The organism is Tolumonas lignilytica (assembly GCF_000527035.1).
GTDB lineage: Bacteria > Pseudomonadota > Gammaproteobacteria > Enterobacterales > Aeromonadaceae > Tolumonas > Tolumonas lignilytica.
On the sequence record NZ_AZUK01000002.1, the window covers coordinates 230,687 to 288,357 of the forward strand.

Consider the following 57,671-nt stretch of genomic DNA (forward strand, 5'->3'; position numbering starts at 1 on the left):
CTATCGAAAATTCGGTGCGGACATTAAAAATAAGTTGAACAGGAAATGACAAGTGAAACGCGATGGACGATAGATATCACAGCCGTCCATTGCGTTCACTCATTTCCAATAACGATTAAAGGAGTCTTTCATGAAAGTAAATGCCTACGGTGCCTATGCGGGCGATAAACCGCTTGAACTGTTGCAGATCATCCGTCGAGTACCCGGAGCTCACGATGTCCAGATCGATATCGCTTACTGCGGCGTTTGTCATTCAGACTTGCATCAGGTTCGGGCAGAGTGGGCTGGAACACAATTTCCGTGTGTCCCCGGTCATGAAATTGTTGGCCGGGTGTCGGCGGTTGGTCCACATGTTAAAGGGTTCAAAACTGGTGATCTCGTTGGCATTGGCTGCATCGTTGATAGTTGTAAACACTGTGAAGAGTGTGATTCCGGCCATGAAAACTATTGTGACGGCATGATCGGCACTTACAATTTCCCGACAGCGGATGCACCGGGGTGGACACAAGGTGGCTACTCGCAAAAGATTGTCGTACACGAACGTTACGTCTTGCGCATTCGTCATCCCGAAGAACAGCTTGCAGCCGTAGCACCGTTGTTATGCGCAGGCATCACCACATATTCGCCGTTACGCCACTGGAAAGCTGGGCCGGGTAAAAAAGTGGGTATTGTCGGCATTGGTGGGTTGGGTCACATGGGCATCAAGCTTGCTCATGCGATGGGCGCACATGTTGTGGCTTTCACGACGTCTGAATCCAAACGTGAGGCTGCGAAGATACTGGGTGCCGATGAGGTGATCCTGTCTCGTAATGCCGAAGAAATGGCTGCGCATGCCAAGAGCTTTGACTTGATCGTCGATACGGTTGCAGCAGCACATAACCTTGATGCGTATCTTGCGTTGCTGAAACGCGATGGCACCCTGACACTGGTTGGTGCACCTGCAACACCACATCCGTCACCAGAAGTATTCAACCTCATATTCAAGCGCCGCGCACTGGCTGGCTCAATGATTGGCGGCATTCCGGAAACGCAGGAAATGCTCGATTTCTGCGCGGAACACAACATTGTTTCTGACATTGAGCTGATCCGGGCTGACGAAATCAACAATGCCTATGAACGGTTACTGAAAGGCGACGTCAAATATCGTTTTGTGATCGACAACGCTACCCTTGCCGTCTGAAATACGGCTCACTTGGAGATATAACTATGAGTACATCTGGCACACACCGCAACTTGCTAAAAACGTCCTTTATCGGCATCGTCACCTTAATTGCCGGGTCGTTCACCATGGGGCAAGCCGTTGCAGAGTCACAGTCACAACTACAACTCACCGATAAATGGGACAAAACCTTTGCCCAAAGTAACAAGGTTGATCACAAAAAAGTCACATTCAAGAACCGTTATGGCATCACTTTAGCTGCTGATCTGTACCAGCCGAAAAATGCCAGTGGCAAGCTGGCGGCACTTGCCGTCGGTGGTCCGTTTGGCGCGGTGAAGGAGCAGTCATCCGGCCTGTATGCGCAGACCATGGCTGAACGTGGATTCGTTACGCTGGCTTTTGATCCATCCTACACTGGCGAAAGCGGTGGTGAGCCGCGCAATGTTGCCTCGCCGGATATCAACACCGAAGACTTCAGTGCGGCTGTGGATTTTCTCGGTCTGCAACCGAATGTTGACCGTGAGCGGATCGGTATCATCGGCATTTGTGGCTGGGGTGGAATGGCCTTGAACGCCACTGCCGTGGACAAACGCATCAAGGCTGTGGTGACCAGCACTATGTATGATATGACGCGTGTCATGTCCAAAGGTTACAACGACAGCGTTACGCTGGAACAGCGCACACAAGCGTTGGAACAACTGAGCCAGCAGCGTTGGAAGGATGCGGAAAAGGGCACTCCGGCCTACCAACCTCCCTATAACGAATTGAAGGGTGGTGAAGCGCAGTTCCTGGTGGACTATCACGATTACTATCGGACGCCGCGTGGGTATCATCCGCGAGCAGTCAACTCAGGCAACTCCTGGACAATGACTACACCGCTGTCGTTCATGAACATGCCGATCCTGACTTATATTAAGGAAATATCACCGCGTCCGATCCTGTTCGTCCATGGTGAAAAAGCACACTCACGCTATTTCAGTGAAACCGCGTATGCTGCTGCGGCACAACCGAAGGAGCTTATGATTATTCCGGGAGCTAACCACACAGATCTGTATGATCGCATGGACGTGATCCCATTTGACAAGCTGACGTCGTTTTTCCGCACCAACCTGAAGTAGTATGAAGTAACGTACAGACCATGCCACATGTCACGACAGGCGGTAACGACCGATTCCTTTGTTACCTGTGGCATTTTAATTCCGACTCAATATAGTCAGAAGGTATATAGATGTTTTATATGTCTCTCTGACTATCCCTGCATTTTATATATTCCGGTCATGGCCTTTCTGCAATAAATAATTTGGTGAATGGAAATTAAACCATACGGTGGTTCGTCAAGCTTTGTTTATGGGCACAGATCACAAATATTATAATTCTCATTTCAGGAATGAATAATTCGCTGATTAAGAATTAATAAAATCAAGAATTAAGCGTAAAAAATAGTAACTGCAATAAAAACCATACACAATAAAGGAAAAAGCATGAATAACTTTACTTTTTATAATCCAACAATGATTGATTTTGGCAAAGATAAAGAAAACATGATTGGTCAGCATCTTGCTAATCATCAGATTAAAAAAGTGCTGATTACCTATGGTAGTGATCGAATAATCCACAGTGGCTTATTTGATAAAGTAATTGCCTCTCTCAAAGAATTTGATATTGCATTTGTGCCATTCGGTGGAATAATCAGTAACCCGATATTATCAACAGTACATCATGGTATCGATACTGCCAAAGGAAATAAGGTCGATGCTATATTGAGTGTTGGCGGTGGATCTGTTTTAGATAGCTCAAAGGCGATCGCTGCCGGTGCAATGTATCAAGGTGATGTGTGGGATTTCTTTAGTGGCAAAGAACAGATCAAAGCCGCCCTGCCTGTGTTTAGCATCATGACGCTTGCCGCAACCGGAAGTGAAATGAATAATGGTGCAGTGATTACAAACGAAAAAACCAAGCAAAAATGGGCTATTTCTTCTAAATACACATTTCCGAAAGTCTCTATAGTAAACCCGGAGCTGATGAACAGTGTCAGCAAAGATTATTTAGTCTATTCTGCTTCAGATATTATTGCACATGTGATCGAAATTTATTTCACGGCGAAACTCCAACCCGGCATACAATCAAGCATTGTCGAATCAATCATTAATACAGTTATTTCAACAACAGAACTATTACTTGCTGACCCTGATAATTATGCGGCAAGAGCTGAATTTGCATGGGCTTCAACCCTCGCATTAAATGGACTCACCAAAGCTGGTGCGATGGGATATCAATATCCGAACCACATGATTGAACATTCGTTATCTGCATTATTTAATGTGCCACATGGCGCGGGTTTATCCATTGTTATGCCTGCATGGATGAAATGGTATTACAAAAACAATACCAAACAGTTTGAAAGATTTGCAAGAGAAGTCTTTGGTAAGTCAACGGCGCTTGAAGGTATTGAAGCATTTGAAGGTTGGCTGAATAAAATCGGAACACCAACACGCCTCTCTCAGTTAAATATTCCGACGGATGATCTATCAGAGCTTATCGATAACATTCTCGATAATGCAAGATATTTTGGCGCTGCAGATACATATACCAAAGATGTTGTCATTTCAATTCTTGAAAATGCATCAGAGTAATGATTATTTCTTTTTAATAAAGGGGATGAAAATTATTACTGAAATAAAGGATATAAAATGAATAATTTTAGTTATAAAAACACAACAAAAATACATTTCGGTAAAGGTGAAATTTCAAAAATTAAAGAAGAGATCCCAGCCAATGCCAGAGTGTTGATCACTTATGGCGGTGGTAGTATTAAAAAAAATGGCATTTTTGATCAGGTCATTGATGCTTTAACCGGGATCACTTTTTTCGAATTTGGCGGGATCGAACCAAACCCGCATTTTGAAACGTTGGTAAAAGCAGTTGAATTCGCCAGAAAAGAAAAAATTACATACATTCTTGCTGTCGGTGGTGGTTCGGTTATTGATGGGTCAAAATTTATTGCTGCGGGTACATTATATCGCAATGAGTTATGGGAGATCATTGAAACAAATGGCGCCCATATCAAAGAGGCGATTCCGTTAGGCTGTGTGTTAACGCTTGCTGCTACAGGTTCAGAAATGAACAAAGGCGCATCTATAACAAGGGCAGAAACCAAAGATAAATTATTTTTTGGTTCAACACATGTTTTTCCTAAATTTTCAGTCTTAGATCCAACCACCACTTATTCATTACCGGCTCGTCAGGTGGGTAATGGTGTTGTTGATACGTTTGTGCACGTCGTTGAGCAATATATGACTTATCCCGTAAATGCGAAAGTACAAGACCGATTCGCGGAAGGATTATTAATGACATTATTGGAGGAAGGCAAAAAAGCATTAATAACCCCTGAAGACTATGATGTGCGAGCAAACCTGATGTGGGCTGCAACCATGGCGTTAAATGGTACGTTAGCAACAGGGGTGCCGACAGATTGGGCTTCTCACATGATTGGGCTTGAATTAACAGGGCTTTATGGTCTCGACCACGCACAAACACTGGCCGTTTTATTACCTGCTGTCTGGCTTTATAAGAAAGAACAGAAGAAAGAAAAATTATTGCAATATGCAGATCGGGTTTTGAATATAAAACAAGGCGATGATGAGGAAAAAATACTTGCTGTGATTGCGCATACAAGCCAATTTTTTACGGATATGGGGGTTCCTACCCGACTACAAGATTATGGTCTGGACGAAACAATCATTCAGCCGATTATAGAAAAACTGGAACAACATAAATTCGTTAAATTAGGTGAATATAAAGACATCACGCCAGATGATGTAAGAAGTATCCTTAAACTTGCATTGTAAAAACATATGGCCAGCCCTGATTTATTTGGGCTGGCCATGTTGATTATTTTATTCCCACCATTTTGAAAATGTCTGATTTTTATTATCAGATTCAACCTTTTCACCTATCATCGGTGTTAGCAAACGATAATTTTTATTTAAACTGGCTTTGCTTATTCTATTTAATGGGTCATTCCATGTATGATTAGCGAGCTTGAATTTACTATTATGTGAAGGTAAAAGCGCGTTTGCTTTTAAATCTACAGCCGCTTGAGCTGTTTCTTCCGGTGACATATGGATCAGGCGCCAATCAGGATCATATTGTCCACACTCTAAAATCGCAGTGTCAAATCCACCAAATTTATTGCCTATCTCTTTGAAATGAGGGCCATACCCGCTATCTCCACCCAAATAAATACGCTGATTCGGAGTGATTAAGGCGAATGACCCCCACAATGTTTTATTTCTGGTAAATAGGCGCCCTGAAAAATGACGGGCAGGTAAGATATGGATCTGAACATTGTTTTTTTTATCCTGAATCACATCATTCCAATCGCCCTCTTGAACGATATCTTTTTTAAATCCCCATTGTGTGAAATATTGACCAACACCCAATGGCGTAATTACTTTGCAAATTTTATCTTTTAATGCCACGATTGATGAATAGTCCAGATGATCCCAGTGGTCATGACTGATGAGTAAATAATCAATCTGTGGAATATCATCGGCTGTATAAATATTACTACCTTTAAATGCGATATTCGTAAAAGGAACAGGAGATGCATTTTCACTAAATACAGGGTCAATTAAAAATTTGATTCCATCAACTTGCAGATAATAACTTGAATGACCCATCCAGACTATTGCGTTTTCTTTCGGATCAAGCTTGTGTAAATCTGTTTTGATTGTAGGAATTGCATTTGTTGGTTTTGAATCTTGAGGGCTGTTGATTAAGAAATCGATCACCTCAGAAACCTGACTCTTTTCAATTGTTCTTGTTAATACAGGGGTTGGCAATTGATTGTAAAATGTACCGTGTTCATAAATGGAAACGTGATTTTTAGGGAAAACAGTAATCGATTTTGCTTCATTAAATTGTGGTTGTTGCATATAAAAATAGATAAATATTGCGAGCAACACAACAACACTCATCAAAATGGATGACATTTTATAAATTAATTTACTGTTAAATAAAAACTCAAAAGGAACAATTCGTTCTTTTGCCATTAAATAATTCCTTTATGTTAGGTACACGACTTGTAGCGTCTCTCAAGCCATGCATTCTATGCTTGATGAAGTTGAATTTAAAAGCAGAGCTAATATTATAAGGAATTTATTGATGGGTATAATTCCGTTTTTTGGAATTGATAATCAAAAAATTTGGAGTAAAGAGCCGGTACGCCAAAGGAATATAGGCAGAGCAGGTTTTAAAATCCATCCCATAAATATCTGTCATTTATGGGATGGTACACACGATGTTATTTATTCACAATGATAAGAGTCAATTGAGTTGATATCACCGCTGCCTTTATATTTTGCTATCGCAGGGTAAGAACAGACAGGTTGAGTTTTCCCCGGAAATGCTTTTCCTTTTGCAGCGATAAAGTCAGGTGCTTGTTGATTTTCAACCCAATTCTGAATCGCGGTGAGCGGATCCAGATCATCTAAGCCAACACCACCACCGCAATGTGCCATTCCTGGCACCATGAACAAACGATTCCAGGATTTCATTGCTGATTGATCGCCATGAGAAGTATTGGCTTCTGTTGCCTGATACCAATCGCGAATGTCATGAGCAGAAAACACTGGGTCAGAGACACCTTGGATAATCATCAATTTCCCACCACGAGTGGCAAATGTCGTCATCATCGTGGACGCCGCATCATTCAGAGCACCTGTTTCTAAAACGCTTTGAACATCATTATCGAAGTCGAATTTATTTAAATCAGCATCAGGTCGAGAAGGTGTCATGAAATAATATTTCATGGATTCAGCACCTAAAGTTGCATTAAGTGAATCTGGTTTATTGGGATCTTGAGAAAAGCCCAATTTCCAGATCCGCCAGCCGGGAGTATTGATTCCGGCATCATAAGGCCAGCTGCTGTATATTTTATTTCCTTTACTATCTTTAGCTCCGTCAAAAATGGCTTTCACTGCGGTAACCTTTTGTGCTGATAAGCAGTTTTTGCTGTTTTTGACGTTACATTGCAATACCTTTGGATCAAATGAACATTGCATATAGTTGTTAATAATGCCGTCTTTTAATCCATCCAAGGCATCACATTTTTCCAGTACGGAATCGCTGATAAGTTTTAAATCTGCATCACTCAATGCATTGGCAAGTATTTTCCTACCCTGCGCATTTTTCGGCGCAATACGAGATAGCTGTTGTGTATCCCAAATTTCGCCTAAACCTGCTTTACTCAGACGAAATCCGGGGTTTCCTGCAACCACGCCATCAAACTCGGTCGGATAACGTTGAGAAGCGATCATTGCCTCACGTCCACCATTTGAGCAACCCATAAAATACGAATATTTAAGCGGATCTTTATAATAAGATCGGGTGACAGATTTAGCTGCTTGAGTCACTTTGCCAATCGCGGCATAGGCGTAGTCGAGACGGGCTTTTTGATCAAGACCAAACGTAGCATCAACGCTGTCATGACCACCATTCATGGATGTCACCGCATAACCACGAGCTAATGCGGGGGCCGCGGTAGAACCTAAGAATGGCGCTGTTCCGATGGCATTAGCGAGGAAACCATCGGTGCCACCACCACCCTGAAAGATAAATCTGTTTTGCCAGCTTTCAGGAAGCCGTACCTCAAAGCGGATCGAATAGTTTTTACCATCAGAACCAACTCTCTTGTCGATTTCACCCCGGACAAGACAATGAGCAGGTAATTCATGATTGGCTTCACTTGCTCCCGTAAACATTCTGAATGGATCTTGCTGAGAAAGACCGGCGTTAACATAACGGGTTTCTGTAATTGAGCCATTGTCGATCGTGAGGTTTTTTAACTGAGAACAAGCTTCAATTTTATCCGCAAACGCATAAGGCGAGCTGGCAAGTGAAACCAGGGTAATGAGACATAATTGACCTCGTTGCTTTATTACTTTCCTTGGTTGTTGTTTCATTTTTTGTCCTTTTGTTATTATTACCAACAGTATCATCCAGATAAGTGCCATTCTCATGAAAAAAGTAGCAAGCAATTAACACAATTCTATTTATTACTTGCCTGATTCTACAAATTGAGAGGAATTTACTCATGATTTGTGATGGTCTACATATAATCTAACAATAATCGCTATTGTACTAAGCTCTGGTGGCCTGATGCGTATCAAATTCATGGAAAAACGAAAGGTATCAATAAGTAAAAACTATTTTTTAATTATTCTAATATTAATCGGTGGCTATTGGATGAAAAATTCATTTGCATCAGATGTTCAAGGAAAAGTTAATTCTGTGACAAGAGATGAGCATGGCGTAAGAATAAAAATTGAAATCGGTGACGAGATCATATTGGCTAATATTGATGATAACCCCACCTCACGTGATTTTATCAAATTATTACCATTAACACTGAAGCTTGATGATTTTAATCATGCTGAAAAAATCAGTGGTGCGTTACCAAACTCGTTATCGGTCTCGGGGGCACCAACATCATATGCGGGTGAAATTTCAGATATCGCTTACTACGCGCCTTGGGGAAATGTTGCAATATTTTATCAACCGGGCCCCAATGCCAGAGGGCTTGTCAAAATGGGGCGCATCATTTCTGGCACTGATTTACTTACGAAACATAGTTCGCTTAATGTAAAAATATCATGTGAGCAATCATGTCAATGGTAATGGAGTAAATACCTTCATGACAGTGCTGACCACTGGATCATCTGTTGTGGTTTGATATTGAGTGCTTCATTCTTCTGTAGTGCCTGTTGAATAAAATCAGCACATGCCCTCACTCTGGGTGCAATTAATGAGCGATGTGGATATTGCACCATCATCTGAAAATCACCGGGATCATGTTGTTCAAACAAAACGAGTTTGAGATCGCCTTTCTGAAGATGTGACCATGCTAGATATACTGCTGTTTCAGCAATTCCGAGTCCTTCGAGCGCAGCATTAACTAATGTGCCTGGGTCAGATAATGTCAAAATAGAACCCGTGGGTTCGTGTAAATAAACACTTCCTTCAGGAAAGGTAAACCGCCAAGGAAGAACTCGATTTCCCAAGAATCGGCGGGAAATCAATCGATGTTTGTTTAATTCTGTCGGATGTTGAGGAATACCATATTGAGCAAGATAAGCAGGGGATGCGACTAAACAGCGTTTCAGTTCGCCTAAATACCGCGAAATCATAGAGGAATCGTGAATATTTCCCGCTCGGATCACCAAATCATACCCTTCCTGCACAAAATCAATGATGTGATCATCAAAATCAATTTCAACTCTTAATTCCGGATGGGTCTCTAACAACGCTGGAATGATGGGCATCAACAATTTTCGGCCAATTACATTGGAAACCGACATGCGAACAAGCCCTGTTGGGCGGGTGTCTTGTGTGTTCACGCTTTCGATTGCATTGTCGAGTGATGACAGCGCTGGGGCTACATTCGCTAAAAAATTTTCACCCTCTGCCGTGAGACTCAGACTTCGGGTTGTACGATTAAATAGCCTAACACCCAAGTTTTGTTCTAATGCTGCAACATTTTTGCTGATTGCGGCAGGGGTAATATTCAGTATTTTTGCCGCAGCAGTGAAGCTGCCTGTATTTGCTGATTTTACAAAAGCAATAATCCCTGTGATATGACTGCTGGTATCCATCGGTTAGGTCTTATTTTCAACTTTAAGTTATATAACTTTAAACGATTAGACCTCTAATTCCCAATAATCTATTCGATTACACTAATTCTTCAAAAGCAATCTGTTTGACTACTGCATCTCAAAATATACGGAGTGAATGTCATGACTAATCCAGCGTATTTCATTTTTGATGTCAAAGTCCATGACTATGATGCCATTAAACCCTATGTGGAAAAAGTGGCCGAAACCTACAAAGCCTTTGGTGGAAAACCCATCGTTCAGGGTTCAAGTGCCGAATGCTTAGAAGGTTCATCCCCTGAGGGGCGGATGTTTATTTTGCAATTTGAAAGTATCGAGAAAGCACAAGCTTGGTATGCATCGCCGGAGTATCAGGCAATTATTGGTTATCGCCTAGCAGCCTCCGACGCGAATGCCTATTTAGTGGAAGGTATTGCGGGTTAGTTTTTATTATTTTGAATTTTAAAGAGAATTGATTATGAAAACGTTAGTCATTGTGTCACATCCATATCCGGAACAATCTCACGCAATTAAAGCACTGGAACAGGCTGTGAAAACAGTACCTGATGTGGAGATTCGCAATTTAGAGTCCTTATATGGACAGGACTTAAATAGCTTTGATATTCAGGCTGAACAAGCCGCACACAATACTGCCGACCGCGTCATTTATATGTTCCCAGTGCATTGGTTTAATTTAACTCCGATGTTGAAAGCCTACATGAACAGTGTCTGGACTTATGGCTGGGCATTCGGGCCAGAAGGCACGGCATTAAAAGATAAACAATTTCAGGTTGTTGCCACAGCGGGCGCAACAGAGTTTACCTATTCACCGGAAGGCGTTATTGAATGCACGATGGATGAAGTATTAAGCCCGCTAAAAGCCAGTGCGAAATATGTCGGAATGAATTATCTGAAGCCAATCGCATTTTTTGAGGCTATGGGTGCTGATGAATCTAAAACAGAATTATTCCAAGAAACGCTAATTGCGGCTTTATCAAAATAACGACATCACTGGCTGATAGTTTTTCAGCCAGTTTATCTCTTGGCTACAGGAGTCATAAACCATGTCTCGGTCCCTCTCTGCGAAATTGTTAAATCTTATCAACAAAAAGCATGACTATTTGATCGGCGTGTTTTTGGTTTTTTTTGCTAATGGTGCTGCTGCCACACCTGAAGGATATATCACGATGAAACACATTATTTTTCAGCTTAACGGTGAGATGGTTGAAATTACTTTAGATGAAAATGAAGCAACCCGTGATTTGCTGACTCTTCTTCCACATCAGCTTGAGTGGGATGACTATGGCCAAGTCGAAAAAATCAGCTATTTGCCCAGAAAAATTAGCACGCAGGGAATGCCAGATGGTTATACCCCAGAGAAAGGTGATTTTGCCTATTACGCGCCTTGGGGAAATATCGTCATTTTCTGTAAACCATTTTCTTATTCTCCGGGACTAAAAAAGCTCGGGCATGTCAGCCATGGTTTTGAAGCAGCCTGCCAGAAAGGCAAATATACCGTTTCGATGAGTAGTCGTTAATTCTGACTGCTAAAAATTTGAGGTGAAATTAGCATGCAATATAAGAATCTAGGTCGTACTGGTCTTAAAGTCAGTGAATTGACCTTGGGCACGATGAATTTCGGTAATGTTACCGATGAAACAACTTCTTACCAAATCATGGACGCAGCCACCGATAATGGTATCAATTTCATTGATACCGCTGATGTGTATGGTTTGCCGCAATCACCAGATATTCAGCAAGGCAATGGATTATCAGAAGAGATCATTGGCCGTTGGTTGGCTCAAAGTGGCAAACGCGATCAGATCGTTTTAGCCACAAAGGTTTATCAACCAATGGGGCTAGGCCCCAATGATCGCCGTCTCTCTGCTTATCATATTCGTAAAGCCTGTGAGGATAGTCTGCGCCGCCTGAAGACGGATCGTATTGATGTTTATTTCATGCATCACATCGACAGACTGACGCCTTGGGAAGAGATCTGGCAGGCGATGGAACTGCTGGTGCAACAGGGGAAAATCTTGTACGTCGGTAGTAGCAACTTTGCTGGCTGGGATATAGCAACAGCACAGGAAATGGCTAAGTCACGTCATTTTATGGGGCTGGTTGCGGAACAAAGTATTTATAACCTGAATACCAGAACTATCGAATTAGAAGTGATCCCATCTTGCCGTTATCACGGTTTGGGTTTGATCCCTTGGAGTCCGTTAGGCGGTGGCTTATTAGGTGGTGTATTGAAGAAAGCATCTGAAGGGCGTCGTGCATCCCCCGGGATGATGAAGCAAATTCAACAACATGCATCTCAGCTTCAAGCCTATGAATCATTATGTGAGCAATTAAACGAAGATCCTGCGGATGTTGCTTTGGCGTGGTTACTCCATCAGTCGGTGGTGACATCATCTTTAATTGGCCCGAGAACGGTCGAGCAAATGCAGAAAATGTTTCGGTCTGTTGAGATCAAATTAGCACCGGAAACACTCAAACAATTAGATGAAATTTGGCCTGGTCCCGGTGGTGAAGCACCACAGGCTTATGCATGGTAATAATCGACTATGCTTTTAAATAAAAAGGAACATTCATGAAACCAAAATTCATCGCCTATCTGTTAGGAGCCATACTGATGACTGGAAATATGACAACCGTGAATGCAGCGGAAAATCAGGCAACAAAATACACGCCTGATTTATCAAATGGCGCAGATAACTTTTATAAAAGTGATTTGGTTAAACTGCAAAAGGTAACATTTTTAAACCAGTACAAGATGAAGGTGACGGGGAATTTATTTACACCTAAGGATCTAAAAGCGGGTGAAAAAAGAGCTGCGATCATTGTGGGTCACCCAATGGGTGCAGTGAAAGAACAAAGCTCCAATTTATATGCGCAAAAAATGGCTGAACAAGGATTTATCACGCTGGCAATTGATCTCTCTTTCTGGGGTGAAAGTGCAGGTGAACCGCGTAATGCCGTTTCTCCCGATATTTATGCGGAGGACTTCAGTGCCGCTGTAGATTTCTTAGGGACACGTGATTTTGTTAAACAAAACAATATTGGTGTGCTTGGTATTTGTGCCAGTGGCAGTTTTGTCATCAGTGCGGCAAAGCTTGATCCACGCATGAAAGCGGTAGCTACAGTCAGTATGGTCGACATGGGTGCTGCCACACGATTTGCGCAATCTGTTGAACAGAAGAAAGCGGTATTAGCAAAGGCTGCTGAACAACGTTATGTTGAATTCACTGGCGGAAAAACAGAATACACGGGTGGCACGCCTCATGAAATTACCGAACAAACAGACCCGATGTCACGTGAGTTCTATGATTTTTACCGCACATCCCGAGGGGAATTCACGCCTGCTGGTTCATCCCCTGAGTTAACGACGCATCCAACTTTAACCAGTAATGTTAAATTCATGAATTTCTATCCGTTTGCGGATATCGATATGATCTCTCCTCGGCCAATGTTGTTTATTGCCGGAGATAAAGCGATGTCTAAGGTGTTTACTGAGGATGCTTACCAACACGCAGCAGAGCCGAAAGAACTCTACTGGGTTCATGGTGCTGGGCATGTTGATTTATATGACAGAGTGAATTTGATCCCATTTAAAAAATTGACTGAATTTTTTAAGAAAAATCTGGAGTAATCACTCTAGTTTTGAACAAAAAGGATTTCATGTGAGATCCTTTTTTGTTTGTGAATTTTGGTGTTAGCTTGCGATGCCACCACGATTTCCATCTGATTCGTTATAGTGGTTATTCCCGAAATAGGAATAAAGTTTTCCAGAAAAAAGACTAGTGTGAAACAAATACGCCATTATCATAGGTAATGTAAATTCATCGTAATTTTCTTATGAAGCTAATTCTAGCTGTATTTTTCATGTGTGAATGTATTACCCCTTGGCTTATATCTATTTTTGAAAATATAAGTAGGGGCTGGGGTGTACCCGTCTATGGCTATTCAGAAATAAAATATGATTTTTATATTATCAGTTTTTATGGATGGGTAATTTTCGTATTTGAACTATATCGTGATGATATAAATACATAGTGAGATTTGAATGCAAGTAGAAGCTATTGAACAAGCAAATTTTCATGAAGAAAAAACAAATTGGTCTGCTGTTTATGCAATGTCATTGTGTGTCTTTGCGTTAATTACTTCCGAATTTTTACCTGTCAGTCTACTCACCCCAATTGCTTCTGATTTGGCAATGACAGAGGGGCAGGCTGGGCAAACAATTGCGGTCTCAGGTTTATTTGCCGTTATTACTAGTTTGTTGATTGCAACAGTAACGCAAAATAAAAATCGTCGAACTGTCATGTTGGCATTAACAACCATCATGATCATTTCTGGAACCGTGGTTACTTTTGCCCCCAATTACCAGATCTTAATGGTGGGACGAGCTTTATTAGGCATTGTGATTGGTGGGTTCTGGTCATTATCAACCGCAACGTTGATGCGGTTATTATCGATTGGGCAACTGCCCAGAGGGGTGGTGTTATTAAATGCGGGTAATGCGCTTGCAGGTACAATCGCGGCGCCACTAGGTAGTTTTCTGGGCGCGCATATCGGGTGGCGAGGGGCATTTTTTACGATTGTACCGATCGCTTGTGTCACATTGGTTTGGCAATTTATCTCATTACCTCAGATGCCTGCTATGGCTACACAAAGGCGATCAGGCAATCCATTGAAATTACTTGGTCGTTTTGAATTTTCTGTTGGCATGCTGGCCATTTTTTTCCTGTTTATGGGGCAATTTGCGCAGTTTACTTATCTACGTCCGTTTCTTGAAACAGTGACCCAAGTAAGCGCAACGCAACTGTCTGTTACGCTTTTTGTCATTGGGGTTGGTGGTTTTGTCGGTACGTTATGTATTGGCCCTATTTTGCGTAGAACACTTTTCCCAGTTCTGATTTTCTGGCCAATCATACTGGCAATTTTGTGTTGTATGTTTATCGGTTGGGGAGCTCAATTTTTACTCTGTATTTTGCTTGTTGCTGCCTGGGGATTTTTCGGCACATCCTCAAGTGTTGGTTGGAACCTTTGGTTAACCAAGGTCGTACCAAAAGAGACGGAACAAGGCGGGGGGTTAATGGTTGCTATTATCCAGCTGGCTATTACCGCTGGTGCAGGAATTAGCGGAATATTATTCGATTCAAGTGGATATCAGTCCAGTTTCACGTTTGCCGCAGGATTACTATTTATTGCTGGTGTTTGTAGTGCTTTGGCTTGGTGGATAAGACGTCATCGATGATCTTATTTTATATCGCTGAATGAATTCACAGACTTGGCTGCTCAACAGAGCAGGGACAATTAATTACACAAGAACTTAAAGTAAACATCAGTTATATCGACATTTTTATGTGGCTACAATGGAGGAGTAAAAATGGGTTCAAATCATTTACTGGCCGTTATCCTGTTAGGAGTAAGTACAATGGCAAGCGCGCAGACAATATTAGATCACTCCAAGGTGATTGAGCCAAAACCAATGTCGCTGGCCGAATTTCCTGTCAGTAAATCGTATACCGATGGCATGAAGGTCATCCAGGCTGACTTTTCAGATCCAGACGTTACCGCATTTACTCAGGTTGAATATGCACAGAAATCAGGTATGCCGCTTCATGTGAATATATTGATGCCAGCCCAAGAAATTGGCGCAACATCAGCACCTAAATATCCGTTGATCGTTTATGTACAAGGATCAGCATGGATGAAACAGGATATGTATAGCATGTCGCAATTAGCCAAAATGGCTAAAAAAGGCTATGTCATCGCGATTGTCGAATACAGACACTCAGCTGTTGCGGGTTTCCCCGCGCAAATTGAAGACACCAAAACAGCGATTCGTTTTATGAAAAAGAATGGTGAGAAATATAATGCCGATACGTCGAAAATCGTATTATGGGGTGATTCTTCCGGTGGCCATACAGCATTAATGACGGCAGTGACCGTGAATCAAAATAAATTTGATGATGAAGGGCAGGATAAAGATCCGATTTCACTGAAAGCGGTCATTGATTTCTATGGTCCGACTGACATCAGTAAAATGAACAAAGAACCGTCTACTTGGGATCATATTACAGATAAAAGCCCGGAAGGTATGTTCTTGGGAGGGGTTAATGTTTTAGATAATCCTGACAAAGTAAAACCCACTGTGCCGATGAATTATGTAGCGAAAGACCAAAAAATTCCGCCAATTCTGATCGCACATGGTAATAAAGATCGGTTAGTATCGTTCGGTCAGAGTGTCATGATGTTCGATACACTCAAGAAAAATAACAAAGATGCGGTGATGTATCAGATCAATGGTGCTGACCACGGAGGTGCACCGTTCTGGAGTAAAGACATGCTGACTATCGTCGATCAGTTCATTCAGCAGCATCTGTAGATTTGACGTTTAGCAATGAATTGTGTGGTTAATGGTTATAAGCCACCGAACTTAGGTCGGTGGCTTTATTATTAGTAATGCGTGGAAAAACTCGGCGATGAAAATTTTCATATAAAATGGAATTACTATTTGTTCCTGTTTGAGGAATTGACAATTCCGACTCACTTGCTGATCTAATAAAAAAATAAATTTATTATAAAGATAATAGACTATTAATCAGCAGGAAAACAAATGAATATTATCAGAGACTCCTTCTATGAAGGAGAGCGCGCATTATATGCAAGTAAAGATTTATTGATCGACAACGTTAGGTTCTATCCAGGTGAATCGCCACTCAAAGAATCAGCCTCGATCAATGTAATTAATTGTGAGTTCATGGCTAAATATCCATTTTGGCACTGTCAGAATGTAACTATAGAAAACAGTCATTTCAGTATGTATAGCCGAGCTGCTATTTGGTACACAGATCATCTTAAAATGAGTAAATGTGTTGTAGATGCTCCTAAAATGTTCCGTTCTGTATCCCATTTGCATTTGGAAGATACAACGATGAATAATGCATCAGAATGCCTGTGGAACTGTCATTATATTGAATTAAATAATGTGAGCATGACGGGAGCTGATTATGTTTTCATGAATGGACATCATATTAAAGCAACCAAATATCATTTACAGGGAAATTATTCTTTTCAGGATGCGTATGATGTCGAAGTATATCATTCAAACTTTGACTCAAAAGATGCGTTTTGGAATACCAAAAATGTCACTGTGTATAACTCTGTTTTAGATGGTGAATATCTAGGCTGGTATTCTGAAAATTTGAGACTAGTTAATTGTACTATTTCCGGAACACAACCACTTTGCTATGCCAAAAATCTGGTGCTGGAAAACTGTACCATGGTAAATACCGACCTCGCTTTTGAATACAGTACGGTAAAAGCGGATATTCAAGGTCATATTCATAGCATTAAAAACCCGATTGCGGGTTATATTCGCGCGGACAGTATCGGTGAAATCATTATGGATGAACATGTTCGAAACCCGGGTGGTTGTGAAATCATCATTGCCGGGAAACATGTTCATGCATGATGATGAAAAATTTGACTTGCCCGTCATCCGGAAGTCGAGCGCCAGTTATAAATGGGATTCTTTTCCTGTGGATGATCTGATACCCATGTGGGTGGCGGATATGGACTTTCGTACCGCCCCTGCAATTACCGATGCTTTGATGAAACGGGTTCAGCATGGTGTATTTGGCTATACCAAAGTTCCTGATACTTATTTTCAAGCAGTGAGGCACTGGTTTAAGCAGCAGCACCAGTTTGATGTTCCCCGAGAACATATATTGTTCACAACCGGTGTCGTCCCGGCCTTATCTGCCGTGATCAAGGCGCTATCAGTTCCCGGTGACAAGGTGATCGTGCAGACGCCCGTTTATAATTGTTTCTTTTCATCGATTGCCAACAATGGTTGTGAGCTGGTTGATAATTCACTCCTGTACTGCGATGGCAGGTATCAATTTGATTTTGATGATTTAGAACAGAAAGCGGCTGACCCCAAAACGAAACTACTAATTCTCTGTAATCCGCATAATCCGGTTGGACGGAGTTGGTCCGTCGAAGAGTTACAACGGTTAGGGGAGATCTGTTTTCGACATCGAGTTATGGTAATTTCTGATGAGATCCATTGTGATTTAGTCTACGAACCAAAGGCTCATATTGTTTTTGCCAGCCTGGGCGATGCATTTCTCGAGAACTCCGTGACTTTATCTTCACCGAGTAAGGCTTTTAATTTAGCAGGGCTTCATGTTGCTAATATTTTCTGTAGCAATGTTGCATTGCGAAATAAAATTGATAAAGCACTCAATATCAATGAAGTGTGTGAAATTACCCCTTTTGCCGTTGATGGTCTGATTGCAGCTTATACAGAAAGTACAGATTGGCTGTGTTCTTTAAAAAATTATCTCTGTGATAATTATTATTATCTTTGTGAATATATTCATAAATATTTTCCAGAAATTAAAATATTGCCGTTAGAAGCAACATATTTAGTCTGGATAGATTGCTCAGCGTTTAAAATATCTACCAATCAGTTATCTGAAGAGCTAAAAACAGAAAAACACCTTTGGATCACGGCTGGCGATGTATATGGTGAAACAGGGCAGAACTTCCTGAGATGGAATATTGCATGTCCAAGATCTCAGCTATATGAGGCATTGGAACGTTTCCGGTTTTATTTGACCGAAAAATATTCAATAGGCGAGTGCTAAGAAATACCGGATAATCTACAAATAGATTATTCCTGATCACGGACGTTTCATTCAGTAATGCTAACGTCCTGATCTACCTGTGTAATTCGCTGCTCTTGCTGTTGCAGTTCATACATAGCCTTGTAACGACCATGGCTCAGTGCCATTAATTTCTGATGAGGGCCACTTTCGATTAAGTGTCCATGATCAAGCACTAAAATCGTATCTGCATTTCGTATGGTTGAAAGCCGATGAGCCACGACAACCATCGTCACTTTTCCGTGTAGTTGATTCAATGCCTGTTGCACGACTTGTTCTGTTTCGCTATCAACATTAGCAGTTGCCTCATCCAGCAATAATATTTTGGGATTACCGGCCAGAGCTCGAGCGATAATCAACTGTTGACGTTGACCGGTCGACAAACGAAAACCGCCTTCCCCAAGTTGAGTCTGATAACCTTCTGGCATCTGTATGATCACATCATGTAAATGGGCTTGTTTGGCTGCGTTATAAACCTGTTCTTCGGTAAGATCCCTATCCATATCGATATTGTCATAAATCGTGGTCGCTAAAATGAAAGGTTCCTGAGGAATGAACCCGATCACCTGACGTAACGTATCGTGATGAAATGTGGTGAGCGGATGTCCGTCGATACAGATCCGCCCGGTTTGGGGTTGATAAAAATTCAGCAGTAAACTTAGCAGCGTGCTTTTCCCACTTCCTGTATGCCCCACGATGGCACAAAATTGACCCGCTTTTATCTCAACCTCAATATTATTCAAAACTGGTTTGTTCGATTGGTAGCTGAAATTCAGATGCTCAATGGTCAGTTGTCCATGTTCTATGTTGAGTTGGGCACCGTTTTCTTTTGCCGTTGATGGTTCTAATAGCAGGTCATGGACTCTATTACCGGCAACAATGGCTTGTTGGTACAGACTAAATCGCTGCGTAATTTCGACTAACGGTTCCACAAAACGACCTAAATAATTGAGATAGGCATAGAGCACGCCGATCTCCGCGACGCCCTGAACGATTTTCATCCCAAAAAACCAGATGGTCGCAGTCAGAATCAAAATGCTCAATAAGTTGATTGCAGGTCGTAAAAGTAATGAACCAATGGTGACAGTTTGTAGCCGTGTCTGGTAATACAGTTCATTGGTGTGGCTAAATTGCGCATATTTGTTCTGCTGCTGATTGGTGGCCTGGATCACCGCCATTCCGCTAATCGATTCATTCAGTGTTGCATTGATATCAGAGCGATATTGACGACTTTCCGTCACTGCTTTCACACTTAAGCGGTGGTAGAGGTAGATCAATGCCATCACTGTTGGGATCAGCACTAAAGCAATCTGCATCAGATGCAGGTCTAAAATCGCCATTGCTATCAGTATCCCGACCAATAAAATCATATTTGCCAAAATGCTGGATAAAAATTGCACATAGATATCTTTGATTGATTCCGTATCGTTGGTGATCCGGCTGACTAACTGACCTGTCCGGGCATAATCAAAGAAAGACATGGGGAATGTCAGAACATGCTTAAAAACGCGTTTCCGAATATCCAAAACGGCATTCAGCGCTATATCCAAAAATCTAATTTTTTGCTGATATTTGAGATAAGTTCCGAGAATAGTTGAGACAATAAATAAGCCGATCACTGAAACAACCGGTATGCGGGGATAATGATCTGGCACAATAAAATCATCAATGAAGATCTTACTTAAGATTGGCCCGATAACATCAAACGCTGTCGCAAGGACAACCAGAAGAACCGTTTTTCCCAATAACTTTTTATCAGCAAAAACATAGCTCATCAGCAGCTTCAGGGCACCGATATCTTTGTCATCCTGATATTTATGTTTCGTTTGTGCCATCAGGATGTTGTCTCCATTGCCTGTTCCATTTGTTGATATGCGGCCATACGCGCATACCAACCATCACCAGCAGCTAGTTGTGAATGATTACCTCGTTCAATCACGCGACCATGTGACAGTACGATGATTTCATCTGCATGTTCAATCGCAGATAGACGATGACTCACAATAATAAGGGTTTGCGTTTGGCGTTGTTTCAGATGTTGAATAATGATTTTCTCGGTCTGAATATCTACCGCTGAGAGTGCATCATCAAGGATCAGGATCGAAGCCTGACTGATCAGCGCCCGTGCAATGGCGATCCGCTGTTTCTGACCGCCGGATAATGTAACGCCTCGTTCACCGACTAACGTCTGATAACCATCTGGAAAAGCTAAAATATCGTCATGAATGGCCGCAAGTCTGGCGGCCTGAAAAATCATCTCATCACTGGCTGATGGATGTCCCATCCGGATGTTTTCAGCAATTGTGGTGCTAAAAAGAAATGCATCTTGCGGTACATATGCATATTGCGATCTGAGATGTGTCAGTGGTATCTCTTGAATGGGGGTATCCCCGATCAGGATGTTACCCTGTTGATGATCCCAATAACGCATCAATAGCTGCAACAGGGTTGATTTGCCTGCACCAGTGCTGCCCGCAATGCCGAAAACTTGATCCTCTTTGATATCAAATGAAACGTCGGAAATATCCAGGCGAACGGCATCAGTATAAGAAAAGGAAACATGGTTAAAACGGACACGATATCCAACGGGATGTGTTTTACCATGATCTAGAATGGAATCGGGCAGGTTCAATATTGTTTCTAAACGATGCACCGCAGCATTACCTCTCTGGATGATATTCATCAGCCAGCCGAAAGCATACATCGGCCATATCAACTCAGTGAGGTACATGGTAAAGCTGGTGAGTTGTCCGACGGTTAACTGTTTTTCATGAATTTGCCAGCCGCCAGCCAGCAGAACAATCAATAACGCAGCACCAAGACTCAGTTGAATGATTGGATCAAACATCGCCTCTGAACGTTGTACTTGGTAATTACTCAACGCAGCCTGTTCAGCAATGCTGTTGAACTGCTGTGTTTCGATGCTTTCACGCCCCATCGATTTGATCATCCGGATACCGGTCATTGCCTGTTGTGTTTGCTCATTCAATGTTGAGAATTTATCCAGGCTGTCTTTGAATTGGTGATGGATTTTATTGGAGAGACGGTAGAACCCTAGTCCCATGAAAGGGAAGGGCAGAATGGCTAAAGTAGCCAATTTCCAATCGATAAAGACAAAGATCATGACCAACACAAAGATAAAGGTGAGTAAGCCATCAAAGCCTGAAAGGATCCCTTCACCAGCAGCGACTTCAACGGCATCAATGTCATTGGTTGCTCTGGCCATCAAATCGCCAGTTGAATGTTGATTGAAAAAGGCTTGCCCCTGATGAGTGAGGCGAGCATAAAATTGTTGTCGGAGAATGTTGCCGAGTTTGTATGACGTGCCGAAGAGCATTCGTCGCCATCCATATCGAAGCAGGTATACCGCAACACCGGCAAGTGCCAGCCCTATCAGGTAAAACTGTGTATGAACCAACTGGCGCGAACTCAACAATTGATCGATGGCTTGCCCGATAAACCAGGGTACAACCATGTTGAACAGTGCAACGCTAGACAGCATGACTAGCGCAAGGGTGTAGGTATGCCAGTAACGACGGAAAAACCATTTCAGATGGAGAAATAATTGCATCTGTACTAATTCCGAGTGGAAAACTCTTCTGGTTGAGTAGATTCAAAGGCCGCAACACTTACGGTGTTAATTTCAGATTCAATTCAGGAAGACGAGTTGGCATAAAACTCTGATCCTGAAAATGTTCGACCAATGCATCAAACACCACTCGAACTCTCGTTGGAACCGGGCCGCTTTGCGGACGGTAAATATACACATCCCACGTATCAATCAGGTCGTACTCCATCAGCACTGGGATCAGTAAGCCTTGCTGAATGTATGGCGCAGCAACAGAGACTGATATCTGGCCAAATCCAATTCCTTTTAATACAGCTTCAAATTCTGCATCAGCATCATCCGTTAGAAATACCGGCATTTCAGGTGTAAAACATAGGTTGTCTTTGAAGAACCATTTCCAGATGTGATTATGGTTGTTATCAAATAATGCAGTCACCGGAAGTTTAGACAAATCATCAATGGTCTGTGGTTTGCCGAAACGTTCGATAAGTTCGGGTGTCGCAACAATGACATGATTTACTTTACTGACTGAGCGGGCGATGAACCGGTTGTCTGTAATTGGGTGTCCGACTCGTATGCCAATATCAATTTTTTCTTCGACAACATCAGAGATCTGATTCGACAGACGAACATCAAAACGAATTTCAGGGTGAGCACGGTTAATCTTTTTCAAAACTGGTAATAAAAAAGGTCTGGCATAAGAGGGTGGTGCCGTGATTTTGACAGATAAGGTGTCATGCGTGTTATTCATGAAAACATCATCCATCATCGCGATGGCTGCTTTGGCTTTGTGATAAAACTGTTCGCCAAAGGTGGTGATTTTAATATTGCGGGTGCTGCGTACAAATAAAATTTCGCCCAGTTCGGTTTCTAGTTCTTTAATGCCACGCGTGATCACCTGAGGTGAAACATTCATCTGAATGGCTGCGTCTTTGAAAGTACTTCTTTCTGCTGCTACACAAAAAATTTTCAGATAATCCAGACGATTAAACATAAGCTGTGCTCTTTAAAAAAGAAAAAACACCCTGACTATCAGGGTGTTTGTGTACCTTAAACAATCAGGCGGAATGAGGCGCGGAGAATATATTAATCACCATGACTCCGGCGAATATCAAGCCGATCCCTAATAAGGTTGGAATGTTCAGACGTTCGCCAAACATCATCCAGCCGACGATGGTGATCAGCGAGATCCCCATGCCAGACCAGATGGCATACACCACACCCACTGGAATTGATTTCAGGGTTAATGACAAACAATAAAATGAAATGCCATAGCCCAGAATAACCAGAATAGATGGCCCAATTTTCGTAAAGCTTTCACTCAGTTTTAATGAGGTGGTTGCAGTCACTTCAGAGAGGATAGCAATCAGCAAAATTAGCCATTGTTGCATGGTGTGTTTCCTGGTTGATTACAGTGCAAGTTCGAGGATGGCTGCGACATCAGTCGGTGTGATATCCGCATGTTCCCCTAATTTTACATGACCATGTTCTTCTAATTTCGCGACGACAGCCGCGATTGCTGAGCGACCTAAGCCATAATCACTCAAGTGGGTTTTCACGCCCATCTGTTCGAAGAACTGACGTGTATTTTCAATCGCAGCGGTAGCACGAGCATCATCGTCACCTTCTGTGATATTCCAGACGCGTTCTGCGTATTGCAATAATTTCGCTTTCTTCGCTTCTTTCTTGTATGTCCATACCGCAGGAATAACGATAGCCAATGTTTGGCCATGGTCTAAACCATATAAGCCTGTGATTTCCTGGCCGATCAAATGGGTTGCCCAGTCAGCCGGAACACCAGTAGACAACAGACCATTCAGAGCCATGGTAGCGGTCCACATCAAGTTAGCTCGCACATCATAATCCGTTGGATTTTCCAGTGCTTTCGGGCCATCTTCCAGAATATTCAGCACCAGACTTTCTGCCATGCGGTCCTGAACTTTAGCATTCACAGGGTAAGTAATATATTGCTCAACAACATGTACAAAACTATCTACAACGCCATTTGCTGTCTGGCGAGGAGGCAAGCTATAGGTCGTCGTTGGATCAAGCACGGAGAATTTTGGATAAACATGCTCGGAAAAGAAGAATAATTTGTCTTGAGTCGCAGCCTTCGTTACAACTGCACCGTTATTCATTTCCGAACCGGTGGCTGCCAGTGTCAATACGCAACCCAAAGGCAACGCCTGTGTAACCTTCGCACCGTAAGACTGGATGATTTCCCATGGATCAGTTGGATATAACGCAGCAGCAGCGATGAATTTAGAACCATCGATCACTGAACCACCACCAACGGCCAGAATGAAAGTGATGTTTTCCCGTTTGACAACGTCTACCGCTTTCATCAGGGTTTCAAAATGAGGGTTTGGTTCGATCCCGCCAAACTCAAAAAAAGTGATGCCTTCTAAAGCTGTTTGAACTTGATCCATCACGCCGTTTTTCTTGATACTACCGCCGCCATACGTGATTAATACGCGGGCATCTGCTGGAATTTCATCACGAATTTTGGCAATTTGACCTTCACCGAAATGAATTTGAGTTGTGTTGCGATAGCTAAAATTATTCATTGTTCTACCTGTGTCAGAATAAATTGAAGGGTATCAATAGGTGCTATTATTGCGACATAGACAGAGAGGGAAAATGACTCATTTCCAATTTCACTATTCCTATAACAGGAATAATCAATGAATTAGAAAAGAAGAACATATGCGTCAAATCACTTTTTCGCATCAACGCTGATATGCGCTTTCATGCAAAATGCCATTGATTGCCTTTCTTTGTTTGGTGCATTTCCGGATCACGTTGATTTTATATGTTTTTTGTTGAGGTTAGGGCTTCAATAATTGTGGCATCAACGAGTGTCCCATGCTTCATCATGACACCACTATCCATCAGCCGGAGGTTGATAATTTCAAACAGTTGACGAGCCAAATTCATCAGACATATAAGAATCGCCGGATATTTCACCGACGACGTTATTCGCGTTTGAATCAACAAAATCTACTAACAAACTTTATTGGTATCTGCCTGATCTTCCCATTTAGGGAATGGCATACCATGATTGCCTTTATAGGCTGGTGATTTTGGTTGTTCCCAACCTTTCAGCAAACTCTCATCAACTTTGTAGATTTCAATGCCAAGTGGGCGACAGACTTTCAATGGGTCTTCGGCCTCTGGCCCCCAAAGGGCAACCGAAAGATCACCGCCAGGGCAGGTGGAAATGGCGCACAGCAGATCGATTTCTGCAAAAAATTCCAGATAGTCGCCTTTTTTCGCAGGGCAGGCTTTCATGAAATACATGTCATCACTATTTAAGCCGGTACATTGGAAGACGTTTAAAACGTCATGCACATCAAATTCAGTCAGGCCATACGGCATTACGGCACGAGTCAGGTTGGAGTGACAGTGGAAATCAAAGTCTTCGCCTGTCAGCAATTTGTTCACATATGGGTCACAACGCGTCCCCAGTAAATCGTGCACTCGGCCACCATGTTCGTCGACGCCATAATCGGCCAGACTATCGGCTGTGATGGTCGCAATCGGGCGTAAAAATGGCAGGTTTGACCAGAGACGATCAAAGGTAGAAACGTGCGCGCCTTGTAATTGACGGGTGCGGGATGCCCACATCCGCTCACGCGGATTATGTAGGTTCCACATATTTAGGTCGCCCACCTGAGCACCTTCTTTTGCAACAATTCGGAATACGTGACCCGCGGGAACAACCCAGGCTTGCCCTGTACGGATCGGCACATGAATCGCTTCGACGAGTTCGCGTTTGTCTGAGGCATCAGCAATTTTTTGATAAAAGTCGCGGTCGACATCTAATGCGGAGCCTTTATTGGCTTGATAAGCCGCCGGATAGAATTCGGTCATGATTACTCCTTGGTTGAGAACAGTGTCAGTAAGGCCTGTTCTGAATCGTCTAAATATTGAGAAAGTAGCTGTACGGCTTCGTCACGTTGACCGGCTTGTAAAAAGCGATAGATCGCGCGGTCACGTTCAACCCACGGTTGTTGGAAAAATTTTTCGTCGGGTGCAGATGCAAATAACAAACGGAGCTGAGCGATGACACTGGCAAAGAAGCTGTCAAAGCGACGGCTACCGAGAATAGAAACGACTGCCTGATGAAAGCGCAGACTGTAGGTTGCTGCAGCCGCCCAGTCGTCGTCACGAGAAGCAGATTCAACCGTTTCGATAGCGGAAAGCATTTTGCTGAGTGCTTCTTGTTTGATATATCGGCCACCATTGATGGCTTGCAGTTCCAATGTACGCCGGATGATATAAATATCTTTGATGTCACTGCGCGCCATCATGCGAACTGTGACGCCTTTATTGCGCTGATAAGTCACAAGGCCTTCGCATAGTAACTGGCGCAAAGCTTCGCGTACCGTGTTGCGAGATGTGTCAAAACGTTCAGACAAATCCATTTCCACTAGGGTTTGTCCGACATGTAACTGCCCAGCAATCAGTTCATCTCTAATCAGACTGGCGACCCGTTCAAATGCGGGTAGGTGGTCATATTGGGTATCAGGCTGCTGAGACATCTTGTAACTCCAGTTGATTCAAGGCGTGTTGTTGGCTGGCCAGAAAACGGCAGAGGCGTTCATTATCAGAATTGCGTAATTCAGCCGGTGTGCCTGCGGCGGTGATTTCACCCTGTTCCATAAAAATAACGCGATCAGAAACTTTAAAGGCAAACTGCATTTCGTGAGTCACGATCACCATCGTCATGCCTTCGTTGGCTAGGTTTTCGATGACTTTCAATACTTCTCCAACTAATTCAGGATCGAGCGCTGAAGTTGGTTCATCAAACAACATGATGGCCGGTTTCATTGCCAGAGCACGGGCAATCGCGACGCGTTGTTGTTGTCCGCCCGACAGTTGATGCGGATATTGATGGGCATGAGCAAGCAGGCCGACCTTATCAAGTAACGCTAATGCGAATTGGCGAATATCTTTCTCTGAACCACGATTGTGATAGGCCGGTGCCAGCATGATATTTTCTAAAGCTGTTTTATGTGGGAAGAGGTAAAAACCTTGGAAAACCATACCGATGCGTTCGATATGCTCGTAGTAGTGTTCATCGGGGCGACCATTTGTTGTTGGATGTAGGAAGGATTTTTCCTGCATACGGATCTGACCATCACTGAGCATTTCCATGCCATTCATGGTGCGGATCAGTGTTGTTTTGCCTGAGCCTGAAGGCCCAATCACTGAAATCACTTCACCAGCTTTGACTTGTAGATTGATGCCTTTCAAAACTTCTTTACTGCCGTAAGATTTGCGAACATTTCTCGCATCTAAAATCGCTTTGGTTTGTGGTGACGGCGCACTTCTTTGTGCTTTGACCGGTGGTGTAATTGAAATAGAGCGAGCGAGTCGAACCTCATGTTCAGCTGTTGGTTTTGCCACGCGTTTGCTTACATCAAAATACTGTTCTAACCAGTGAATCAAGCGATCAAACACGGTGACGATTAAGACGTAGTAACAAGCGACGGCTAACAAGGTCTCCATTACTTTAAAGTTTTGCGTGTAAAGGCGCTGACCTACCATCAAGATTTCCGCCAATGAAATCACGGAGACCAACGATGTTAATTTAACGATGGTGACAAATTCATTTGCTAGTGAAGGCAGTGCAATTTTGAAAGCCTGTGGAATGATGATCAGACGCTGAATGCCGACAAAACGCATGCCGAGTGCTCGGCCTGCTTCGGTTTGTCCTTTATGAACGGATAACAAACCTCCGCGATGAATTTCGGCAATATAAGCCGATTCACTTAAGATCATCGCCAGTAAGCCCGCTGTGAAGGGCGATGACAGAAAATCTGAACTCGCAGGAATAAACTGCGGCACGTTATATATAAAAATGATTAAAACCAGCAGCGGTAAACTGCGGAACAGCCAGATATAGGTGCCCGATAACCAACTGAGTGCACGGTAATGGGATTGTTTCGCTAGCGCCAATACCATACCGAAAATGATACCGCCAACCCAAGTGGCGACGCTCAGTTCGACGACCAGCAGAGATGCATCCCAGAAATCCTGATTTTTAAACAGGCTGAGCAGATAGGGCCAGTCAAATTCCATAGTTCCGTTCCTTTTGCTTGGCGGCCCCTCATGAATCGAGGGGCTTTTCACGAGAGATGACTTATAGCGTGCCGTTTAATGCGGCGGTAATTTCTGCTTCGCTAGGTGTTGCGACGCTGTATTTCGCTAATAAGGATTTATATTCCGGTGTTGTTTCTGCTTTGCTGATCGCTGACTTCAGTGACTGAGCTAATTCGGTATTGCCTTTTTTCACGGCCAGACCGACAACCACTGGGTAAATGATGTTGCTGGTTAATGTGAGCTTACCGGATTTGTCTGCTGCAGCTTTTGCCACACCAGCATCTTCAAACTGAGCGTCTACTGCATGAGATAAAACGGCCTGACTGGCTTCAGGGGAAGTTGGAAATTCACGAACATCAATCGCGGCTAACCCCTGTTTTGCACAGTAGGTTTCAGAGACTATTTTTAATTTACTGATCCAGGCTGCGCTTTGAATGGAGCTCACTTTCTTACCGCATAACTCTTCTGGTTTTTGAGGTTTGAAACTGCCACCTTTCAGTGCGAGTAAAACACCGCCGGTTGTCATATAAGGGATATATTCGATCTGTTTCGCTCGCTCAGGTGTGACGTAAAGGGTGGATGCAATCACGTCAAACTGCTTCAGGTTGACGCCCATGATCAAGTTGGCAAAACGTGTATCCATGAAGGTTGGTGTTGCTGACATCTCTTTTGTAATCAAACGCATAAACTCAGCATCAAAACCTGCCGCGTCTTTACCGTCTAAGTAGTTATAGGGTGGGTAAGTTAAATCTGTGCCGATTTTTAGCGTTTCAGTGGCAGACGCTGATTGACTCATTAGTGCAACAAAACCGATCGCAGCAAGGCTGGTGATTGAGTGTTTCATTAAACGCATTCCTTTCATAATATGACTCCCTTCGATGAATGAGATTGTTCAACAATCAAATATCAATAGATGTGCCATTTTTAAAATAATGAGCAAAATGAAGGGTGTGAGCGCAGTGGATACTGTTCTCACGAGATCAAAGCGCTAGAAAAAAGAGTTATTTTGTTAAAAATTGGTGCAATTGCACCAGTGGTGGGATTTTAAAGTGATGCACCGGCACGAGCGGCCTGATCATAAACACCTGCCAGCATGCGTAAGAGTTGGGCGGTATTTCCAATATCTTCATTGCTGATACCTGTCTCTAATAAGATCTCGATCAGGCAACGTTCACGTATCTCACGATATCGCTGACATAAAGCGACGCCAGACTCGGTGGCAGAGAAATAGACTTCTTTGCCGATTTTCTCACTGGAGAGATAATCCATTTTTACTAACTTCTTCAATGCATAAGACGCAATATGGGTATCTTCAATATTCAAAACAAAGCAAATATCAGCCAGTTTCTTTGCAGTGGCTCTGTGTGTAACATGGTGAATTAATTGAACTTCAAGTGATGTCATCTCTTTTTCACCGGCTGCAGACATACAGCGAATCATCCAGCGGTTGAAGGCGTTATGTAACACCGTCAGACCAAATTCAAACTCCGACAGCTCTCCGGCTCGCTCTGAAACCAGATGTGAAGACGAGACAATTTTAATGTTCTGCTCTGCCATAACGACTCCTTCCGTTGATGTCTCAGTGTAACACTGCATCGGTTGACTCTTTGTACTTTATATCTGTCGGCGTATGCTTTGATGTGATTATATCTATAAATTATCGATAAAATGTAATTGTGGCCTCGAAATTGCCTTTTCTGTTTGAAAAGGCTGTATTGCAACAGCGGAGGATCAGAATTGAAAAAAGAATCCGTCCAAATCTATTGGGTGAATGAACAAGCCATCACGATCCAGGCTCCAGCGCCCGTATCGTTAGAACAACAGCAGCGCATGTGGGCATTGGGTGCTTCTTTTCAGGCCAGAGATGGCATCACCGAAATTGTACCGGGCATGAATAATCTGACGCTGGCATTTGATGAGTCGCGGGTGGATGGCGAGTGCTTGATGCATGAATTGCAGCAAGGCTGGTGCACTATCAATGTTTCTGCTCAGTCTGGTCGACTGGTGGAGATTCCAGTGCGTTACGGAGGCGAGTGGGGGCCTGATCTGGCGGATATCGCTGCTCATACCGGATTGAATGTGGATGAGATTATTCGTATTCACAGTGAAGCTGAATACACCGTGTTTTTTATTGGATTTCAGCCGGGTTTTGCTTATTTAGGTGGTATGCCAGTAGAACTCACAACACCACGCCGTTCGTCACCAAGACAAGCTGTACCGGCTGGTTCAGTTGCTATTGGTGGCGCTCAGACGGGAATTTATCCAAAAACATCTCCGGGTGGATGGCAGATCCTAGGTCATACCGATGTCGTGTTGTTTGATCCGTCGAGAGATGAACCATCACTGTGGATGCCGGGTGACCGAGTGAAGTTTGTGGTGACGGAGGTGGCTCATGCCTGACAGCAAACTGATTGAAATTATACAGGCTGGTCCACTTGTGACAGTACAGGATTTAGGGCGCTATGGTTCGCGTCATCAGGGTGTCAGCCGTGCCGGAGCGTTAGATGGTTTGTCATTACGGATTGCCAATCGACTGGTCGGGAATGCTGATGATGCCGCTGGGCTTGAGATGTTATTCGGCAATACGCGAATTCGTTTTTTAAAAGAAATCTGGTTTGCATTGGCGGGGTGTGAATGTTTCGCCACCTTGAATGGCAAGCCGGTTCATCTGGGCTGGACGAAGCGAGCTCGGGCTGGTGACGAACTCTTCATCAATATGCCCCGCAACGGTTTGTGTGCTTATCTGGCATTCGATGGTGGCATTGTTGTACCAGTTTTGATGAGCTCTCGGGCAACGGATGTGCAAGGCGGTTTTGGCGGCTGGCAGGGGCGTAAATTACAAAACGGTGATCTATTACCAATTGGTAAGAAAAATCCGAAACAGCTGAAAACGCGTGGTGTATTACTGCCGGTCCTGAATCAGGTGGTACGTGTGTTAGCTGGCCCGGAGGCAGAACAATTTGAACCATCGGTCCAGGATGCTTTTTTCTCTCAGGGCTGGAAGATCACGGCAGACAGTAACCGAATGGGATTTCGTCTGGAAGGCGACACGCTGCACCGTCGTGAATCGGGTGATCTCCTATCGCATGGTGTTTTCCCTGGCACGATTCAGGTACCACCGAACGGTCAACCAATCATTCTGGCTGCAGAAGCTCAAGCAACGGGCGGTTATCCACGAATTGCCAGCGTGATTCAATCCGATCTGTGGAAATTAGGGCAATTACGGCCTGGCGCCTTTGTTCATTTCGAGAAAGTGAGTCTAACTGAGGCTGTGCAAGCGAAACAACAGCAACAACTTTATCTGACCCGCATCTCTCTGGCGTTGTCGGCAAAAACATAGACTAGGGATACAGAAATGGCACAAGTTGACTTAAATTGCGATATGGGAGAAAGCTTCGGCGCTTACCAAATGGGCACCGATCTGCAGATTATGCCGCTGGTGAGTTCGGCCAATATCGCCTGCGGATTTCATGCGGGTGATCCGAGCGTGATGCATAAAACACTGGCGGCTGCAGTTGCACAAGGTGTTGCCATTGGTGCGCATCCGGGCTTACCTGATTTAGTCGGGTTTGGTCGCCGGAATATGCAGATCACCCCTTTGGACGCCTATGACATGGTGGTGTATCAGGTCGGCGCTTTAGCTGGGTTTGCAAAGGCCGCAGGTGTGAGTCTGCATCATGTCAAACCGCATGGCGCACTTTATAACATGGCAGCAAAAGATCGTGCATTAGCTGATGCGATTGCTCGCGCTGTGCGAGATATCGATGCCTCTCTGGTGTTGTATGGCTTGGCTGGCAGCGAACTCATTCGTGCTGGTGAAGCTGCTGGCCTGAAAGTGGCGAGTGAAGTGTTTGCCGATCGTTCTTATCAGGCTGATGGTTCATTGACACCTCGTTCACATCCAAATGCCCTGCTGGAATCGGATGAAGACGCGGTGAAGCAGGTACTGACGATGGTCACGGAAAACCGCGTGAAGGCAGTCACAGGGGAGTGGGTTGAACTTGAAGCAAACACCATCTGTATTCATGGCGATGGTGCACATGCCTTGAGCTTTGCACACAAAGTGAAAGCAGCGCTGCTACAGGCTGGTGTGGAAATTAAAGCAATGTATGCCTTTCCCACTTGAAGTCGCAACGGAGCTGGCAGCGTTCATTCCCCCAATTACATAGTTTATTTATGCTCATGGGGTCTCTTCACTTGCCACCCCCTGCGGCTCCAAGTTGTTTGGGGATGGTTCAATTGAGAGCAATCATGAGTGGGTCATCATCGCTTTCATCATCTTCTCGACTCTAGTGTTTGCGCAAGTAGCACAGTCGATATTTAGTCACGACGAAGTGGCTGGCACATGCAATGTACGCCGCCGCCACCTTTGGTGATCATATTGATATCCGGGTCAAAAACGGTGAGCCCGTGTGCAAGGCACTGCTCTTTTAAGGTTTTACTTTCTGCGGGTAACAGCACGCGCTCGTTACCCAAAGAAACGATATTGCAACCCAGTTCCATCGCATCTTTATAGGGCACATCGATGAAGTCGATATTTTTTTGCTTCAGCCAAGCGAGCACATCATCGGGTAATACAGCAGAACAGACTGCGGCTAGCTTATCGGCCACCATGACGCATTGCACATCCATATGCAGGAAGTGTGGGTCAAAGCGGCCAATTTTAAATTCCCAGCCCTCTTTTTCAAACCAGCCCTTAACTTGTTCGGCTCCCGCGAGACTGGTGCGTTCTCCAGAGCAACCGCACAGCACTGCACCGGGCTCAATCAACATAAAATCGCCGCCTTCAAAAGTGCCGGCGCTGACCACATCAAAAATAGGGATCTCTTTTTCGCGATAAAAATTCAGCACCGAAATCCATTCTGCCCGACGCCATGGGCTATACATTTGACTGATAATCGGCCCCCAAGGGGTCATTACCGATGAGTCGCGTGCATAAATCGAATAGGGTTGATCAGCCTGTGCCGGAAGAATATGCACATTCACATCGGCCTGACGATAAACATCAAGCATCTCTTGATATTGCGCTTTGGCAACCGCAGTATCAAATTGCACACCATCGCGCATATGCCGACGAGAGGTAGCATTACCATCGCGCCATGAGAAATGATCAATCGAGCCGACTAACACATCACGTAATACGCCAGTTTCTGAGTTGATTCCCCACTCTTTAAGAGTCGGTGTTCCACCGTTTATCTGTCTTGATTGTAAAAATCCGTTCATAAAAACATCCTTTTTAATAAGTCGATGCAGCGGTTAAATTGAGTAGTGCATGCAGTAATACATTCGCGCCAGCGGTCAGTTGCTCAGGAGAGGCATATTCGGCTTCGTTGTGAGAGACCCCGTTGCGGCAGGGGATGAAAATCATGCCAACGGGGGCAATGCGAGAAAGGTAAACTGAATCATGTCCTGCACCCGACACCATCGATAGCGAGCGATAGTTGAGCTTATGAGTTGCGTTTTCAATCGCCTCAATGCACCGAGCATTAAAATGCACCGCAGGCGATCGCCAGACAGGCAATACATCAATTGATACATCGCCAGTTAGCTGCTGGCAGAGAGTATAAAAATCAGCAGTCATCGCTTCTAATTGCAATTGATCTGGGTGGCGTAAATCGACAGAAAAAATCATCTGGGAAGGCACCGTGTTTCTTGCGCCAGGCAAGGCTTTGATATCCCCAATCGTTAAGCGAGCATGTTCTCCATAGCGTTCTGTTAGCGCATAAAGCTTATTGAGTAGCGTAGCGCCAACTAATACCGGATCTCGTCGCATCGCCATCGGTGTTGGTCCAGCATGCGTGGTTTCGCCGGTGATGGTGACATCAAACCAGTTCATACCTTGCACACCCGTTACGATGCCGATTTGTAAATCTTTCGATTCCAATATGGGCCCTTGCTCGATGTGCAGTTCTAATGCGGCAAAAATAGGGAAGGGCTGGCAGGGGGTGTCGCCCAACTGCTGTGAAGAAACCAACGCGTCATAAACAGTAACACCCGATTTATCGCGAGATTGATAGATATCGGCTTGTTCCAGTGCACCACAAAAAACGCCAGAACCCATCATGGCGGGCGCAAAACGAGCACCCTCTTCGTTGGTCCAAACGGCAATTTCCAGAGGGTGTTGTGTGGTGATATTGGCATCGTGCAGTGTTGCGATGACTTCCAGCGCCGCCAACACACCATAAACACCATCAAAATGGCCGCCAGTGGGCTGGGTGTCGAGATGTGAACTCATCAAAATAGGGGAAAGTGAATTATCGGAACCAGACCAACGAACGAACAGATTTCCCATCGTATCTCGACGCGCTGCGCCACCAAGCTGGTGACACCAATCGAGAAAGAGTTGTCGCCCACGTTGGTCTTCTTCGGTCAAGGCTTGGCGGTTACTGCCACCTTTCGAGGTCATTCCAATATCGGCCATTGCAGCGATAAATTGCACTAAACGAGTTTGGTTAATACTTAATTGCGATAACGTCATGATGCGCTCATCGTGGGGATCATGACGTGATGCTAACTAACCGACGGCGTTGTCGCTATCACCCTCTTGAGGTATGCAACCATAGATGACGTGCTTTATTTCTTGATAAGCAGCTAACCCCCAAGGCCCTAACTCTCTGCCTAAACTACTTTGCTTATATCCGCCCCATGATGTTTGCGGAAAGATCACTTGCGGCGAATTGACCCACACCATGCCGACTTGTAACTGACGAGCAATCGAGTGAGTTGTCGTTTTATCTTTTCCAACAATCGATGCAACTAGTCCATATTCCGTGTCGTTGGCTAGGCGAATCGCTTCATTCTCATTATCAAATGGCATTACGCACATCACCGGGCCAAATATCTCTTCACGCCAGATTGGGCTGTTAGTAGTTAAACCGGTCACAATAGTTGCCGGAAAATGATAGCCTTCCGCCGATGGTTTCTTGTCACTATTGATGACCGATAACCCAGCCTGCTTGGCTTGTTGAATGTAGTTACTAACTCGCAGCCACTGTGTTTCATTGATAATTGGGGGCATTTCGTAAGCAGTTATCTGCTGTTTTAGTCGCTCTAAAAGTGCGTGGTAACATTGTTTGTCTACTAAAACACGAGATGTTGCAGAACACATCTGACCGGCATTAAAAAAAGCACCACCGAGGGCTAACTCAGCAGCTTGGTCAATATCGGCATCAGCTAAAACAATCAGAGAAGATTTTCCACCCAGCTCAAGGCTAACGTATTTTATTCCTCTGCTTGCTTGTCGCATGATGTGCTGGCCAACTTTATTGCTGCCAGTAAATGAGATTTTATTAACATCCGGGTGCGAGATCAGTGCATCACCAATATCAGCCCCTTTGCCTGTGACCAAATTCACCACACCGTTTGGCAAACTTGCACTCGCAATGAGACGCATCAGTGCGATCTCTGCAATCGGTGTTATCTCGGATGGTTTTAATATCACTGTGCATCCCGCTGCTAATGCGGGTGCCAACTTCCATGATGTTGTCACCATCGGGAAGTTCCAAGGCATGATCAGTGCTGCAACGCCAATCGGTTCTTTGCTTAATGTGGCGCTAAACTCTTGCGATGGCAGAGCAACATCAGTTTCATTCTCGAGTGTTAAAACGTAATCAGCGTAATAACGGAACGTGCTGATCACATCAGATACATCTAACTCAGCTTCAAATAATGGTTTACCGGAATTCAATTGCTGTAATTGAATTAATGCCTCTTTGTTTTTTTCTACCAGAGCTGCAATACGTAATAAATAGCGACTTCTTTCGTGAAACGTACTATTACCCCAAGTAGAAAAAGCTGCTTTAGCTGCTGAAACGGCATCATTGACTTGTGTTAATGATGCCGTGGTTAGTGTTGTTATCACTGACTTATTCGCAGGGTTAAGCACCTGAAGTGATTCCCCCGCACCATATAACCACTGGCCGTCGATATAGACACTCTTTGTATTCTGAAATGACGTAATCGATATCATTATTGATTCACCTCTCGCGGGGATAGGTGTTCATGAATACATAACCACCTATGATCAGCTTGCTTTTGAAACACGATCGATTCCCGTTCTGTTACTGTTTGAATGCCATCGCTCGTCTTAATTTGTGTTTCGACACAATGCGTAAAAATGGCCGTATCATCAAATACACTAATTTTTTGTTCTGACGATCGACAATCCATGACATGAAAACCGAATTGCGTTTCCCATTGTGCCCAACATTGCTCATAAGCTTCTCTTGACGAAAGCGCGATTGGGTTGTTGTAAAATAAAAACGTGGCATCTGGATGAAAACAGGCGAAATAGGCGGCGGTATCATGTCTGGAAAATGCATTAATTAATGATTCTGCTGCTTGTTGAATCGCTTCAATAGGCGATAAATTGCTCATAGTTCAACCCCTGTTTCGGTTTGCCATGTGCCCTTATTTTCCATGTTTGAGGTTGAATCTAATAAAGCGCCTGACGGGCCATACACTTCCGCTGGTTCAGGAAATGCTAGCAGTAATATCGGATAGGTGATCGCTGGTAGTAATAACGCGACAATCAAAGAGACATCGATGCCATTCGCTAAATCACCCAGCGGACCAACAAATTGCCCCGGAATATTGACCGTCATGAGAGCGATCGCAGCAGAAGGGATCCAAGCAAACATGCCGCGCAAATTCCACCCGTGATAAAACCAGTAAGTACCGCCGCGCTGCCCGCGGTTAAATACTTGCAGATCGTCTTTTAAATAGAATCCTCTGCGGGTGATGTATCCAATGGTCATTATCACCATCCATGGTGTGGTGGTCACAATGATCAACGTGACTAAAGTGGTAACTGATGCCACCAAACTAAACGCAAAGCGCCCTACAAAAATAATCATGATGGATAATAAACCGATCAAAATTGTCGCTTTGATGCGGCTTAGCCCTGGGAACACACTTGAAAAATCTAGCCCTGTACCATAAAGCGAAGTAGTTCCTGTCGACATGCCACCGATCAATGCAAGCAATATCAATGGTAAGAAAAACCACGATGGAGATACGGTAAGTAGCCCGCCGGTGTAATTCATGCTTGTAATAAACTCAGGTGTTTTTTCAGCAATGATAGCAGTGGTCACTAAACCAAAGATAAATGGAAGTAACGTAAAACCTTGAGCTAATAATGTCGCTAAGATGATTTTTATACGGGAAGTTTGAGAGGGTAAATAACGAGTCCAGTCACCAAGAAATGCGCCGAAAGAAATCGGGTTTGACATGACAATGAGTGTCGCGCCGATAAAGGTAGCCCAGAAACCAGCATCGCCCATATGCATACCCGCACCGGCAAACCCGGCATGGAACTGATCACCAAAAGCGAAAAATCCAACAGCAAAAACAACGGTAGCTAAAGTCACGGCAATCTTATTGATCAGCAACATAAATTGAAAACCGTAGATACAGATAACTAAAACGGATACTGCAAAAACACCATAAGCAATAGCGAACATCCATTCGTTTGGCTGTGCGTCAATGATCCGGCATATCGCGCCGACTAATGCATCGCCACTCGACCATACACTTAATGAGAAAAAGCAAATGGCAGTTAAAAGACTGAGGAATGAACCGACAATGCGACCTACAACCCCGAAATGAGCACTCGATGAAACAGCATTGTTGGTGCCTGTGTTGGGACCAAAAATACCCATTGGCGCTAAAATAAGTGCGCCAATGAATATGCCTGTCATGGTTGCTGCCAACGCTTGGTAAAATGACAAGCCGAATATGATTGGAAAAGAGCCTAACATGGCGGATGAAAGCGTATTGGCTCCGCCCCATTGCAAGCGAAGGAAATCGAATACAGAGGCATTTCTTTCCTGCTCAGCAATGGGTTCAATACCATTAAGTTCAGGGTTAGTAATACTGATTTTTTTAGCGTTGTTCGTGTTCATACTCCCTCCTTGGGTTGGAATGAGGAGCTCGATAAAGCCGAATTCCTACAGCAACATCCTAGAAGGAAATATGTCGATGCAATATCACCCTCTTGAGGTAGAAAGGCGAGATTAATCAGGCTGGAATATCGCTTAAAATCTCTTCAAACAGCTGGGATAACAACTCTTTTTGCGACACCACTTCAAGTTTTGCATAGATGTTTTTGCGGTGAACTCGTTCGGTTTCAGGTGAGATAGCTAGCACTTGCGCGGCCTCTTTACTTGAATAACCACGGATGAGCAATTGCATCACATCTTGTTCACGACTAGTTAATTTATCTTGGCCGTAATTGAGGAGTCGTTGCTTCAATGCAGCATGAGACGTGGGGTCGGGATGGCGTTCAGCATGACGTCGTTGATCATCGAGTTGCACTGCGGCTTGTAAAATGGGCGATAGCGCTTTGAGTTTGTCTAAAACGCGTTGATTAAATTTTGCTAAGGTTTGTGTGCGCCCCAGTGAAAGCAAATAGCTGAAATTGTCATAGCCCTGCACCACAAAACAGACTTCATCGATTAGTCGGGATGGGCGGAAGTAGTTGTCATAATAAGCGCTATCGTAAAAGCCATCAGGCGCGATTTCATCTAACGAGACAAAGCCATCTTTCCCCCGCATGCAATAGTCGTAAAAAGGGCTCAACAAATAAGCGCCTTGAATATAGCGCTCCCACACGGCCAGATCCGTATTAGCAAAAGAGGAACTCAGCACCTGCGGGGCGGAGCTGGGGTGATAAATCAACATCACGTAGTCGTCAAAACTAGCGGCACTGCGTAATAAATAGGTTAGTTTATCGATAAAGTTGGGTTGCCCAACGGCAAGAATTAAATCAGCAACCCCATGAATAAGAGAGTGATCGTTTAATGAATTACGTGTGCTCATTGGCGATAGAGAAACCACTGATGACTCCAGGTAAGACAGTATATAGCGGATATCGCAATGAGTCGGCAACCAATAATGAATTGATTGATAAGAAAAAAGATGACCGGAAATCAGATTGCCGGTCATCAAAGGATGATATCTATCAGTATTACTTAGCAGCCCATGCGTTAAAACGACGTTCTAACTCTTCACCGTGATCCAACCAGAAGGCGGCATCAATTGCGACGGCATTTTTCATGTTTTCAGCAGAAGTTGGTAATTGGGCTGCCAGTTCAGGCGCTAACATGGCTGCCGCTTTTTTGTTGGTGGGGCCATAAGGGATGATTTTGGCGTATTCCACCTGTTTCTCTGGTTTTACGACGCTGGCAATAAATTGCATGGCCAGATCTTTTTTCGGTGATCCTTTCGGAATTGCCCAATAATCTTGCTCGTAAGTGTTGGTATCCCATGCCATCTTCAGCGATGCGTTGCCTTCTTTAATCGCATTCGCGATACGACCATTGTAAGCGGTGGTCATTACAACATCGCCAGAAACCAGATATTGTGGCGCTTGTGCACCGGCTTCCCACCATTGAATATTGGGTTTCAGCTCATCGAGTTTCTTGAATGCGCGATCAACCCCTTCGGATGTTGCCAGCACTTTATAAACATCAGCGGCTTTTACACCATCGGCCTGTAATGCAGCTTCAACCGCGTATTTTGCCGTTTTACGTAAACCACGTTTGCCTGGGAATTTTTTAGTGTCCCAGAAATCAACCCAAGAAGTTGGTGCGGTTTTCAGTTTGTTGCTGTCGTAAGCCAGCACAGTTGACCAGACAAACATACCCACACCGCACTTTACGGCGGAACCCGCTAAGAAGTCAGTTTTGGCGCCAACAACTTTGTAATCAATTTTTTCAAATAAGCCTTCATCACAACCACGCTGAACTTCTGATAATTCAACTTCTACGGCATCCCATGACACGCTTTTTGATTCCACCATAGCTTTGATTTTTGCCATTTCACCGTTGTATTCGCCAGCGACAACTTTGGTGCCAGTCTCTTGGCTAAACGGCTCATAATAGGCTTTCACCTGCGCATCTTTATTAGCGCCGCCAAAAGAGATCACTGATAAGTCATCTGCCAGCGCGGCATGCGACATAGCGAAACCCATCATTAGGGTTAATAATTTCAAAGAAGTATTCATCTTGCTGTCCTTGCTTTTGATATATGCGCTAACTCATTGATTCGTTAGTTTTTCTAGAAGCTGAAATGACGATAACATCATCAGATAAATAAGATATATACCCCAGATGGGGTAGGTAGTATGAAAATCGTTCACCTGAGCAGTTCAGTAAAATATTCTTTTCGTGTTGACATGATGGTGCGAGATTAAGGTATGAATCCTACGCCGAAAAATGCCGCCTTATGGGAGCAATTAGCTCTTCCATTTATTTGAATGATATATATTTACTTACTTCTCATCATTTCCCAAAATCTGCGCATATTTGGTAAAGTAAGACTCAAATATGAAATTTCCGTTTGAATCATGCCAGTACTCAAACCAACGATATCTTTCTATTCTGCCCGAGCAGTTGAATTATCTAATCAATATGAACGTGTTGATTTTGAAGCCGTACATCATGATTGGCTGGCGTTTATTCCAACTGAGGGTATGGTACTTGATGTCGGCGCAGGTTCAGGAAGAGATGCCCGTTATTTGGCATCGAAGGGGCTAAGTGTTGTTGCGGTAGAACCTGCGGAAGAACTACTGGCTTTAGCAAAGCAAAATGCGGTTGGACTGAATATTCATTGGGTAAATGATGCATTACCCGAACTTCGGGAAGTATTCAGGCTGCAAACCAAATTTGATTTGATATTACTGAGCGCAGTCTGGATGCATATTCCAGCCTCAGAGCGGCAGCGTGTATTCAGAAAGTTAAGTTCATTGTTGAAACCAAATGGAAAAATAGTTTTATCGCTTCGACATGGCCCAAGTCCAGATTCGAGAGTGATGTATCCGGTCTCTTCGTCTGAACTTGCCGCGTTTGCGACACAATATGGCTTGCACTTCAAAGTATTATCTTCGGAAAAGAGAAGCGATCAATTAGGACGTAATGATGTCAGTTGGGAAACCATATTACTAATTTTGCCTGATGATAGTACTGGCGCATTTCCATTAATCCGTAACATCGTAGTGAACGATGCCAAAGCATCAACCTATAAACTGGCATTACTACGCGCATTGCTGCGAATAGCCGAAGGTCATCCTGGTGCGGTTACTTTTCAAAATGACACGGTTATCGAATTGCCATTAGGTTTAGTGGCTTTGTATTGGCTGAAACTCTATAAGCCATTAATCGACCGACCAGATCGTATGCAGCAAAGTAGTAATTCAGGAAAAGGACTTGGGTTTATTAAACCGATGGGGTGGGAGCGACTTGCTGAAGTTGCCAACAACGATTTTTATATCGGGGCCTGTTATCTAGACGCAAATATAGCGCAGGCAGTACATCAGACACTGAAAGACATTTCTAAAACAATAAAAGAGATGCCTGCTAAATACATTACCCTACCTGGTACAGATCAAACTGTTTTTGAAGTGGAAACAAAACGCATTTCTATACCTAAAAATAACATTATTCTTGATTCTGAATATTTTCAGTCGTTTGGCTCGATGAATGTGCCCAAACAAATTTGGGATTCACTCGTTCGCTATAGTGTCTGGATTGAGCCTGCATTAGTGAATGAATGGTCATCATTGATGGCGGGTTATACTTTGAATCGCCAGCAAGCTTTTACTAAAACTGATTATCTCAATGCGTTGAATTGGGAAGATCCACAGCGTTGCACTACCAGAGTTCGCGACCGAGTGCATCAATTACAAAGAAATTCAGAGGTAAATTGCTGTTGGAGTGGTAAGTCATTACAAAACCAACAATTTGCCATCGATCATGCATTTCCTTTTGCGCGTTGGCCGAATAATGACTTGTGGAATTTATTGCCAAGTAAAACATCACTCAATTTACAGAAAAGTGATCGATTGCCTACATCAGGAAAATTACAGCAATCAAGAAGTTTTATCGTGACTTGGTGGCAACAGGCATGGCGTGATAACGAAAATGAGTTCTTCACGCAAGCGGCATTTGCATTACCCGGTATACAAAAAAGTCAGCAGAATTTTAATGATGTATTTGATGCGATGACAATGCAACGAGATCGTATTAAAGATTTGCAGCAATTATCAGATTGGTGCTGATAAGCGAAGTTAATTTATAAGGCTGGTTCGATATCTTATTGATTACCGATCCTTGCGCTGATTCTTATCATTAAACTCTAATGATCGCTGATGCGAGTTTATTATTCTATTGGATGATTTATGTATCAACTGAAACGAATTATTTGTATTGATTCATATGCTCAAGGCTTAGAAATAGATGTGTCACTCGATCAACACGCTAATTTCAATGGTGATAACGGCGTTGGTAAAACAACATTCCTGCAATTAATCCCTATTTTCTATGGAGCACAGCCGGGGCAAACCGTTCGGAAAGTTGGTTCACGCCAATCATTTGTTGAATATTATCTACCGCGAGACAGCAGCTACATCATTTATGAATACAGCCGACCTACGATAACAGGCGATTCCCAAACATGCATGGTGGTATTACGAGGGGCGCAAAATAACTCAGGCCGTCAAGTGCAGTATCTTTTCATTGATAGTGCTTACGATCGTTCATTATTTATGCTGCATCAGGCCGATGGGGGCTGGATTTCTCTAAGTTCAAGTGATTTAGCCTCGCGAATAAAGCGCAGCAACCGCATTCGAAGCAGTTGGCTCAATCCATCGCAATATAAAGAGGTGATTCAGTTTAATTACAAATCAACAACCGGCGCTGATAAAGACTGGTTACGCAATTTAAATGAATATCGTAATCGATTCTCGCTTTGTGCTAAGTCGCAGAATATCGAGCATATCGAAAAAGTAGTGCTAGGCATTTTAGGCAGGGCGCCCTCTTTCGATGCATTCAAAGATATCATTGCCACGATTATTCAAACCGATATTGGCATGACCGAGAGTGGACAAGCGTTTTCACATCTACGGCTCGATCATCACCATATTCACGATTTAATGGAAAGTCAGAAACAGTTACATCAGATCGAACAAAATAAAGAAAAAGCAGATGAACTGGCGATGCTTGCTCAGTCATGGCAAACGAATCATGAAAATTTACAAGCTATCGCCAGTTTATCGGTTCAGCTGCTCGATCATCTAAATTCGCAAATAGAAAAAACAGATCGGGAACGATTAGGCTCAAATGCAAAGCATGAAACCACCAGACTCGCTTATACCGATGCATTGCGGCTTTTTGAGAAAAATAAAATCAGCCTTGAGCAGCAAACAGAAGCATTCAAGAAACAGCTCAACACACTCGATGATGAACATAAAGCCTATCAGCAAAAAAATATCATTCAGCTGAAACAATGGGTCGCTCGGTTGCCACAAATTGAACTGGCTATCCAAGAGACATCGACATGGCTAGAAAAGTTGCAAAGCGGTGCTGAAGGCATTCAACTGAAATATCAGAAATTACAACATGAAAAAGAAAATGAGTTTAATAATCGCATCTCAGAACGACAGGCCGATATTCAACAGCAACAACAAGATTTTCATATAGCGAAAGACCGCATTATTGCGCAAATTAAATCGGAAAGAACACAACAGGAATCGCTCTTCAGACAAAAAGAGACGCACGCAAACGAACAATTCTCTCAATTCAATAATCAGTTAGGTCAGCTCACAGCGCAGCATGATAATCCGATCCCTTCACAGTCTTTGGCTGATTTAGACAGTAAAAAACGCGCAGAAATCAAAACCAATGATGCTGAAATTCGACACTTAAATCAGCAAGAAACAGCCATCACGCGTCAACTGAACGACCTGAAATATCAGCGACAACAGCATCTTGCCGTTTTAGAGAAAGAGCAGCACAACCTTCGTGATTACGAGAAAGAATTATCTAAACTTGAGGCTTATTTAGATCGTGAACCAAATCATTTGCTGCGTTTTCTCGATGATCATGTTCAAGGGTGGCAAGAAACAATCGGTAAAGTGATCGCACCAGAATTGCTGCTGCGCGATGATTTAGTGCCCGTTTTGAACGATGGAAACTCGTTCTTTGGCATACAACTCGATTTAACAGCCATTGAACCGCAAGCGCATTCAAATCGACTGCTTTTAGAAAATCAGATCTCAGCTGCAACAAGTGCGGTCTCGAAGCAAAAAGAGATGGTGAGCAATTGCGAACAAGTCTTAAATCAGACCATTAAAGAAATCAAAAAAGCAGAACTTCAGCTGCAGGATGTAACGAATCAATTACAGAAAAAAAATAATCATCGTCATCGATTGGAAGAAGAGTGCGCAGGTATTCAACTCCAGCAGACAGAACATATTCGTCAGGAAAAAATCAGGCTGCAAGGTGAAATCGAGCGCGTTAATCAAGAACTCAATATGTTAACAGCACTCAAAAACCAGATCGCTCATGAGCGAGCGAGTGTTGTTCAGGCCTTACAAGAAAAAGAACAACAGCAGATCAAACAGCAACAACAAAAATTTGATGAACAGCGAGCCCAAATTGAACAAGCAATTGGGAAAATCCGTCAACAAAAGGCTGAGGAGTTGAAAGAACTTCAGGCTGAATCTGACCGGGCGATGGCTGAACAAGGTGTCGATGTTGAAACGTTGCGGCGCGAAGAGCAAAAATTACAAAAGCTGAAAAAAGACCAAAAACAAGCCATCGAATCTCGTTCTGAAATTGACAGTTATGAGCGATGGTTCACCAATCAGTGGTCGCAGAAACCATTGTTAGAAGAGAAAGTCTCACAATCTCAAACACAGCTCGAATCAAATCAATTGCAATGGCAGGCTGAAGAAAAGCAATTCAAGCAACAACTTGAGCAACTTCAACAAGAGCTGACACGGCTAAGCCACCTTATCGACAGGTTGAAATTACAAAAAAACACATGCCAGCGGATCGTGGACGACAGTGCATCTTATTATGTCAAATCTGAGCAGGTTTGGGACGAAAGTATGACGGCAGACATACTACAGAGCCGTTGGGAGCAGAGCCGTAAACAACAATTTAAACTGATGAGCCAAGGAACAAATTGCTTCTCGTCACTCGCAACGGTATTCACGTCCCGTTCAGGAAGTCAGGGCGACAAATTCTGGCAACAAATGCAATCAGAAAAAATGGCGCATGAATACAGAGACTGGCTGAAGTGTGTCGACTCAATTCATACTTTCTACGAAGTGGAATTGTCACAATGGCGTGCAGTGGTGCGTAACGAAATGCGCAACAATGCCGAGCGAATTATTAGCTATCGCCGCAATCTCAAGAAATACCACGATGCGATTTCTACCAAATCCCGCCAGCTATCCAGCCAGTTAGTTGATACCAGCGTATTTGATGCAATTAATCGGATAGAGATCAGCCTTATTTCGTTAATCGATCAGCTGGATTTTTGGTCGACGCTCGAGCGCTTTGAAAAAGATTATCACCAATGGCAACAACATGATCAGGGGCTGCTACCACCTGATGAGCTGATTCAATTGCAAACCGAATTGTGCGATCTGTTTTTATCCCAAAATAGAGAAACGCCATTAAAAGATCTGTTCGATGTGGAAGTGGTTGTGCATGAAGGGGTGATTAAGAAATCAGCCAAAACAGACAAAGCATTAGAAAATATTTCCAGTAATGGTTTGTCATATCTCATCCTGATGCAAATTTTGGTGTCGTTGATGAATCTGTTGCGCGGGAAAAATTCTCAAACGGTTGTCAGTTGGCCGGTCGATGAGCTTGGCAATTTTTCCCGCGAAAACAGTGTTCGTCTTCTGGGGATGCTAGAGAAAAATCAGATTAGGATCGCGAGTGCCTTCCCTGATCCAGATCCTGAGTTGTTGCAGCATTTCCCATATGCTTACTACATTGAAAAGCCTCATAGGAATATCACAACTTTTACCGATCAGTTCGGACAACTTGCCGATGAGTTAGATGAAATGCTGTCAGGAGATGCTGCACATGTTTGAGTCGATTGCTCGTGAATTACTGCAAGGCGGCTTCATCTGTGAATATTCCAAGCCAGATGAATGGAAAGCGCTGCAAGATGATGATTTTAGACGAAAACTGAATGACTGGTTAAAACCAATCGACATGGTTTTGTTAAGTACCAGTACCAATTCAGCATGGTATGCCGGTTGGCAAACGGTAGAAACACGAACATCGTCTATTGATGCTGTATTTTCTAAACAAATCCTGAATTTCCGGCCCATGATCCAGTTTCTCAATCTGACGATGCAGGCGCTTCATCCGGATAAATCTTTGCAGCCTGGTGATGCAGTCCCCATGTTAAAGTTACAAACAGCATTAGAAACACATCACAGCCTGAGAGATGAATTAAGACAAATCTGTACGGTTTGGCGCAGCAATAAAGAGACGATTTCTGAGCAGTTGTTAACTGTGCTCCGACAATTGCAGAAAGAGGGTTATCTTGTTGAAGCAAATAAAGAAAGTCAGATATTCAGAATGACAGGGAAAATAAGCTGGTTTTATGAGCTGGCTGATTTTCTGGCGGAGCATCAGAAAATTGATGAAATGATACAAGAACTACCTGACGAACCGACAACGGGAGACTTATTCTCATGAGTCAGGAAATGTTGATTGGTCAGATATTAAGAGCACTCTCAAATCATAGCGAACTCATTACTCAAGCCTATACACAAGGGCGAGTGCAGACAGAGTCATCAACGAATATCCAATTATTGGTCAATAGTGGCTTATTGCAGGGGAATACCAGTGATGGATTTCGCTTGGTGGCACCGCTGCGAGATATGCTCGATATTGTGATCCAGCGGGAAAAACGCAGGATCAAAGCATTTGATGTTGCAGCATGGAGAGAACAAGTCATTCATCTGGTAGAGCAATATACCAATGCACTTCAGGAAGATCGGCATGATGATGCCCAATTTCATTTTCAAAGCTTAAGAGATGAAATTTATACGTTATCTGACAGCATGACCGACCAAACGCATCTGCTAGGCCTGAAGCTGGAGAATGAATTTGGTTATGTCAGCACGATGGCTGAAAAACGTCGAGAAAATGCGCAGCTTCTGAAACAAGCTGAACGATTAATGGATGCAATGAGTATTGTTAGTCATGATGATCTTGATGAGTGGGGAACCAGTCATTTTGAGTTACGACAACTGCTTCATAGTGAGCTTGATCGCCATATATTTGCAGCCCGAGAGCGTCTGAATCTTATTTTACCTCGTTTGCGGCACAAACTATTTGGACAATCAATCCCAGACCAGCAAACTGCTTTAGTGAAAAAATGGCAATCTTACTTATTCCGCCATCCTGAATATGCGCCTGAACGACCTGCCGATTTAAGATTAAGTGATTTTCAGCAGACTGCTTTGAATACCATCGCGGCAGATGAGGATCAAATTTCACTACAAGCAAATATCGGATTACATAACGAAACTGTCTGCCTGGTGATTGCAGCGAGAATCTCACAGAAAGAATATCGGGAGAAATCACAATCAGTTGCGGAGATTATCAAAAATGAAGTCGTAGCAATCAAGCCGTCAGCAAAAACAGAGCGAATAACGATGCCAAGTGAGTTTCAAAAACTGGTGAAAGTATTTATCTCTACGATGCCATCCGGTCGGACTGTTTCTGCGCTCAATTTTCTTAACTCAGCAGAGACCACACTTAAACCGAGAGATTGGTTATTGGGATTACATATTTGGACGAATCAGGATTTACGTCGTTCTCGGTTGTCAAAACGTCTGAGTGCTAAACCGATGCGACAATCTGAAGAAAAAGGGTTAGGGAACGTATTGATCTCAGACTATGAGTTTTATCTGAATGACTGAACAAATTAACTTACAGCAATCGAGAGTACTAGAATCCATCGTTTTACAACAGAAAGACAAAGTTCTCTTCAAAAAATGGATGCAGCCTATTCGGGATGCGTATCCATTTGGTCAATTAACCTTTGATGATAAATATTTGCTACTCACTGAAGCAGATTATGAAGTTATTGCTGAGTTACTAAAAGATCTACGTGGATATGATGTTCATTCAGCACAGCAACTACCATCAAACACTAGAATGGAGGTTGCGAAACGAATCAATAATGAAAAATCAGGAGGAGCAAAAGCAGGGAATGACTGGATTTTAATTTCAACATTATCAGGACAGTTGAAGTTGAAAGATGGTGATTATCGTTTACCACTTAATAGTGTTCTGGTCATGGACCTGCAGCAGCTTAAAGAACACCAACATCATACGATTCTCATTGTTGAAAATAAGGCAGTTTTACCTCATCTCTCATCATCAATCTTTAACGACATAGAGAACTACGATCCACTGATTATCTATCGAGGCGATCCTTATTTCTCAGTCGCGACTGCAAATGAGTTCATTCTTAGTCAGCAAGGACAATGTCAGATCCATACATTTTTTGATTCAGATCCGAAAGGGTTATCGATGGCCTTAGCCGTACCCTCGATTTCAGGTATGTGGTTAGTCGATTTAGCAAATATTTCTGTATTAAAGAACGTCAATCAGGAAATAACTTTCCAACAGCAATCGTCGGTTGATTATTCCATTGCGCAAAAATGTGAAAATTTTGGAGCTGAGTTGGCTCGTTATTATCAACGGATGAATCAATATCGTATCGCGATTATGCAAGAACATGCTGTAGCGAGAAACCTAGACATTATTTTACATAGCAAAAGCAGTTAGCTTTTCATGTGCAAGATAGTGAAATAATCCATGTCTCATACAAAGCCAATCAATATGAAAATAAGGTGGTGGTCAAAAATGCACTACCTCATTTGGGCGCAAACAAATGATCAGACCGTGAAAATTTTGGGCACAGTTTGGGCACCGAAAGCGGAATTTTCCAAAAAACAGAAAAATAAGATTTAAATGAGACTTTTTTGCGAAGTTAGGCGCTCATTTCGCAAATGAGCTGTGCCCACAAAAATAAGTGGTCAATGTTTGAGATGAGTTTTGATTGTAACTTCTTGATAAATCGAGAATTGGTGCGTCCTAATGGACTCGAACCATCGACCCCCACCATGTCAAGGTGGTGCTCTAACCAGCTGAGCTAAGGACGCACTTAAGAGATTTTTGCTATCGAAAAGATGGTGCGTCCTAATGGACTCGAACCATCGACCCCCACCATGTCAAGGTGGTGCTCTAACCAGCTGAGCTAAGGACGCATACACATCGTTTCGATGTGCCGGCATAATAACGAGATGATTTCATTCAGGCAAGCGCAAAAAAACATTCTGCGATCTGATTGCTCTTTTCGTGACCAACGACAAATTCAGTTTAAAAACAACTAGGCAGCAATTTTTAAACTGAACTCGTCTTGTCGACGATGTTTCGGATGACGACGGTAACTGCCTTTACCTTTAACATTTTCCTCTGTACGGCTGCGAAATAATTTATCCGTCACTAAGGCGTGTAAATGATTGTCAGTAATCGTTCCCCGTTGGTGCTGATAAGCTGCTTGTGATGTTTTCGATTTCATGGTTATCTCCTCTAAAAGATGCGCAAATTATGAACTTCGTCATAGTGGCAAACAAGAGAAATGTACAGGAAAACTATGAGTATCTGGCAAACAATCAAGTCTAAAATTGTATTCGAAACACCTTGGATCAGGGTGCGTCATGATGATGTTTTGACACCCAAAGGCAGCCCTGCGCAATACGGCGTGGTGGAATTTAAAAACCGAGGAGTGGGGGTTGTACCTGTGCTGGATGATGGACGGATCGTGATGGTACGGCAAACACGATACGCCATCGGTAATTTAAGCTCTCTGGAAATACCTGAAGGGGGTGCTCCTGAAGGCGAAGATTGGTTGCAAACCGCCGCGCGGGAATTACAAGAAGAAACAGGCTATATCTCAGATGATATTCAACCTCTACTCACTCATTTTTATATGTCGAACTCGGTGACCAATGAATATGGTGCACTGTTCATCGCGCGTAATTTGAGGGAAGGCCAACAAGAACTTGAAGACTCGGAAGACATACAAGTTGAATTGCATACTTTTGATGAGCTTCTTGCCATGATCAAGGCGGGGGTTATCTCTGATAGTCTGACTATTATGGCGTTACTTTATATTGCAGCTAACCGGGAACAGTATGATTTATAATCACTGATTCCGATGATTTGAAGGTTCATCGCTGCATAGTTAGCGGTTGATTTACTGGCTAATGTCATATTCAGACGGTGATTCTGAATAAATATATTTAATTCTGTGAAATAAAAGAGAATCAGAAGATTTTGTTTCTGCCATTCTTTTGATAAGATTTTTGTGTGGCACGGTCAAGGCTGATGATGCGTGCATTCTGAATTGAACACGAATAACAGGAATAAAGATGAAGAACTTTCGCAGAATCATGCAGGTCGCAGCCGTTGCATTCGCTGTAAATGCTAACGCGGCTGATATTAAAGAGATCCGTTTTGGTGTTGAGCCAGGGTATGCACCATTTGAAGTAAAAGCGGCTGACGGTTCATTGACCGGTTTCGATATCGATCTGGGTAACGAAATGTGTAAGCGCCTGAAAGCAAAATGTGAATGGGTCGAAGGCGATTTTGACGGTCTGATCCCTTCGCTGAAAGCGAAAAAAATTGACGCGATTCTGTCTGCTATGTCTATTACAGAAGAGCGTAAAAAAGAGATCGATTTTACCAATAAATTATACGGTACTCCTGCTCGCTTAGTGGCAGCGAAAGGTTCGGCAATCAAGCCAACTGCAGAAGCACTGCAAGGTAAACGTGTTGGTGTGTTACAAGGAACAACAGCAGAAACCTATGCAAAAGCAAATTGGCAGAGCAAAGGTGTTGAGCTGGTGCCTTACCAAAGTCAAGATCTGGTTTATGCTGACTTAGTTTCAGGTCGTATTGATGCAGCATTCCAAGATGCGGTAACTGCAGGTGAAAGTTTCCTGAACAAACCACAGGGCGCACAGTTTGAATATGCGGGCCCAGAAGTGAATGACGAAAAATATTTTGGTGTAGGTGCTGGTATCGGTGTTCGTAAAGAAGACGGTGCTTTGAAAGCAGCATTGAATACCACTCTTGCGGCTATGCGTAAGGATGGGACTTACGACAAGTTGGCTAAAAAATATTTTAAATTCAACATATACGGTGAATAACGCTTAGCGTTTTTGTTCGTTAATGACGAGGCTCTTCGATTGAGGAGCCTCGTTGTTTTTCAGTTTCGGAATAAATCAGGTAAATCGTTATGCTGTATGGGTATGGCTCCATTATTTTGAACGGAGCAGTAGTAACAATAGAACAAGCATTGTTCTCTGTTGCTCTCTCATTTCTGCTGGGGTTGATAGGTGCTGCCGCGAAATCGTCACAGAGCAAATTGGCAAAACTGCTATCTGGCGTATATACCACATTGATCCGCGGAGTACCTGATCTGGTACTGATGCTATTAATATTTTATGGTTTACAGATTGTGGTGAATAGCATTACGGAGTCTGTCGGCCTTACCCAGATCAATATCGATCCGTTTGTGGCGGGTGTCATCACGATTGGCTTTATTTATGGTGCTTATTTTACTGAAACCTTCCGTGGTGCCTATCTGATGGTTCCCAAAGGTCAACTCGAAGCTGGAGTGGCGTACGGTTTTTCTCCCTGGCAGGCATTTCGATATATTTTGTTCCCACAATTGATGCGTTTTGCGTTACCGGGCATAGCCAATAACTGGCAGGTAACACTCAAGGCGACAGCACTCGTGTCAATCATTGGTTTGTCTGATGTTGTTAAAGCTACGCAGAATGCGGGCAAGGGCACATACCATTTCTTCTATTTCACCATTGTGGCTGCAGTGGTTTATTTGATTTTTACTACAATATCGAATCTGGTTCTGCTGTGGTTGGAACGTCGTTATTCCATGGGTGTTCGGAGTGCAGAATTATGATTGATATCCTGTTGCAATATGGCAAGGCTTTCTTGTGGAGTGATGGGTATCATTTCACGGGTGTCGCGGTCACCCTGTGGTTATTGGTGTTGTCGCTGGCATTTGGATTCATGCTGGCACTGCCAATGTCGATCGCTCGCGTCTCGCAGAAGAAAGCACTCTGGATGCCAGTTTGGCTTTATACCTATATTTTCCGTGGAACGCCGTTGTATGTACAATTGCTGGTGTTTTATTCCGGTGTATACACGTTAAGCGTGGTTCGGGACGTTGAGTTTTTGAATCTGTTTTTCCGCAGTGGTTTCAACTGTACGGTACTGGCATTGGCTCTGAACACGTGTGCATATACCACAGAGATGTTGGCTGGTGCGATCAGGGCGATCCCTCATGGTGAAATAGAGGCGGCGCGAGCTTACGGTTTTTCCGGTTTTACGTTGTATTGGAATATCATTATTCCATCCGCGTTACGTCGTGCGTTGCCTGCATATAGCAACGAGGTGATTCTGATGCTGCATGCGACCTCATTGGCATTTACAGCAACAGTTCCTGATATTTTAAAAATCGCGCGAGACGTGAATGCGGCAACCTATAAGTCATTCCATGCTTTTGGTATTGCTGCTGCAATTTATCTGACTATTTCTTTTCTGTTGGTTGGTTTATTCCGCTTGGCTGAAAAGCGTTGGCTGAAACATCTGAGACCGCAATCAGCACATTAAGATTCATTTTGGAAAGGTTAAAAAATGCATAATTACAAATTGGCTGTAAAAGATTTGCATAAAAAATATGGCCAGCATGAAGTTATTAAAGGCGTATCTTTGTGTGCACAGGCGGGGGATGTGATCAGTATCATTGGTTCATCTGGCTCAGGTAAGAGTACATTTTTACGTTGTCTGAATTTTCTTGAAAAACCCAGCGAAGGTGCCATTTTTGTTAATGGCAAAGAAATTCACATGACGCTGGATTCGGATGGACAGTTAAAAGTCACTGATCAGAAAGAGTTGCAGCTACTTCGGACAAAACTAACCATGGTTTTCCAGCATTTCAATTTGTGGAGCCATATGACGGTATTGGAAAATGTCATGGCGGCTCCAATTAAAGTGTTGGGCATTGACAAAGAAGAAGCCAAAGCCAGAGCGATTCAATATCTGGAAAAGGTGGGTATCGATGAACGGGCCCGAGCGAAATATCCGGCTCATTTATCTGGTGGTCAGCAACAGCGTGTTTCTATTGCCCGTGCTTTAGCGATGGAACCAGAGGTATTGTTGTTTGATGAACCCACCTCTGCGTTAGACCCCGAGCTGGTCGGCGAAGTTTTAAAAATCATGCAAAAACTGGCCGAAGAAGGCAAAACGATGGTGGTCGTAACGCATGAGATGGGCTTTGCCCGTAACGTTTCGAACCATGTCATTTTCCTTCATCAGGGTAAAATCGAAGAGGAAGGGCATCCGGACGAGGTGCTTGGCAATCCAAAAAGCGAACGATTGAAGCAATTCTTGTCTGGTTCGCTGAAATAGCCGCTAAAAAAATGACCGGGATAACCCGGTCATTTGCTATTCCTTATGGGGTTCTGCCATGTCCAGCGGCGAAATCCACAGATCAAATTCTTCTGCAGTGAGATACCCTGACGCAATAGCCGCATCGCGTAAGCGTAAGCCATCGTGATGCGCTTTTTTAGCGATTGTTGCTGCCTTGTCGTAGCCGATGTGTTTATTCAGCGCGGTAACGAGCATTAAATTATCAGCCAGATGCTCTTCAATGCGCGGTATATTGGGCTCTATACCAGAAGCACAATGCAGATCAAATGCGCCGCATGCATCGGCTAATAACTGAATACTTTCCATGACGTTATGCACCATCACGGGTTTATATACGTTTAATTGAAAATTCCCCTGGCTTCCGGCAAAAGCAACGGCGGCATCGTTACCAAAGACCTGAACACAGACCATGGTCAAGGCTTCACACTGAGTTGGATTGACTTTTCCTGGCATAATTGACGAACCCGGTTCATTTTCCGGTATGACTAACTCACCAATCCCACAACGAGGGCCGCTGGCCAGCCAGCGAACATCATTGGCAATTTTCATTAAAGCGCCGGCTAAGGTTCGCAGTGCCGCCGAGGCTTGAACTAAAGCATCATGAGCTGAAAGAGCAAAAAACTTATTCTCAGCCGCCCGGAACGGGTAACCCGTAATGCTGGCAATATAGGCCGCCGTGCGCTCGCCAAACAGTGGATGTGCATTCAACCCGGTGCCGACGGCGGTTCCTCCGATCGCCAAATCAAGTAAACCTGACTTGCTGGCATGAATCCCTGCCAAGGCAAAATTCAGTTGAGCAACCCAGGCACTGATTTCCTGTCCCAGCGTAATGGGAGTTGCATCCTGAAGGTGTGTTCTGCCTGTTTTGACAATATGGGCATAGGCTTCAGCCTTTTCATTGAGCGTCCCTTTTAGATGCTCGATCACAGGAATTAACTGCTTTTCCAATTCCTCAATCACGGCAATATGCATGGCAGTAGGGAAGGTATCATTAGAGGACTGGCCGCAATTGACATGATCGTTCGGATGGATTGGGTTTTTACTGCCCACCTCACAACCACAAATTTCGATGGCCCGATTGGCAATCACTTCATTGGCATTCATATTGGATTGGGTGCCTGAGCCCGTTTGAAACACAACCAGTGGAAAATGTTCATCTAACTTGCCATCAACAACTTCCTGTGCTGCCTGCTCGATGGGATCGGTAATGGTGCCCGGTAATGTTCCTAACTCCTCATTTGCTTTTGCTGCCGCTAATTTTAATATTCCCAGTGCTCGGATCATGGGGCGCTGCCAGCGAAAACGGGCTACTCCGATAGGGAAATTTTCAATAGAACGCTGTGTTTGTGCTCCCCAGTATTTTTCTGCAGGCACCGTTACGCAGCCCATAGAATCAGTTTCGTAACGTAATCTGGTCATATGTGTCCCTCATGCCAATCACTTAGATAATCAATAGAGATAACAGAATTCTTCTATAATGATATTAGTTCCTATCTGCGAGGGTTGCTCAAAATGGACATCGGAACTCATGACCTGGCGGCATTATTTAGTCAGCTAGGGCTGGCAAATGATGAATCAAGTATTCATTGTTTTATTCAATCGCATGAATTGAAAGGGGATGAAACACTCCCGGATGCGCCATTCTGGACAGCCGCTCAGGCTGAAATGCTGAAACAGGCTTTCATTGATGATGCCGAATGGGCTGAAGCGGCAGACACGCTGGCTTCGTTACTGGCTGTAAAACACTAGTGTTGCAGGCTTTTAACTGGGATTCAGCACCGGAACGGCCGTTCCGGTGTTTGAGTAGGGGAAATTATAACCAGCCTTTCTTTCGGAAGAAGAAATAAGTACCGAAAGCGGATGCCAGCATCATTCCAATAGAGACCAGATAACCCAACTGCCAGTGCAATTCGGGCATAAAATCAAAGTTCATCCCATACATACTGGCAATGAGGGTCGGCGGCAGAAAGACTACGGCTGCCACAGAGAAAATTTTGATAACCTTGTTCTGTTGCAGGTTGGTAAAGCCCATTGCCACTTCCAATTGGAAGTTGATTTTATCAAACAGAAATTGCGTATGCGGCAGCAACGATTCGATATCGTGCAAGACTTCATCAATGGTTTTTTTCTGTTCAGTTAACAGTTGTTGTCTTACCGTCCGACGTAAAAAGCGTAGTGCGCGTCGCGTATCATGAAGCGCCAGACGGATTTGGCTGTTGGTTTCTTCCTGTTCCATCAGCTCTTGTAACATTTCATGTATCTGTTCGTCACTGAGAACCAGTTCGGACGTTTCTTCCAAAGTGGTATATCCGTCTTCAATCAGGTCAGACAAATATTCGACTTTCAGATCCATCAGCTCCAGCAAAATATCCATTGCATTTTCTACTTCGACACGATCGTGACGCATGTAGTGACGCAACAGGCGGACGATACCGATGTCTTCTTCACGGAAGCTGATCAGCAGGTTGTTGCGTAATGTAAACGACATGTTTACACCGCGGGTTTCGCCACCAATTCGTTGAGGGAATAACGATAAAATATGCAGACCATCAGTGTCCCAGTAGAAACGGGCAGATGCTTCGATTTCATCCAGTTCTTCTTCTTCGGGCACTTCTTCAAGGAACAAACTGCTCAGCCATTCACGTTCTTCATCGTCAGGCTTATGGGCATCCAGCCAAATTGTGTTGGGCGGTAATACATCCTGGGCGGTTAGCTGAATAACCTCCAAAATCTTATTACGCAGTATGTAAGCGGTAATCATGGGATCCCCCTTGAAAGGCAAATTTGGGGTCGTATTTTCTGCGAGGCACTATACCTAGCCTTTGTGACAAAGTCAGGTCATTTAGCCCGTTTCACTGAAATATGGCCTGTATTTCAAGCAATAACCATCAAATTCGAGTATTACTCCGCACGGATTTCTGGTGTTGCTTGCGCCATAGTGGTTTTAACTGGCGACGTTGTGGATCCAGTTCTCGCAGTATTTCTAAGGAGCATGGCACAGGCTCTTGGAGTAATAACGATATCAATATTTCGGCGGCTAAAGGTGCTGAGCATAATCCCCGGGAGCCTAACCCTGCAAAAATGAGTAAGTTAGAGGTCATATCCGGTAATCCGCCGGCAGAAGAATGCTGGGTTAACTCATTGTTTAATTGAGCATCAGAGCGCAAGCCGCCAACCACTGGGAAATGGTTTCTTGTTACCCCCCGAATGGCAGCTCGGCCATCGATGATGCGATGCGATGAGCTATTGACTGCCAGCGTTCTTTGCATTTTAACTTTATTTTCCTGATGCTCGCTGTCTCGTACCGAGCGATCGGTATCATTTCGGATGTAGGTGGCACCGATAACTTGCTGGCCATTGCGGGCGGGTAAGATATAACCATCTCCGCACACGACGGGAGTGGCGTTTTCTTTATCGGTAACGGCTTCGATGGATGAAATTTGTCCACGGAAGGGAGTAATAGGCAATGTCTGAGTTTGCTGATAACGACTAACTTCCGCGCCGTTAGCCAGAATGAGTACAGTGGCTATGTAAGATTCGTCTGCAGCGGTGCTTAAACACCATGAACCCTGTTGTTCATGGATGGCAGTTATTTCACAATTGAAATGTTGGGTTAACAATCCGGTAGCGGCAGCAAGTTGAAATAATGTGTGTGTCAGCTCATCGGGAATAACCCAGCCACCTTGGGGAAATAAGGCCCCATCGGTAACACCATGAATAAGTTCTGGAGGGAAGTGTGTAGCCAATAATTCGCCAATTCTTTGTGATGATTTTTCATCAAACGCTTTTAATAACACTCCGCACCAATCGAAGGTGATGGGTGATTGGTTATGAACTTCATGGATTAATTGTCTGCAATAGTGAAATGCAGAGCTGAAAAACTGAGACAACGGATCGGCAGGTTTATGGAGTAACGGATAAATCGCACCTTGTGGATTCCCGGAAGCGGCCTGAGCTACATCGGGATCGGCGCAAAATAATACGACCTGATATCCGCGCTGAGTTAAGAGATAACTCAGCCAGGCTGAAGCAATTCCACCACCCACAATAGCTACTGAATTTGGCGCTGAAAGTGGTGAGTTAGGTGTTTTTTGACTGCGGCCGAACAGCATTTCCCTTTTTTTCCCGTGCCCTGGCATTTTGGCCATCTCAAAGCCG

The 57,671-nt window shown here is 43.7% G+C and carries 52 protein-coding genes, 2 tRNA genes and 2 pseudogenes (1 of these 56 cut by a window edge); 28 read left to right on the forward strand and 28 right to left on the reverse strand.

All coding sequences use genetic code 11. The features are described from left to right. Positions 1 to 130: 130 nt before the first annotated feature. The 4 genes from H027_RS0116100 to H027_RS0116115 all read left to right on the forward strand — a co-directional run bounded on the left by H027_RS0116100 (position 131) and on the right by H027_RS0116115 (position 5,007). Entirely contained in the window at positions 131 to 1,180 is a 1,050-nt protein-coding gene (locus H027_RS0116100) for an NAD(P)-dependent alcohol dehydrogenase (RefSeq protein ID WP_024873459.1), read from the forward strand. A 26-nt stretch (positions 1,181 to 1,206) separates the two neighbouring features. Beyond that, the gene (locus tag H027_RS0116105; protein ID WP_024873460.1) at positions 1,207 to 2,277 is read left to right on the forward strand and encodes an alpha/beta hydrolase; all 1,071 of its coding nucleotides are present in this window, start codon (positions 1,207 to 1,209) and stop codon (positions 2,275 to 2,277) included. Between the two features lie 363 nt (positions 2,278 to 2,640). After that, a complete protein-coding gene (locus H027_RS0116110) occupies positions 2,641 to 3,792 on the forward strand; it encodes an iron-containing alcohol dehydrogenase (RefSeq protein WP_024873461.1) in 1,152 nt (383 codons plus the stop codon). Between the two features lie 57 nt (positions 3,793 to 3,849). Next, positions 3,850 to 5,007, forward strand: coding sequence for an iron-containing alcohol dehydrogenase (locus tag H027_RS0116115; protein WP_024873462.1), 1,158 nt, complete (start codon positions 3,850 to 3,852; stop codon positions 5,005 to 5,007). Between the two features lie 48 nt (positions 5,008 to 5,055). On the opposite strand, the gene H027_RS0116120 is transcribed toward H027_RS0116115, so the two are convergent. Together H027_RS0116120 and H027_RS0116130 are read right to left on the reverse strand one after the other, a co-directional pair. Continuing rightward, complete coding sequence (locus H027_RS0116120; protein WP_081741577.1) at positions 5,056 to 6,213, reverse strand: MBL fold metallo-hydrolase; 1,158 nt, start codon at positions 6,211 to 6,213, stop codon at positions 5,056 to 5,058. Between the two features lie 255 nt (positions 6,214 to 6,468). Beyond that, positions 6,469 to 8,124, reverse strand: coding sequence for a tannase/feruloyl esterase family alpha/beta hydrolase (locus H027_RS0116130; protein ID WP_051449054.1), 1,656 nt, complete (start codon positions 8,122 to 8,124; stop codon positions 6,469 to 6,471). 196 nt (positions 8,125 to 8,320) lie between these two features. Here H027_RS0116130 and H027_RS18110 point away from each other — a divergent pair, with 196 nt between their 5' ends. Continuing rightward, positions 8,321 to 8,839, forward strand: a complete 519-nt coding sequence (locus H027_RS18110; RefSeq protein ID WP_202593503.1) for a cyclophilin-like fold protein — start codon at positions 8,321 to 8,323, stop codon at positions 8,837 to 8,839. Between the two features lie 14 nt (positions 8,840 to 8,853). Here the strand turns inward: H027_RS18110 and H027_RS0116140 are convergent, their stop codons facing one another. Further along, positions 8,854 to 9,813: a LysR family transcriptional regulator gene (locus H027_RS0116140; protein WP_024873466.1), complete on the reverse strand. Its 960-nt coding sequence runs from the start codon at positions 9,811 to 9,813 to the stop codon at positions 8,854 to 8,856. Positions 9,814 to 9,954: 141 nt separating this feature from the next. Between H027_RS0116140 and H027_RS0116145 the strand changes: the two genes are divergently transcribed. The 9 genes from H027_RS0116145 to H027_RS0116185 all read left to right on the forward strand — a co-directional run bounded on the left by H027_RS0116145 (position 9,955) and on the right by H027_RS0116185 (position 18,473). Further along, entirely contained in the window at positions 9,955 to 10,254 is a 300-nt protein-coding gene (locus H027_RS0116145) for a DUF1330 domain-containing protein (protein WP_024873467.1), read from the forward strand. Between the two features lie 34 nt (positions 10,255 to 10,288). Then, positions 10,289 to 10,813: an NAD(P)H-dependent oxidoreductase gene (locus H027_RS0116150; protein WP_024873468.1), complete on the forward strand. Its 525-nt coding sequence runs from the start codon at positions 10,289 to 10,291 to the stop codon at positions 10,811 to 10,813. Positions 10,814 to 10,940: 127 nt separating this feature from the next. Then, entirely contained in the window at positions 10,941 to 11,348 is a 408-nt protein-coding gene (locus H027_RS0116155; RefSeq protein ID WP_237657994.1) for a cyclophilin-like fold protein, read from the forward strand. Positions 11,349 to 11,381: 33 nt separating this feature from the next. Continuing rightward, complete coding sequence (locus tag H027_RS0116160; protein ID WP_024873470.1) at positions 11,382 to 12,368, forward strand: aldo/keto reductase; 987 nt, start codon at positions 11,382 to 11,384, stop codon at positions 12,366 to 12,368. A 35-nt stretch (positions 12,369 to 12,403) separates the two neighbouring features. Further along, the gene (locus H027_RS0116165; protein WP_024873471.1) at positions 12,404 to 13,462 is read left to right on the forward strand and encodes an alpha/beta hydrolase; all 1,059 of its coding nucleotides are present in this window, start codon (positions 12,404 to 12,406) and stop codon (positions 13,460 to 13,462) included. Between the two features lie 414 nt (positions 13,463 to 13,876). After that, the gene (locus tag H027_RS0116170; RefSeq protein WP_024873472.1) at positions 13,877 to 15,070 is read left to right on the forward strand and encodes an MFS transporter; all 1,194 of its coding nucleotides are present in this window, start codon (positions 13,877 to 13,879) and stop codon (positions 15,068 to 15,070) included. Positions 15,071 to 15,250: 180 nt separating this feature from the next. Continuing rightward, positions 15,251 to 16,204 carry an alpha/beta hydrolase gene (locus tag H027_RS0116175; RefSeq protein WP_161632474.1) on the forward strand — a complete coding sequence of 318 codons (954 nt, stop codon included), beginning with the start codon at positions 15,251 to 15,253 and terminating at the stop codon, positions 16,202 to 16,204. 231 nt (positions 16,205 to 16,435) lie between these two features. Beyond that, a complete protein-coding gene (locus H027_RS0116180) occupies positions 16,436 to 17,293 on the forward strand; it encodes a DUF3737 family protein (RefSeq protein WP_024873474.1) in 858 nt (285 codons plus the stop codon). Further along, the gene (locus H027_RS0116185) at positions 17,286 to 18,473 is read left to right on the forward strand and encodes a MalY/PatB family protein (protein WP_024873475.1); all 1,188 of its coding nucleotides are present in this window, start codon (positions 17,286 to 17,288) and stop codon (positions 18,471 to 18,473) included. The genes H027_RS0116180 and H027_RS0116185 overlap by 8 nt, the downstream gene beginning before the upstream one ends. A 47-nt stretch (positions 18,474 to 18,520) precedes the next feature. On the opposite strand, the gene H027_RS0116190 is transcribed toward H027_RS0116185, so the two are convergent. From H027_RS0116190 to H027_RS0116235, 12 genes and pseudogenes are all read right to left on the reverse strand, one after another. Next, positions 18,521 to 20,326, reverse strand: coding sequence for an ABC transporter ATP-binding protein (locus H027_RS0116190; protein ID WP_024873476.1), 1,806 nt, complete (start codon positions 20,324 to 20,326; stop codon positions 18,521 to 18,523). Continuing rightward, positions 20,326 to 22,062, reverse strand: coding sequence for an ABC transporter ATP-binding protein (locus H027_RS0116195; RefSeq protein ID WP_024873477.1), 1,737 nt, complete (start codon positions 22,060 to 22,062; stop codon positions 20,326 to 20,328). The genes H027_RS0116190 and H027_RS0116195 overlap by 1 nt, the downstream gene beginning before the upstream one ends. A 58-nt stretch (positions 22,063 to 22,120) precedes the next feature. Continuing rightward, entirely contained in the window at positions 22,121 to 23,053 is a 933-nt protein-coding gene (locus H027_RS0116200) for a LysR family transcriptional regulator (RefSeq protein WP_024873478.1), read from the reverse strand. A gap of 64 nt (positions 23,054 to 23,117) precedes the next feature. Beyond that, positions 23,118 to 23,450, reverse strand: coding sequence for a DMT family transporter (locus H027_RS0116205; RefSeq protein ID WP_024873479.1), 333 nt, complete (start codon positions 23,448 to 23,450; stop codon positions 23,118 to 23,120). An 18-nt stretch (positions 23,451 to 23,468) separates the two neighbouring features. Then, a complete protein-coding gene (locus H027_RS0116210) occupies positions 23,469 to 24,626 on the reverse strand; it encodes an iron-containing alcohol dehydrogenase (RefSeq protein WP_024873480.1) in 1,158 nt (385 codons plus the stop codon). A 155-nt stretch (positions 24,627 to 24,781) separates the two neighbouring features. Continuing rightward, a pseudogene (locus tag H027_RS18735) lies at positions 24,782 to 24,990 on the reverse strand (IS5/IS1182 family transposase); the annotation flags it as partial. Positions 24,991 to 25,062: 72 nt separating this feature from the next. Beyond that, positions 25,063 to 25,932, reverse strand: coding sequence for an urea carboxylase-associated family protein (locus tag H027_RS0116215; RefSeq protein WP_024873481.1), 870 nt, complete (start codon positions 25,930 to 25,932; stop codon positions 25,063 to 25,065). Positions 25,933 to 25,934: 2 nt separating this feature from the next. Next, a complete protein-coding gene (locus H027_RS0116220; RefSeq protein ID WP_024873482.1) occupies positions 25,935 to 26,603 on the reverse strand; it encodes a GntR family transcriptional regulator in 669 nt (222 codons plus the stop codon). Continuing rightward, positions 26,587 to 27,366 carry an amino acid ABC transporter ATP-binding protein gene (locus H027_RS19405; RefSeq protein WP_237657995.1) on the reverse strand — a complete coding sequence of 260 codons (780 nt, stop codon included), beginning with the start codon at positions 27,364 to 27,366 and terminating at the stop codon, positions 26,587 to 26,589. The genes H027_RS0116220 and H027_RS19405 overlap by 17 nt, the downstream gene beginning before the upstream one ends. 138 nt (positions 27,367 to 27,504) lie before the next feature. After that, positions 27,505 to 28,146 (reverse strand): annotated as a pseudogene (locus tag H027_RS19410) (amino acid ABC transporter permease); the annotation flags it as partial. A 61-nt stretch (positions 28,147 to 28,207) separates the two neighbouring features. Next, positions 28,208 to 29,011 carry an ABC transporter substrate-binding protein gene (locus H027_RS0116230; RefSeq protein ID WP_237657990.1) on the reverse strand — a complete coding sequence of 268 codons (804 nt, stop codon included), beginning with the start codon at positions 29,009 to 29,011 and terminating at the stop codon, positions 28,208 to 28,210. A gap of 200 nt (positions 29,012 to 29,211) precedes the next feature. Next, positions 29,212 to 29,724, reverse strand: a complete 513-nt coding sequence (locus H027_RS0116235) for a winged helix DNA-binding protein (RefSeq protein WP_024873485.1) — start codon at positions 29,722 to 29,724, stop codon at positions 29,212 to 29,214. 180 nt (positions 29,725 to 29,904) lie between these two features. Between H027_RS0116235 and pxpB the strand changes: the two genes are divergently transcribed. From pxpB to H027_RS0116250, 3 genes are read left to right on the forward strand one after another with little or no spacing between them, the layout of a single operon-like run. Then, positions 29,905 to 30,567 carry a 5-oxoprolinase subunit PxpB gene (gene pxpB / locus H027_RS0116240; protein WP_024873486.1) on the forward strand — a complete coding sequence of 221 codons (663 nt, stop codon included), beginning with the start codon at positions 29,905 to 29,907 and terminating at the stop codon, positions 30,565 to 30,567. Further along, on the forward strand, positions 30,560 to 31,507 hold the full coding sequence (locus H027_RS0116245) for a 5-oxoprolinase subunit C family protein (protein ID WP_202593504.1): 948 nt from the start codon (positions 30,560 to 30,562) through the stop codon (positions 31,505 to 31,507). The genes pxpB and H027_RS0116245 overlap by 8 nt, the downstream gene beginning before the upstream one ends. A 15-nt stretch (positions 31,508 to 31,522) precedes the next feature. Then, on the forward strand, positions 31,523 to 32,293 hold the full coding sequence (locus H027_RS0116250) for a LamB/YcsF family protein (protein WP_024873488.1): 771 nt from the start codon (positions 31,523 to 31,525) through the stop codon (positions 32,291 to 32,293). A gap of 194 nt (positions 32,294 to 32,487) precedes the next feature. Here the strand turns inward: H027_RS0116250 and H027_RS0116255 are convergent, their stop codons facing one another. From H027_RS0116255 to H027_RS0116285, 7 genes are all read right to left on the reverse strand, one after another. Beyond that, positions 32,488 to 33,390, reverse strand: coding sequence for a dimethylarginine dimethylaminohydrolase family protein (locus H027_RS0116255; RefSeq protein WP_024873489.1), 903 nt, complete (start codon positions 33,388 to 33,390; stop codon positions 32,488 to 32,490). Between the two features lie 13 nt (positions 33,391 to 33,403). Next, entirely contained in the window at positions 33,404 to 34,645 is a 1,242-nt protein-coding gene (locus tag H027_RS0116260; RefSeq protein ID WP_024873490.1) for a Zn-dependent hydrolase, read from the reverse strand. Between the two features lie 36 nt (positions 34,646 to 34,681). Then, positions 34,682 to 36,136 (reverse strand): aldehyde dehydrogenase family protein, encoded by a 1,455-nt coding sequence (locus tag H027_RS0116265; RefSeq protein ID WP_051449056.1) that lies wholly within the window; start codon positions 36,134 to 36,136, stop codon positions 34,682 to 34,684. After that, positions 36,136 to 36,543, reverse strand: coding sequence for a YybH family protein (locus H027_RS0116270; RefSeq protein WP_024873492.1), 408 nt, complete (start codon positions 36,541 to 36,543; stop codon positions 36,136 to 36,138). The genes H027_RS0116265 and H027_RS0116270 overlap by 1 nt, the downstream gene beginning before the upstream one ends. Then, complete coding sequence (locus H027_RS0116275) at positions 36,540 to 38,069, reverse strand: purine-cytosine permease family protein (protein ID WP_024873493.1); 1,530 nt, start codon at positions 38,067 to 38,069, stop codon at positions 36,540 to 36,542. The genes H027_RS0116270 and H027_RS0116275 overlap by 4 nt, the downstream gene beginning before the upstream one ends. 115 nt (positions 38,070 to 38,184) lie before the next feature. Beyond that, positions 38,185 to 38,985 (reverse strand): LuxR C-terminal-related transcriptional regulator, encoded by an 801-nt coding sequence (locus H027_RS18115; RefSeq protein WP_024873494.1) that lies wholly within the window; start codon positions 38,983 to 38,985, stop codon positions 38,185 to 38,187. 148 nt (positions 38,986 to 39,133) lie between these two features. Beyond that, complete coding sequence (locus H027_RS0116285) at positions 39,134 to 40,171, reverse strand: ABC transporter substrate-binding protein (RefSeq protein WP_024873495.1); 1,038 nt, start codon at positions 40,169 to 40,171, stop codon at positions 39,134 to 39,136. Between the two features lie 342 nt (positions 40,172 to 40,513). Between H027_RS0116285 and H027_RS0116290 the strand changes: the two genes are divergently transcribed. From H027_RS0116290 to H027_RS0116310, 5 genes are all read left to right on the forward strand, one after another. After that, positions 40,514 to 42,223 carry a class I SAM-dependent methyltransferase gene (locus H027_RS0116290; RefSeq protein WP_024873496.1) on the forward strand — a complete coding sequence of 570 codons (1,710 nt, stop codon included), beginning with the start codon at positions 40,514 to 40,516 and terminating at the stop codon, positions 42,221 to 42,223. Positions 42,224 to 42,343: 120 nt separating this feature from the next. Then, complete coding sequence (locus H027_RS0116295) at positions 42,344 to 46,054, forward strand: ATP-binding protein (protein ID WP_024873497.1); 3,711 nt, start codon at positions 42,344 to 42,346, stop codon at positions 46,052 to 46,054. Then, a complete protein-coding gene (locus H027_RS0116300; protein ID WP_024873498.1) occupies positions 46,047 to 46,670 on the forward strand; it encodes a condensin complex protein MksE in 624 nt (207 codons plus the stop codon). The genes H027_RS0116295 and H027_RS0116300 overlap by 8 nt, the downstream gene beginning before the upstream one ends. Next, the gene (locus H027_RS0116305) at positions 46,667 to 47,902 is read left to right on the forward strand and encodes a hypothetical protein (RefSeq protein ID WP_024873499.1); all 1,236 of its coding nucleotides are present in this window, start codon (positions 46,667 to 46,669) and stop codon (positions 47,900 to 47,902) included. Before H027_RS0116300 ends, H027_RS0116305 begins: the two co-directional genes overlap by 4 nt. Next, positions 47,895 to 48,776, forward strand: coding sequence for a DUF7281 domain-containing protein (locus tag H027_RS0116310; protein ID WP_024873500.1), 882 nt, complete (start codon positions 47,895 to 47,897; stop codon positions 48,774 to 48,776). Before H027_RS0116305 ends, H027_RS0116310 begins: the two co-directional genes overlap by 8 nt. Before the next feature lie 300 nt (positions 48,777 to 49,076). Here H027_RS0116310 and H027_RS0116320 read toward each other — a convergent pair. The 3 genes from H027_RS0116320 to H027_RS0116330 form a co-directional block, all read right to left on the reverse strand. Continuing rightward, positions 49,077 to 49,153: transfer RNA gene (locus tag H027_RS0116320), tRNA-Val, on the reverse strand. Between the two features lie 28 nt (positions 49,154 to 49,181). Continuing rightward, positions 49,182 to 49,258: transfer RNA gene (locus tag H027_RS0116325), tRNA-Val, on the reverse strand. Between the two features lie 122 nt (positions 49,259 to 49,380). After that, positions 49,381 to 49,572, reverse strand: coding sequence for an alternative ribosome-rescue factor A (locus H027_RS0116330; protein WP_024873501.1), 192 nt, complete (start codon positions 49,570 to 49,572; stop codon positions 49,381 to 49,383). Between the two features lie 75 nt (positions 49,573 to 49,647). On the opposite strand from H027_RS0116330, the gene H027_RS0116335 reads away from it, so the two are divergent. The 5 genes from H027_RS0116335 (at position 49,648) to hisP (ending at position 53,492) form a co-directional block, all read left to right on the forward strand. Continuing rightward, a complete protein-coding gene (locus tag H027_RS0116335; protein WP_051449057.1) occupies positions 49,648 to 50,199 on the forward strand; it encodes an NUDIX domain-containing protein in 552 nt (183 codons plus the stop codon). Between the two features lie 226 nt (positions 50,200 to 50,425). Continuing rightward, positions 50,426 to 51,205: an ABC transporter substrate-binding protein gene (locus H027_RS0116340; protein ID WP_024873503.1), complete on the forward strand. Its 780-nt coding sequence runs from the start codon at positions 50,426 to 50,428 to the stop codon at positions 51,203 to 51,205. 83 nt (positions 51,206 to 51,288) lie between these two features. Next, positions 51,289 to 51,981, forward strand: a complete 693-nt coding sequence (locus H027_RS0116345; protein WP_272912580.1) for an ABC transporter permease — start codon at positions 51,289 to 51,291, stop codon at positions 51,979 to 51,981. Then, the gene (locus H027_RS0116350) at positions 51,978 to 52,694 is read left to right on the forward strand and encodes an ABC transporter permease (RefSeq protein ID WP_024873505.1); all 717 of its coding nucleotides are present in this window, start codon (positions 51,978 to 51,980) and stop codon (positions 52,692 to 52,694) included. Before H027_RS0116345 ends, H027_RS0116350 begins: the two co-directional genes overlap by 4 nt. A 24-nt stretch (positions 52,695 to 52,718) precedes the next feature. Beyond that, positions 52,719 to 53,492: a histidine ABC transporter ATP-binding protein HisP gene (hisP, locus tag H027_RS0116355; RefSeq protein WP_024873506.1), complete on the forward strand. Its 774-nt coding sequence runs from the start codon at positions 52,719 to 52,721 to the stop codon at positions 53,490 to 53,492. Between the two features lie 36 nt (positions 53,493 to 53,528). On the opposite strand, the gene fumC is transcribed toward hisP, so the two are convergent. Next, complete coding sequence (fumC, locus tag H027_RS0116360) at positions 53,529 to 54,932, reverse strand: class II fumarate hydratase (protein WP_024873507.1); 1,404 nt, start codon at positions 54,930 to 54,932, stop codon at positions 53,529 to 53,531. A gap of 93 nt (positions 54,933 to 55,025) precedes the next feature. Between fumC and H027_RS0116365 the strand changes: the two genes are divergently transcribed. Further along, entirely contained in the window at positions 55,026 to 55,262 is a 237-nt protein-coding gene (locus H027_RS0116365; RefSeq protein WP_024873508.1) for a DUF2789 family protein, read from the forward strand. A gap of 64 nt (positions 55,263 to 55,326) precedes the next feature. Here the strand turns inward: H027_RS0116365 and corA are convergent, their stop codons facing one another. Both corA and mnmC read right to left on the reverse strand, forming a co-directional pair. After that, positions 55,327 to 56,274 (reverse strand): magnesium/cobalt transporter CorA, encoded by a 948-nt coding sequence (gene corA, locus H027_RS0116370; RefSeq protein ID WP_024873509.1) that lies wholly within the window; start codon positions 56,272 to 56,274, stop codon positions 55,327 to 55,329. 127 nt (positions 56,275 to 56,401) lie between these two features. Then, positions 56,402 to 57,671, reverse strand: the 3' portion of a protein-coding gene (gene mnmC, locus H027_RS0116375) for a bifunctional tRNA (5-methylaminomethyl-2-thiouridine)(34)-methyltransferase MnmC2/FAD-dependent 5-carboxymethylaminomethyl-2-thiouridine(34) oxidoreductase MnmC1 (RefSeq protein ID WP_024873510.1). Its footprint extends 665 nt past the window's final position; only the last 1,270 of its 1,935 coding nucleotides appear in the window; the start codon falls outside the window, past its right edge — the gene reads right to left on this strand; its stop codon occupies positions 56,402 to 56,404.

Coding starts and splice junctions, on each gene's coding strand:
- H027_RS0116100 (WP_024873459.1), top strand. CDS start 131: ATGAAAGTAAATGCCTACGGTGCCTATGCGGGCGATAAACCGCTTGAA.
- H027_RS0116105 (WP_024873460.1), top strand. CDS start 1,207: ATGAGTACATCTGGCACACACCGCAACTTGCTAAAAACGTCCTTTATC.
- H027_RS0116110 (WP_024873461.1), top strand. CDS start 2,641: ATGAATAACTTTACTTTTTATAATCCAACAATGATTGATTTTGGCAAA.
- H027_RS0116115 (WP_024873462.1), top strand. CDS start 3,850: ATGAATAATTTTAGTTATAAAAACACAACAAAAATACATTTCGGTAAA.
- H027_RS0116120 (WP_081741577.1), bottom strand. CDS start 6,213: ATGGCAAAAGAACGAATTGTTCCTTTTGAGTTTTTATTTAACAGTAAA.
- H027_RS0116130 (WP_051449054.1), bottom strand. CDS start 8,124: ATGAAACAACAACCAAGGAAAGTAATAAAGCAACGAGGTCAATTATGT.
- H027_RS18110 (WP_202593503.1), top strand. CDS start 8,321: ATGCGTATCAAATTCATGGAAAAACGAAAGGTATCAATAAGTAAAAAC.
- H027_RS0116140 (WP_024873466.1), bottom strand. CDS start 9,813: ATGGATACCAGCAGTCATATCACAGGGATTATTGCTTTTGTAAAATCA.
- H027_RS0116145 (WP_024873467.1), top strand. CDS start 9,955: ATGACTAATCCAGCGTATTTCATTTTTGATGTCAAAGTCCATGACTAT.
- H027_RS0116150 (WP_024873468.1), top strand. CDS start 10,289: ATGAAAACGTTAGTCATTGTGTCACATCCATATCCGGAACAATCTCAC.
- H027_RS0116160 (WP_024873470.1), top strand. CDS start 11,382: ATGCAATATAAGAATCTAGGTCGTACTGGTCTTAAAGTCAGTGAATTG.
- H027_RS0116165 (WP_024873471.1), top strand. CDS start 12,404: ATGAAACCAAAATTCATCGCCTATCTGTTAGGAGCCATACTGATGACT.
- H027_RS0116170 (WP_024873472.1), top strand. CDS start 13,877: ATGCAAGTAGAAGCTATTGAACAAGCAAATTTTCATGAAGAAAAAACA.
- H027_RS0116175 (WP_161632474.1), top strand. CDS start 15,251: ATGGCAAGCGCGCAGACAATATTAGATCACTCCAAGGTGATTGAGCCA.
- H027_RS0116180 (WP_024873474.1), top strand. CDS start 16,436: ATGAATATTATCAGAGACTCCTTCTATGAAGGAGAGCGCGCATTATAT.
- H027_RS0116185 (WP_024873475.1), top strand. CDS start 17,286: ATGCATGATGATGAAAAATTTGACTTGCCCGTCATCCGGAAGTCGAGC.
- H027_RS0116190 (WP_024873476.1), bottom strand. CDS start 20,326: ATGGCACAAACGAAACATAAATATCAGGATGACAAAGATATCGGTGCC.
- H027_RS0116195 (WP_024873477.1), bottom strand. CDS start 22,062: ATGCAATTATTTCTCCATCTGAAATGGTTTTTCCGTCGTTACTGGCAT.
- H027_RS0116200 (WP_024873478.1), bottom strand. CDS start 23,053: ATGTTTAATCGTCTGGATTATCTGAAAATTTTTTGTGTAGCAGCAGAA.
- H027_RS0116205 (WP_024873479.1), bottom strand. CDS start 23,450: ATGCAACAATGGCTAATTTTGCTGATTGCTATCCTCTCTGAAGTGACT.
- H027_RS0116210 (WP_024873480.1), bottom strand. CDS start 24,626: ATGAATAATTTTAGCTATCGCAACACAACTCAAATTCATTTCGGTGAA.
- H027_RS0116215 (WP_024873481.1), bottom strand. CDS start 25,932: ATGACCGAATTCTATCCGGCGGCTTATCAAGCCAATAAAGGCTCCGCA.
- H027_RS0116220 (WP_024873482.1), bottom strand. CDS start 26,603: ATGTCTCAGCAGCCTGATACCCAATATGACCACCTACCCGCATTTGAA.
- H027_RS0116230 (WP_237657990.1), bottom strand. CDS start 29,011: ATGAAACACTCAATCACCAGCCTTGCTGCGATCGGTTTTGTTGCACTA.
- H027_RS0116235 (WP_024873485.1), bottom strand. CDS start 29,724: ATGGCAGAGCAGAACATTAAAATTGTCTCGTCTTCACATCTGGTTTCA.
- H027_RS0116245 (WP_202593504.1), top strand. CDS start 30,560: ATGCCTGACAGCAAACTGATTGAAATTATACAGGCTGGTCCACTTGTG.
- H027_RS0116250 (WP_024873488.1), top strand. CDS start 31,523: ATGGCACAAGTTGACTTAAATTGCGATATGGGAGAAAGCTTCGGCGCT.
- H027_RS0116255 (WP_024873489.1), bottom strand. CDS start 33,390: ATGAACGGATTTTTACAATCAAGACAGATAAACGGTGGAACACCGACT.
- H027_RS0116260 (WP_024873490.1), bottom strand. CDS start 34,645: ATGACGTTATCGCAATTAAGTATTAACCAAACTCGTTTAGTGCAATTT.
- H027_RS0116265 (WP_051449056.1), bottom strand. CDS start 36,136: ATGATATCGATTACGTCATTTCAGAATACAAAGAGTGTCTATATCGAC.
- H027_RS0116270 (WP_024873492.1), bottom strand. CDS start 36,543: ATGAGCAATTTATCGCCTATTGAAGCGATTCAACAAGCAGCAGAATCA.
- H027_RS0116275 (WP_024873493.1), bottom strand. CDS start 38,069: ATGAACACGAACAACGCTAAAAAAATCAGTATTACTAACCCTGAACTT.
- H027_RS18115 (WP_024873494.1), bottom strand. CDS start 38,985: ATGAGCACACGTAATTCATTAAACGATCACTCTCTTATTCATGGGGTT.
- H027_RS0116285 (WP_024873495.1), bottom strand. CDS start 40,171: ATGAATACTTCTTTGAAATTATTAACCCTAATGATGGGTTTCGCTATG.
- H027_RS0116290 (WP_024873496.1), top strand. CDS start 40,514: ATGCCAGTACTCAAACCAACGATATCTTTCTATTCTGCCCGAGCAGTT.
- H027_RS0116295 (WP_024873497.1), top strand. CDS start 42,344: ATGTATCAACTGAAACGAATTATTTGTATTGATTCATATGCTCAAGGC.
- H027_RS0116300 (WP_024873498.1), top strand. CDS start 46,047: ATGTTTGAGTCGATTGCTCGTGAATTACTGCAAGGCGGCTTCATCTGT.
- H027_RS0116305 (WP_024873499.1), top strand. CDS start 46,667: ATGAGTCAGGAAATGTTGATTGGTCAGATATTAAGAGCACTCTCAAAT.
- H027_RS0116310 (WP_024873500.1), top strand. CDS start 47,895: ATGACTGAACAAATTAACTTACAGCAATCGAGAGTACTAGAATCCATC.
- H027_RS0116330 (WP_024873501.1), bottom strand. CDS start 49,572: ATGAAATCGAAAACATCACAAGCAGCTTATCAGCACCAACGGGGAACG.
- H027_RS0116335 (WP_051449057.1), top strand. CDS start 49,648: ATGAGTATCTGGCAAACAATCAAGTCTAAAATTGTATTCGAAACACCT.
- H027_RS0116340 (WP_024873503.1), top strand. CDS start 50,426: ATGAAGAACTTTCGCAGAATCATGCAGGTCGCAGCCGTTGCATTCGCT.
- H027_RS0116350 (WP_024873505.1), top strand. CDS start 51,978: ATGATTGATATCCTGTTGCAATATGGCAAGGCTTTCTTGTGGAGTGAT.
- hisP (WP_024873506.1), top strand. CDS start 52,719: ATGCATAATTACAAATTGGCTGTAAAAGATTTGCATAAAAAATATGGC.
- fumC (WP_024873507.1), bottom strand. CDS start 54,932: ATGACCAGATTACGTTACGAAACTGATTCTATGGGCTGCGTAACGGTG.
- H027_RS0116365 (WP_024873508.1), top strand. CDS start 55,026: ATGGACATCGGAACTCATGACCTGGCGGCATTATTTAGTCAGCTAGGG.
- corA (WP_024873509.1), bottom strand. CDS start 56,274: ATGATTACCGCTTACATACTGCGTAATAAGATTTTGGAGGTTATTCAG.